This is a genomic window from Chromobacterium alticapitis (assembly GCF_002924365.1).
Classification (GTDB): domain Bacteria; phylum Pseudomonadota; class Gammaproteobacteria; order Burkholderiales; family Chromobacteriaceae; genus Chromobacterium; species Chromobacterium alticapitis.
Map to the genome: position 1 here is coordinate 1 of NZ_PQWB01000004.1, position 41,007 is coordinate 41,007.

Consider the following 41,007-nt stretch of genomic DNA (forward strand, 5'->3'; position numbering starts at 1 on the left):
CCGCGCTGGCCATGCCGACCAGCCCGCCCGCGCCTATGCTGAGCAGCAAGGGCCCGGCCGCGCGCTTCAGCCGCGGCAGATTACCGTACAGCGGCACCGCCAGCGCCACCGTGGCCGGCCCCAGCAGCAACTGGATGAAGCGCGCGCCGTTCATGTACTGCTGATAACTGCCGCCGCTGAGCCACAGCCAGGCCAACACCAGCAGCACGCCCAGCAGCACCGGGTTGGCCAGCGGATGGCCGCCGCTGCGCTTATGGGCCGCCAGCGCCAGACGATACGCCAGCAAGGTGACAAACAAACCGCTCAGCGGCGAATCGAGCATGGTTTGGGGCACGGCTCCGCTCATTGGAGCCTCCGACGCAGCAACAGTTTCAACAAGCCGCCGGTCGCCAACAGCGTGAGCAGCGTGGAAACCAGCAGGATCAGGGCCAATTGCCAGCCATGCGAACGCAGCAAGGGCGAGTAAGCCATCAGCGCGCCGCCCGCCGGGATGAACAGCAGAGACATGTGGCCGAGAAAACGCGGCGTCTCGCGCTGCAGCGTGGCCGGCACGCCGCGCCGCAGCCACAGCGCGGCGAACAGCAAGAGCAAACCCAGCACCGGCCCCGGCAAAGGCCAATCCAGCGCGCGCGCCAGCGCCTCGCCCAGCAATTGAAAACCCAGCAAACACAGCATCAAATCCAGCATGGCCCCGCTCCGTCCAAGGTTCCGCCTCATGATAACGGCAAGGCCTGGCCGCGAACACCGCCGCAGGCGACAAGCCGCGCCCGCTTTTGGCATAATGCGCGCCATGGTTAATGATTCCCCCTGGCGCGCCGCGCCGCCCGCCCTGCCCGCCTCCCTGCTGGACTGTCTGACCGAGCCTGCCTCGCTGAGCCTGAGGCTGCAAGCCGGCGGCCGCCGCTTCGCGGTATCCGTGCTGAGCCAGGGCGGCGACATCGTCCAGACCGACGAAGCCGCGCCGCTGAGCCTGCCCGAGGGCGCGCCGCTGTACGCGCGCCATGTGCTGCTGACGCTGGACGAGGTGCCGGTGGTATACGCGCGCAGCGTGGTCGCGCCATCCTGCCCGGCCTGGCTGCCAGTGCTGGAGCGCGGCAGCCGCTCCCTGGGCCTGACGCTGTTCGGCGAACTGCCGGAACTGGCGCGCGAGCCGCTGCGCTACGCGCTGCTGGCGCCCGACCACCCTCAGGCCGCCGCCGCCGCCGCAACCGAGCAAGCCGCAGCCTACCCGGCCCGCCGCTGCCGCTTCCTGCTGCATGGCGCGCCCTTGCTGCTGACCGAACTCTTCCTGCCCGCCCTGAAGGATTTGCTGTGATTGCTACCGCCCGGCTCCGCGACCGCTACGAGAACTACCGCCAACTGATGCGCTGGGATAAGCCCATCGGCACCCTGCTCCTGCTGTGGCCCACGCTGTGGGGGCTATGGATGGCCACCGGCGGCAAGCCGCACCTGCCCGTGGTCGCCATCTTCTGCCTGGGCACTTTCCTGATGCGCTCCGCCGGCTGCGTGATCAACGATTACGCCGACCGCGACTTCGACGCCCATGTCGCCCGCACCAGCCAACGCCCGTTCGCGCGCGGCGCGGTCAGCAAGAAAGAAGCGCTGCTGCTAGCCGCCTTCCTCGCCCTGCTGTCCTTCCTGCTGGTGCTGCCGCTGAACAATCTGACCAAGCTGCTCAGCGTGCCGGCGGTGCTGGTGGCGGCCAGCTATCCGTTCACCAAGCGCTTCTTCCCCATGCCGCAGGCCTATCTGGGCATTGCCTTTTCGTTTGGCATCCCGATGGGCTTCGCCGCCGAAACCGGGCAAGTGCCGGCGCTGGCCTGGCTGCTGCTGCTGGCCAATCTGTTCTGGGTGGTGGCCTACGACACCGCCTACGCCATAGCGGACAAGCCGGATGACCTGAAAATCGGCATCAAGACCTCGGCCATCACCATGGGCGACTACGACGTAGCCGGCGTGATGCTGTGCCATGCCGTGTTTCTGGCGCTGATGGCCGGAATCGGCCTGCATCTGGCGCTGGCCTGGCCCTACTATCTGGGCCTGGCTGCGGCCGCCGCGCTGATAGGCCTGCAATACCGCGACATCAAGAACCGCGACCGCGCCAAGTGCTTCAAGGCCTTCCTCGACAACAACCGCGTCGGCGCGGCGCTGTTCGCCGGCCTGGTCCTCAGTTATCTGGTGTAAACGACCCGCATATGCCATTTACAAAAAATGCCCCGCGCGGATGGCAACTTCCTGACTTGTCCCCTATCTGAACAAGGTCGGGCCCGACCCGATGGCGCCATTCGCCAATACCAATCAGTCACAACAGGAAGGTAAACATCATGAAGAAACTGATGGCTGCTCTGATCGCTGCTGCTTTCGCAGGCTCCGCTTTCGCCGCTCCGGCCGCCTCCGCTCCGGCCGCCGAGAAGAAGATGGAACACAAGGCAGAACACAAGAAGTCGCACCACAAGAAGGAACACAAGAAGCACGCGTCCGGCGCGGCTCATGAGAAGCACCACAAGGCTGCTTCCGCCGCCAAGTAAGCCTGGCCGTGATGAAAAAAAGCTCCCGCAAGGGAGCTTTTTGCATGATGGCCGACGCCTCAGCGCGCCACGCTGAATGGCAGCGCATACGCCGCCTTGCCTAGTTTGAGCTCCACCAGCCAGGCCCGGCTGCCGCTGACGCACATGGGCAAGGTCACCCTGGCCTGCCAGCCCGCCCCGTCTCGCACGAAGGTGTAGCGGTTGAAGCCCATATCCATGTCCGCCATGGTGAAGTCCGCTGTCGGCGCCTCATCCGCCGCCACGCCAGCCAAGCGGATCACAAACGGTTTGCCATGCTCCGGCAAGCTGTCGAAGCTCAAGCCACCGCCGCCCGGCAAGGCGCAGCTGCCGCGCGCGATGTCGCAAACCAGCTTGTGCGCCGGCTGCGCCACCGGCTTGTGGCTCAGATACCAGACGATCAGGCCGGCCTTGATCGCGCCGAACACGATCAGCGCCACGCCCAGAAACAATAATTTGCGCTGCTTGGCCGTCATCGCCAGGCTCCGCGCATCCAGGCCACGCCATGCGCGCCATGCGCACGCGCCGCGGCTAAATCAGCCAGCGACAGGCCGCCCAGCGCGTACACCGGCACGGGCACCTCGCCCGCCAGCACGGCGGCGAAACCATCCCAGCCCAAAGGCGGCAGGCCCGGATGGCTGGCGGTGGCGGCCACATGGCCCAGCAGCGCGTAATCCAGGCCCAACTCTCCAGCCCTGGCCAAATCGGCCGCGCCATGAATGGACGCGCCCACCCAGGCAAAGTCGGGCCGCGTTTCCTGCGCGTGCAGCCGCGCGCCGTTAAGATGCACGCCGTCCACCGGCCAGTCCGCGCACCAGGCCGGATCGGCATTGACCAGCAGCTTGCCGCCGTAGCCATGGACGACCTCGGCCGCCTGCGCGACGAAATCGCCCAGTTGCTCGCGGCTCATCTCCGGCTCGCGCACTTGCACCATGGGCCACTGCTTCACGCGCATGCCCTCCAGCTGCGCCGCCACGCCGATTTCATGCGCGCAGCTGATGGCGTAGCCGTCCGGCAATTCCAATGATTTCAGAATGTGGCCATTGGCCGGCAGCATGGGCTCCACCGTCAGGCAGCCCGGCGTCTGCCAGGCGAAGGCCTGACCCTCGCGCGGCTGCGGCTCGCCGCCCCAGCTCCAGATGCGGAAGAAGCGCAGATAGACCGAGGCGTGCTCGTAATGATGGATCTTGGTCAGCCATGGCGTGGCTGAGGTCACGGCTATGCCCATTTCCTCGGCGAATTCCCGCTTGAGCGCGGCCAGATGCGTCTCGCCCGGCTCCACCTTGCCGCCGGGAAACTCCCAGTAGCCCGCATAAGGTTTGCCCTCGGGACGGCTGCCCAGCATGAAAGTCCCGTCCGGCCGCATCAGCGCGCCGGCCACCACGTCTATGATCTTGTTGCTCATGCGATTTTGTCTTGATTGCGCAGGCCGCCACCTTAACAGCTTGGGAGACGGGCAGCCAGCCGCTTGCTCAATCCTTGCGCTTGCTCTTGCCAGCTCCATGCGCCAACCCCTCGCTGCCCGCCCACTGGCAGGCGAACTGCCAGGCCACGCGGCCGGAGCGGCTGCCGCGCGCCAGGCTCCACTGCAGCGCCGCGCGCTCGGCCTTGGCCCCGTATTTGATGCCGAAATGAGCGAGCCAACCCTTGACCGCGGCGAGATAAGCCTCTTGATCGAAGGGGTAGAAGGACAGCCACAGGCCGAAACGGTCGGACAGCGATACTTTCTCTTCTATCGCCTCCCCCGGATGGATTTCGCCGTCGCGCAGCCAGCCCTCGCGGTTTTCGCTCATCTGCTCAGGCAACAGGTGGCGGCGATTCGATGTCGCGTACACCAAAAGATTGTCGCAGCGGCGCGAGAGGCCGCCGTCCAGCGCGCTCTTCAGCGCCTTGTAGCCGGCATCGCCCTGCTCGAAGGACAGATCGTCGCAATACAGGATGAAGCGCTCCGCGCGGCCGGCCAGCAGTTCCACCAGTTGCGGCAGGTCCGCCAGATGCTCGCGGTCTATCTCGATCAAGCGCAGCCGGTCTCGACCAAACACGGGCAGCAACGCCTTCACCAGGGACGACTTGCCGGTGCCGCGCGCGCCGGTCAGCAAGACATTATTGGCCGGCAGGCCGGCGACGAACTGGCGGGTATTGGCCAGCAGCTGATCGCGCTGCGCGTCCACGCAGGCCAGCTTATCCATCTCCACCGCGTGCGGCTCATGCACCGCCTCCAACCAACCCGCCAATCCCTGGCGGTGCCAGCGGAAGGCCTGAGCGCTCCAGTCCGGCTCGCGCTTGGGCGGCGGCAGCATCGGTTCTATCCGGGCCAGCGCCGCTTCGGCGCGGCGCAAGAAATCCTGCAAAGCATCCATTCGACATCCCCGTAGGGCGGGCAGTCCCTTGGGCCTTGCCCGCGTCGACCATGATGGCGGCGGCGCGACGCCATAGCCACTCGCCAGGCCATCTAAAGCAAAAGCGCGGGCAAGGCCTGTGGCCTGCCCGCCCTACGCATCGCGTGGGCAAATCACGACTTGCCCATCCTGCGCCTCACCAACCCCCGTAGGGCGGGCAGGCCTTTGGGCCTTGCCCGCGTCGACCATGATGGCGGCGGCGCGACGCCATAGCCACTCGCCTGGCCATCAAAGCAAAAGCGCGGGCAAGGCCTCCGGCCTGCCCGCCCTGCGCGTCATACCGCTGCCGGAAAAACTCAATCGCGCAGCGAGATCACCGGCCAGCCATGTTCTTCGGCATAAGCCCGCAGCTTATCGTCGGCGTCCACCGCCACCGGGTGGTCCACCAGCTTCATCAGCGGCAGATCGTTGTGCGAGTCGCTGTAAAAGAAGCTTTCGGCATAGCTGTCCCAGCCTTCGCCGCGCTCGGCCAGCCATTGCTCGATGCGAGTGATCTTGCCTTCCTTGAAGCTCAAGACGCCGGAGGGACGGCCGGTGAAGTTGCCGTCGCCGTCTTCTTCCAGCTCGATGGCGATCAAGTGCTCCACGCCCAGTTCGCGCGCGATCGGCCCGGTGATGAAGCGGTTGGTCGCGGTGATGATGACGATCTCGTCGCCCTCGGCCCGATGGGCGGCCAGGCGCTCGCGCGCCTTGTTCGGAATCAGCGGCTTGATGTGGTTTTCCAGATAGTCCGCGTGCAGCTCGTCCAGCTCATGGCGGGAGAAACGCGTCAGCGGCGCCAGGATGAAGGCCAGGTACTCGCCCATGTCCAGCGTGCCGTTCTGGTACTGGCTGTAGAAATAGGTATTGCGCTCGTCGTACTGGGCGGCGTCCAGAATGCCGCGCTTGATCAGAAAGCGCGGCCATTCGAAGTCGGAGTCGCCGGCGATCAGGGTGTGGTCGAGGTCGAACAGGGCAAGCCTGCGTTTAGCGGTGGATGTGCTCATGATTCCGTGGGGGCGGTTTGCAAAATGTTTTTCACCAGCGGCACCGTGATCGGGCGCCGCAGCGCCAGCGAATAGCGGTCCAGCATGTCTATCATCGAAATCAGGCTGGTCAGGTCGCGCCGCCAGTGGGTGAGCAGATAGCGGTAGACGTCGTCCGGGATGGACAGCTGGCGATTGGCGGCGTGGCTGCGCAAGGCGGCCAGCTTGTCGTCGTCGGACAGCGCCTTCACTTCCAGCACCAGACCCCAGCCCAGGCGGGTGCGCAGATCGTCGCGCACGGACAGCGCCACCGGCGGCTTGCGTCCCGCCATCAACAGGCGGCCCTCGCCGCCCTCCTTCAGCGAGTTGTAGAAGGAGAACAGCATGATCTGGTCGTCCGGCGCCAGGTCGTCCACGTGATCGACGGCGATGAAGCTGGCCTCGCGCGCGAAGTCCGGCAGATGGTCGCCTTTGCCGTCCAGGTAAATGGCGGCGCGGCCCAACCGCTCGGCGTGGGCGATCCAGGCTTGCAATAAATGCGTTTTGCCGCAACCGGGCTCGCCCCATAGATAGATGAAGCGTTCGCCTTCGGTGGCGGTCAGGGCGGTGATCACCTCGCGGTTGCGCTCGGCCAGGAAATTGTCGAAGGCCGGCAGCGGCGTAGGCGTGAGATCGAGTACGAGCTGGTCCAAGTTTACGGTGCGGCGTTGCGTGCTGACATCAATAAGAGCGATTTTACGACGATACGGCCCATCGTTGGAACCGCCATTTTCCCAAGCAAGAATCATGACAAATTCAAATCGGCGCAGCGCAGCAAATTCGCCGCCGTTTACCCAGCCTTTTTGCCATTTTTCAGTTAAAATACAGTGCTTTCGCACCGGCGAAAGCTTGATGTAAAAATATTTCAAGTTTGCAGAAAGCGAGATTATCTTGAACACCACGTCCCTCAGTTACCGTGATGCAGGCGTAGACATCGACGCCGGCGACGCGCTGGTCGAAAACATCAAGCCTTTTGCCAAGCGCACCATGCGCCCGGAAGTGCTCGGCGGCATAGGCGGTTTCGGCGCACTGGTGGAGATCTCCAAGAAGTATCAGGAGCCGGTGCTGGTTTCCGGCACCGACGGCGTGGGCACCAAGCTCAAGCTGGCTTTCGACTGGAACCTCCATGACACCGTGGGCATCGATCTGGTGGCGATGAGCGTGAACGACATCCTGGTGCAGGGCGCCGAGCCGCTGTTCTTCCTCGACTACTTCGCCTGCGGCAAGCTGGACGTCGCCCAGGCCACCGAGGTGATCAAGGGCATCGCCGCCGGCTGCGAACAGGCAGGCTGCGCGCTGACCGGCGGCGAAACCGCCGAGATGCCGGGCATGTACGTGCCGGGCGAATACGACCTGGCGGGCTTCGCCGTCGGCGTGGTGGAAAAGAGCAAAGTGATCTCCGGCCGCGACATCGTCGCCGGCGACGTGGTGCTGGGTCTGGCCTCCAACGGCGCGCACTCCAACGGCTACAGCTTGGTGCGCAAGATCATAGACCGCGCCCAGCCGGAGCTGGACGCGCCGTTCGACGGCGACAAGACGCTGCGCGAGGCGGTAATCGCCCCCACCCGCATCTACGTCAAGCCGCTGCTCAAGCTGATGGAGACGCTGCCGGTCAAGGGCATGGCCCACATCACCGGCGGCGGCATCACCGAGAACACGCCGCGCGTGCTGCCGGAAAACACCGTAGCCCAGATCGACGCCAAGAGCTGGGAGCTGCCCAAGCTGTTCCAGTGGCTGCAGCGCGAAGGCAATGTGGACATCCAGGAAATGTACCGCACCTTCAACTGCGGCATAGGCATGGTGGTAGTGGTCGCGCCGGAACATGCGGAACAGGCCATGGCCGCGCTGCGCGAAGCCGGCGAAACCGTGTACCGCATCGGCCAGGTGCGCGCCCGAGTAGGCGACGAGCACCAGACCCAGATCGCCTGAGGCTGAGCCGCAGCTAGCCCAACGCGCCGCTGGCCCTGCCGGCGGCGCTTGTTTTTTGGCCCATGCCAAAGTGAATATCGACAATCATCGGCATATGAAAAACATCGTCATCCTGATTTCCGGCCGCGGCTCCAATATGCAGGCCATCGTCAACGCCGCCATTCCTGGCGCCCGCATCGCCGCGGTGATTGCCAACCGCCCGGACGCGGCCGGCCTGGCCTGGGCCGCTGAGCGCGGCATCGCCGCCGTGGCGCTTGACCACAAAGCCTACGCCAGCCGCGAGGCCTTCGACGCCGCGCTGGCCGAGGCGATAGACGCCCACGAGGCGGACCTGGTGGTGCTGGCCGGCTTCATGCGCATCCTGAGCGAAGGCTTCACCGCCCGCTACGAAGGCCGCATGCTGAACATCCATCCTTCGCTATTGCCATCCTTCCCCGGCCTGCACACGCACGAGCGCGCGCTGGAAATGGGCTGCAAACTGGCCGGATGCACGGTACACTTCGTCACCGCCGCGCTGGACCACGGCCCCATCGTCTCGCAAGGGGCGATCAACGTGCTGGACGACGACACCCCGGACAGCCTGGCCGCGCGCGTATTGAAACTGGAGCACCAGCTGTACCCGGAAGCGGTTCGCCGCTTCGTCGCCGGCGACATCGCCATCGTAGACGGCAAAGTGGCCAGCGGCCCTGCCGCAGCGGCCAGCCTGCTGTCGCCCGCCCCCGTCGCCAAGGATTAAATGACTCGTTTCCGCCTGCTGCTGATCGCCCTATTCCTATCCCTGCTGCTGCATCTCGCTCTGCTTGGATCGGACCTGCTGCCCGCGATCAGCCAGCCGCCGGAAAGCACGCCTAAGCTTGAGAAGATAGACGTCAAGATGCAGGCCTTGCAGCTGGAAACGCAGGACAAGCCGGCGCCAGGCAGCGCCGGCGTCAGTCTGCGCCCCAGCGCCGCGGCCAAGACGAAACCGGCCAAGACGAAAAAAGACTCCTCCGGCAAGCCGCGCCGCAAGCCGCAGGCCTCGCAGCCGACAGAGCAAGCGGCAAAGCCGGAATCTTCGGCGCCGACAGCCGAAACCGCCGCCGCGCGCGCCAGCTCGGAACCCGCGGCGGAAAACCTCCATCCGCGCCAAGCGGCCGAAGCCAGCGCCCCTGCGGCGCAACCGGCCAGCGCGCCGCGCGCGGAAGCGGCGCATGAGGCCAACGCAGGCTTCATTCACCCGGACAACGCGCTGCGCAAATTCCCGGCGGCGGCCAAAATCCGCTACCAGGGCTACTGGAATGGCGCAATGGTGGGCTTCGGCGACCTGGACTGGCAGCAGGGCAACGGCGGCTACCGGCTGGACATCGCAGTCAATCCTTTCATCGGCCCCAAGCTGCGCTATCTTGCACAAGGGGCGATAGACAAATCCGGCCTGCGTCCGGACAGCCTGCAGGCCTTCCGCGGCAGCGATCTGAAGGAATCCGCCCGCTTCGATTACGGCGCCGGCCTGCTGCGGTACGGCAGCCATGCGGAACAGCAGCAGCCGCTGAAATCCGGCGCGCAAGACGTCTTCAGCCTGGCCTTCCAGCTGGCGCTGAAAGGCGGCGCGCTGGGCCATGCGCCGATCCAGATCACCACGGCCAAGAAGATTTACGAATACCCGATGGCGCCGGCTGGCGCCTTCGATTACGACACCGGCGCGGGCAAGATGCGCGTCGTCGTGTTCAGGGCGGAGGGAGACGGCGACGTCTCCGAATTCTGGCTGGCGCCGGACTTCGCCAATCTGCCGGTGCGCATCCTGCGCGCCGACAAGGACAAGCGGATCGAGCTGAAAGCGATCCGCATTGAAGTAAACGGCAAGCGGCAGTGGGAATTGCCGCCGCAACCGACGATACGGAACAAAAATGCACATTAGCCATAGCCAACTGAAACACCTGGAAACCGTCATCGGCCAGATGACCCGCTTCGACCGCCCCGCCGACGCGGTGCTGTCCGCCTATTTCCGCGAGCACAACAAACTGGGCAGCGCCGACCGCCACCTGATCGCGGAAACCGCTTTCGGCGCGCTGCGCCGCCTGATCCAATTGCGCGCGCTGATCGCGCCGGAAAAAGCCACGCCGCGCCGCCTGGCCCTGGTCGCCTTGATGAAGTTCAACAAGCTGAACGTCAAAGAGCTGTCCGAGGCCACCAGCGCCGGCGAGCGCGAATGGCTGGGCACGGTCAAGGGCAAGGCGCTGGAAGACAGCCTGGAAATCCGCGCCGAGCTGCCGCAATGGGTGATCGAGCGCCTGGGCGAGCAAGAACCGGACGCGGTGGAGGCGCTGGGCCAGGGCCTGATGTCCATGGCGCCGCTGGACCTGCGCGTCAACACCATGAAAATGAAGCGCGAAGAACTGCTGGACCGGCTGAACGCGGAAGGCATCCACTGCGAAGCCACGCCGTACTCGCCGCTGGGCATCCGCCTGAAAGACAAGCCGGCATTGTCCAAGCACGAGCTGTTCAAGGCCGGCGCGTTTGAAGTGCAGGACGAAGGCAGCCAGCTCCTGGGCCTGATCACCGGCGCGCGCCGCGGCGAGATGGTGGTGGACTTCTGCGCCGGCGCCGGCGGCAAAACCTTGCTTTTGGGCGCGCAGATGTCATCCAGCGGCCGACTATATGCGTTTGATGTATCTGAGAAGCGCCTCGCCAACTTCAAGCCGCGCCAGGCCCGCTCCGGCCTGTCCAATGTGCATCCGCAGCTATTGGCGCACGAGAACGACGCCAAGGTGAAACGCCTGGCCGGCAAGGCCGACCGCGTGCTGGTAGATGCCCCCTGCTCCGGCCTGGGCACCCTGCGCCGCAACCCGGACCTGAAATTCCGCCAGAGCCCGGACAGCGTGGCCGAACTGAACGTCAAGCAAGCCTCCATCCTCGCCTCCGCCTCGCGGCTGGTGAAGAGCGGCGGCCGCCTGGTCTACGCCACTTGCAGCCTGCTGCCGCAGGAAAACCAGGCCATCGTCGAGGCCTTTCTGGCCGAGCACGCGGACTTCCGCCTGGTGAAGATGGACGAGGTGCTGGCCGAACAGAAGATTCCGCTGCAATGCGGCGACTACCTGGAACTGAAGCCGCATTTGCATAACACCGACGGCTTCTTCGCCGCGGTGCTGGAACGCAGCCCTGCCTAAGCGCGACCAGGCATGAAGGCGCGGCCCGTTTGCTCCAAGCAGGCGGGCCGCTCTCGTATTCCAGGCGGATAAATTGTATATTAGATAAAAATGATTTATTTAGCGGATACCATCCGCCAAGGAGCCTCCAAGCCATGCAGGATTCGTCCTCCCGTCGTTCCAGACAGCTGCGCATGAATCGGCGCCTACGCTTCCTCTACCTGTCCGCCGCGCAAATGCGGCGCCAGGTGCCCGTCTGGATCGCCGCCATCCTGATCGGCCTGGTGGCCTATGTGTTCGCGCTGGGCAGCCACTGGTCGCACGACTTGTTCTTCAAAGCCTACGACGCCTCGCCCTACTGGAGCCTGCTGATCACGCCGGCGGGCCTGGCGCTGGCGATCTGGATCATGCACCGCTTCTTCCCCGGCTCCGCCGGCGGCGGCATTCCGCAATCCATCGCCGCGCTGGAGCCCGGCATGGAGAAACTGCGCGAATATTGCTTCACGCTGCGTGCCGCCGTCGGCAAGATCGTGCTGACGCTGATCGGCATCGGCTCCGGCGCCACCTTCGGCTATGAAGGCCCCATCGTCCAGGTGGGCGCGGCGATCAAGTACTCGCTCAACCGCAAGGCGGCGCAACGGCACGAGGGCGCGGCGCGCAGCTTCATCCTGGCCGGCGCCGCGGCCGGCGTGGCCGCCGCCTTCAACGCGCCGCTGGCCGGCATCATGTTCGCCATCGAGGAGATGGGCCGCATTTTCGACATGCGCGCCGGTTCCACCATTTTGCTGTCGGTCATCGTCGCCGGTCTCACCACCTTCGCCATCAATGGCAACTACAGTTATTTCGGCGTGGTGCCTGTGGCGATGGAGAGCAAGCAGGCCTGGCTGGCGGTGCCGCTGTGCGGCGTCATCGGCGGCATCATCGGCGGCCTAGCCTGCCGCTTGATGCTCAGCTTATCCAAGCGTTTGCCCGGTCCGCTGCATGGCTGGCGCGGCCGTTACCCCATACGCTTCGCCGCCGGCTGCGGCCTGGTCCTGGCAGTCATCGGCATCCTCAGCGACGGCAGCACTTTCGGCACCGGCTATTTCCGCGCCCGCGACATCATCGAGGGCCATGGCGCGGCGCTGCAGGATTACGGCGTGCTCAAGCTGATCACCATGTTCGTCAGCCACATCAGCGCCGTGCCGGGCGGCATGTTCGCGCCCTCGCTGGCCGTGGGCGCCGGTTTCGGCCTCAATATGTCTCAGCTTTTGCCATTTTTGCCACAGGCCATGGTGGTGCTGCTGGGCATGGTGGGATTCTTCGCCGGCATGACGCGGGCGCCGATGACCGGCTTCGTCATCGTGATGGAAATGACCAACTCTTCGGCCATGCTGATTCCGCTGATGGCCACCGCCCTGCTCGCGGCCTCGGTGTCGCGGCTGGTCACTCGCCGGGCGCTTTACGAAGGACAGGTCAGACTGTTCCTGCCGCAATGGCGCGCCAGGATGGAGCAAATTGACCCGCCCTCGGGCCGCACGTAAAATAACCTATTGAAAACATCGGGTATTCGCGGCGGGCCGACCGCCGGCCCAACCATAGGATTGCAAGACATGTCGATTCAGCAAGATATCCAGCAGACCGTCGCCGACAACGCCGTGGTGCTGTTCATGAAGGGCTCCGCCCAATTCCCGCAATGCGGCTTCTCCTCGCGCGCGGTGCAAATCCTCAAAGCCTGCGGCGTGGACGACTTCCTGACCGTGGACGTGCTGCGCGACCCGGACATCCGCCAGGGCATCAAGGACTACTCCAACTGGCCGACCATTCCGCAACTGTACGTCAAGGGCGAATTCGTCGGCGGCTCCGACATCATGTACGAAATGTTCCAGAACGGCGAACTGCAGGAAATGCTGAAGGATCTGTGATTCCCTCGCTGCCCGCGCAAGCCCGGCCTTGGCCGGGTTTTTCATTTTGAGGCAAGCAGACTGACCTGGCACAAGGACCATTTCCGGCCAGCCCTCCCTGCCTTAAAATGCTTGGCTCTTTACAAGCACATGAAAGCGCGGCCCACCGCGCGCCCCTCCATGCATTGCACGCCCGACCTGGATAGGCGGCCCGTAGACACGATGTCGATGGCAGACATCTGGCGCGCGCTGGCCGACGATCAACTGCAGCCCTGGTTTCAACCCATAGTCGAACCGCGCAGCCGCCGCGTCATCGCGGTGGAGGCGCTGGCGCGCTGGCAACATCCAGAGCTGGGCATCCTGCCCCCCGCCAGCTTCGTCCCCATACTGGAGCAGCGCGGCATGCTGCGCCAGTTGACCGAGCTGATGCTGGAAAAATCGCTGTACGCCTGCCAGGACTGGCGACGCGCCGGCATCGCGCTGCCGGTTTCGGTCAACCTGGGCGTCGAATCGCTGCTCGACCCTGAATTGCCATCCCGGCTGCTGCAGCAAATGCGCATACAGAATCTGCCGCCCTCCTGCCTGATCCTGGAATTCAATAGCCGCATGCTGCGCGAACAGCAGGCCGCGGCCGAGCGCGCCTTGCCCGCGCTGAGCGCCGCCGGCTTCGCCGTGGCCGCCGACGATTTCACCGCGGGGAATGGCTGGCTGCCGCCGGCTATCCGCCTGTTGAAACTGCGGCGCGGCTGCGCGCAAGACCTGTCAGCCGCCGTGGAGCAGCGCGCCGCGCTGGCCGCCATCCTGAATCTGGCGCGCGGCCGCGGCGTCGCCGTCGTCGCCATAGGCGTGGAAAACGAAATGGATTGCGCCGCGCTGGCCCAGTTGGGCTGCGATGCCGCCCAGGGCTATCTGTTCGGCGCGCCGATGTCCGCCTCCGGATTTTCCAGGTGGATTTCAACAGCCGAGAAGCGTTAGAATACCCACCCATACCACCACGGCAGCCCTGCGGCTGCCGCTGTCATATGTATTCGAAAGCTGTTTGCCACCGCCGGCAAGCAGCTTTTTGCCAAGGTAGGGAGCCGAAATGAACATCACCATCGTTGATCACCCACTGGTACAGCACAAGTTGGGCCTCTTGCGCGAAGCCGACACCAGCACCATGAAGTTCCGCCAGTTGACCCAGGAGCTGGCGCGGCTGCTCGCCTACGAAGCCACCCGCGACTTCGAGCTGGAAAGCGTCACCATAGACGGCTGGTGCGGCAAGATCGACGTCAAGCAGATCAAGGGCAAGAAGGTCACCGTGGTGCCCATCCTGCGCGCCGGCGTCGGCATGCTGGACGGCGTGCTCGATCTGGTGCCCTCGGCCAAGATCAGCGTGGTGGGCTTGGCCCGCAACGAAGAGACGCTGGAGCCGGTATCCTATTTCGAGAAGTTTGTCGGCAATCTGGATGAGCGCATCGCCATCATCATCGATCCCATGCTGGCCACCGGCGGTTCCCTGGTCGCCACCATCGAACTGCTCAAGCGCAACGGCTGCAAAACGATCAAGGCCGTGGTGATGGTGGCCGCGCCGGAGGGCGTGAAGACCGTCAACGACGCCCACCCGGATGTGCAGATCTACGCAGCCTCCCTGGACAGCCACTTGAACGAACACGGCTACATCATCCCCGGCCTGGGCGACGCCGGCGACAAGATCTTCGGCACCAAGCAGGCCTAAGCGCCATGCATCCCGCTCAGCCGCCCGTTGCCTTCGCAGCCGGCGGCTTTTTTGCAAGCCCAGGGACTATCTCATGTTGATACGCAAGGCTGACGCGCAAGACCTGGACGCGGTATGCCGCCTGACGGCGCAGATCAACCGCCAGCATCACCTGGCCATGCCGGAACTGTTCCGCGGCGATGTGGACATGGCGAGCGAGCGCGCCTTCTGGGCCGAGCGCATGGAGGGCGAAGACCGCGCCATTCTGCTGGCGGTGCTCGACGGCGAGACGCTCGCCTTCGCCTCCCTGATGACGCAAACATCGCCGCCGCTTCCCTTCCTGCAGCCGCGGCGCATCTGCCGCATCGGCACCATCGTGGTGGATGAGGCGCACCAGGGGCAAGGCATAGGCTCCCTGCTGCTCGCCGCGGCCGAAGACTGGGGGCGCGGGCAGGACGCCGACGAGCTGCGGCTGGAGGTAATGGACTTCAACCACGGGGCGCAAGCGTTTTATGCCCGCCATGGCCTGGCCGCGCAATCCCAGATCATGAGCAAACCGCTATTCGGAGATCAAGCATGATGGATCGTTACGCCACGATGGACGCCGACTTTCTCGCCCGCTTCCCCGGCGGTTTCCAGGACCCGGACTGGCAGGCGCTGGCGCGCAAGCACAAAAGCTACGCCAAGGCTGAGGCGCTGTGCCAGAGCGAGCTGACCCGCGACAAGCTGGACGCGGCGCTGGCCAGCGGCAAGCTGGCCGACGTCACCCACGCCTGCCGCCAGATCATCTCGCTGGCCAGCACGGTCAGCACCTTTGAGAAGATCGCCTTCCGCAACTATATGGACAACCGCGACCTGAACCTGCCCTTCGTGCAGGCGCTGCGCGATGTGCTGCATGACTTCGGCCCGGACAGCTTCGCCGCGTATGTGGATACCTTGGCGATGGCGCGAATGGACCCCAAGGCCAACGCCGCCAAATGGCCCATCGTCAGCTGCTTCCTGGCCTGCTTCGATCCGCAGGTCCATGTCTGCATCAAACCGACAACGGTAAAGAAAGTTGCGGAGCGGCTGGGCGTGGAGCTGCATTACCAATCACGGCCCAACTACGAATGCTACCGCGCGGTGCAGGACATGGTGCTGGACTTCCGCCGCCATAGCACGGTGGCGGCCGAGGTGGACAACACGCTGGCGCAGGCGGTGATGTATTGCACGGTGTAAGCCCCCCTCTCCCCAACCCCTCTCCCGCAAGGGGAGAGGGGCTTTGAGGCGGCATCGCGCTCAAGCCGGATATCGGGCGATGAGTCTCGTGGCGCGGATTGGCCATAGGACACACCCGCCAATGGCGAAACCCGCGCGACATGGATGACGGGCTTGATGGTTTCGCGGGTATGGCGCATGGCGCCAACCCGCGCGACGAGCGCGCCAACAGAAGCTTTGTGGCTCGGGTTGGCCGACGGCCATTCCCGCGAACGGCGCGACGCGACATCGGCGGAAGCGGAAGCGGAAGCGGAAGCGGAAGCGGAAGCGGAAGCGGAAGCGGAAGCGGAAGCGGAAGCGGAAGCGGAAGCGGAAGCGGAAAGAATAAGGGCGCCTCAATGCGCCAAGCAACCGCCAGCCATACGATTTGCCTCCCCTCTCCCCTCTCCCCTCGCGGGAGAGGGACCGGGGGAGAGGGGGCGCGCACGCTCCCCACCGCGCTGGCGCAAGCAAAATCAACGAAACGGTTTGCAATAGATTCACCACAAGGAAACTACAACAATGATGCAACAACTGAAGCTGGCGGTGTCCGGCGCCCAGATCCTGTTCGTCGCCTTCGGCGCGCTGGTGCTGGTGCCGCTGCTCACCGGCCTAAACCCGGCGATGGCCTTGCTCGGCGCCGGCCTCGGCACCCTGCTGTTCCAGGCCTGCACCGGACGCCAGGTGCCGATCTTCCTCGGTTCCTCCTTCGCCTTCATCGGCCCCATCATTTACTCGATGCACACCTGGGGTCCGGGCGCCACCATGTTCGGCCTGTTCGCCGCCGGCTTCATGTATTTCGTATTCGCCGCCATCGTGCGCTGGCGCGGCATGGCGCTGGTGAACAAGCTGCTGCCGCCGGTGGTGATCGGCCCAGTGATCATGATCATCGGCCTGTCCGTCGCCACCGCGGCCTCCGGCATGGCCATGGGCCAGGCCGGCGGCAAGCAGGTGCTGCCGTATGAGACCTCGCTGCTGCTGGCGGCCATCTCGCTGGCCACCACCATCGTGGTGTCCATCTACGCCCGCGGCATGTTCAAGCTGGTGCCCATCCTGGCAGGCGTCGTCGTCGGCTACATCGCCGCGGCTTTCCTGGGCGTGGTGGATTTCGCCAAGCTGGCCGCCGCGCCATGGTTCGCCATGCCCGCCTTCCACAGCCCGGAAGTCAACTGGGCGGCGGCAGCCTTCATGCTGCCGGTGGCTATCGCTCCGGCCATCGAGCATATCGGCGGCGTGATGGCCATAGGCGGCGTCACCGGCAAGGACTACACCAAGACGCCGGGCCTGCACCGCACCCTGGCCGGCGATGGCCTGGGCGTGTGCATGGCCGGCCTGATCGGCGGCCCGCCGGTGACCACCTACGCCGAAGTGACCGGCGCGGTGATGATCACCCGCAACTTCAACCCAGTGACCATGACCTGGGCGGCGGTGTTCGCCATCTGCATGGCCTTCTTCGGCAAGTTCAACGCGCTGCTGCAATCCATCCCGATGCCGGTGATGGGCGGCATCATGGTGCTGCTGTTCGGCACCATCGCGTCCATCGGCCTGAAGACGCTGATCGAGGCCAAGGTGGACCTGATGCAGCCGCGCAACCTGGTGATCATCTCTGTGGTGCTGACCGCCGGCATCGGCGGCCTGACGCTGAAACTGGGCGATTTCGCGCTGTCCGGCGTCGGCTTATGCTCCCTGCTGGCCATCATCCTGAACCTGATTCTGCCGCGCCATGCCGGCGGCCATGACGGCATCGTCGAAGGCCAGGACATCTAACATAAACTATTGAATTTAAAATTTATTCACACTAACGGCCGCGTCAATCCTCCTGACGCGGCCTACACTGTCAATCAGCGGTGCGGCGCTATGCCGCCGCGTCGCCGCTGACCGAAGCCAAACTGCTGCCCAACTTCGCATCACCTGCCCACAGCGGCTTGACACGGCCTGATTCCAGATATTCGACAAGGAATAGCCATGTTGAAACCCCTCCTCCTCGGCGCGCTCGCCATGCTCATGCTTTCCGGCCCCGCCATGGCCAGCAGCGAAGGACTCGCCAATATGTGGGCGATGCGCGGCAGGATGAACGCGCAATTGCATCATATGCCGGCGCCCATGGTCCCGCAGTTCAACTCCATCCCCTCCGACCACTAAGCGCGGCAACCACGCCTGCCCTTGGCGACAGGCGTTCCCGCTAGACTCGCAGCTCTCCCTCCGCCACCGCCCGCTCCAGACGCCGGACGAACCATTGCAGCGCCCGCCCCGGCTGCTCCTGCTTCCAGGCAAAGCACATGGGCGGCAGATTGCCGCTTTCCTCCACCGTTTTTTCCACCAGTTCGCCGCTCGACAGATATGCCCGCACATGCGAGCGCGGCAAGTGCCCGCTGCCCAGCCCGGCCAGGATGGCCTGCAGCTTTTCCCGGCTGCCATGCACTGTCAGGACCTGCTGGCCTTCCAGCAGGCCGCCGCTCCGAGCCGGCAGCCGGCGCGAAGTATCGCCCACCGCCACCGCTCGATGACGGCGCAAAACATGCGGCGGCAGCGGTTCCGCCGCGGTCGCCAGCGGATGGCCCCGCGCCACCACCAACACGAAATCGTATTCCCCGATATCGCGGGTGAAATAATCCCCCGGCGGCGGCTGATTGGGCGCGCCTATCACCAGATCGGCCCGGTCGTCGTACAACGCGTCCCAGATGCCGCCGAAGCTCTCCCGGATGAAGTACAGCCGGGTGGCGGACTCGAGCCGGTCGAAATCGGCGATGGAGGGCAAGAGTTGCTCGAACTCGATCAAATCGCCCACCACGATGCGCAGCGTGTCCTCCCAGCCCTGCGCCTGCTTGCCGACGCGCAGCTCCAGCTGGCGCGCCGCGTCCAGCAGATGGCGGCCATCCTTCAGCAGCCGCTCGCCGACCGGCGTCAGCTTCGCCCGGTGCCCGCTGCGGTCGTAAATCGCCACGCCCAAGCCCTGTTCCAGCTTCTGCACGGTATAGGTCAGCGCCGACGGAACCTTGAACAGCGCCTCAGCCGCCGCGGCGAAGCTGCCGTGCTGTTCGATGGCATCCAGCACCTGCAAGGCCTCCAATGTCAGTTTCACAATCTTGCCTCATTCAATTTTTTTGAAAAATTGCTTCGATTCTTTCCGATTTTATCGCAGAGACGCTGACCGTAAAATGGCTCCCATCAAGACGAACCAGCAATCAGCCTTGAAGCAACATCAGTAATTTTGATGCATAACCGTTTGCTGGATACATACTGAAAAGGAAACCGCCATGCTGAAGCAAACCGCAATCGCCACCCTGTCCCTGATTCTCTTGTCCGGCGCCGCCATGGCCGGCAGCGAAGGCAATGCCAATATGAAAGCCATGCGCGATCGCATGAATGCCCAAATCGAGCAAACCAACCAGGCCCAAACTCAGGCTCCGGCGCAAAACGCGCAAGCCACCCAGGAACCGGCCCAGGTACAAGCCCAAAAGTAAGCGCGCAGTCTCAATAAAAACCGCGCCAGGGACGGGATCGTCCAGGCGCGGTTTTTTCATGCCCGCTCACGCTGACAGCTCAGCCCGATACAGCAGGTGGCAGCATCTCTGCGCGTCCAGCGCATAAACCGATACCTGCCGGAGCATGCTCCGCTCCGTCGGCACCGACAGCGCCAGCAAGCCTGCGGCGGACTCATCCTCCACCGCTTCGCCGTTGCGCACCGTGCAATGCGGCCGATACGGAAAGCGCGCCGCGCCGAAAGGAAGCCCGGATTCTCGCAAGAAGGCATGCAAGGCATTGAAGGGTTGGCGCTGGCGTGGCGGGAAGAAGAATACTCCGCTATCGGCGAACTGCTGCATCGCGCCCAGCTCCAGTTCGAAGGCGGGAAACATCCGACACATGTCATCGACCACGCGCCGGATATCGGCCATGGCGGTGCCGGGCGGCAAAGGCGCGACGCCGGAGGAGCCAGCCAGAGTAATCTCCACCGGCAGGGCCGCGCTGCGCGGGCAATGCGCCCGCCGCAAACGCATCACAGCCCCGGCGATCGGCTCCGGCAAATCCAACACCACAAAGGCTGGCCATGCAGTCCGCTCACCCACGGACGTCATGACGCAGCCTTCCCATCAACAAGGTGTCATGGTAGGCGCCGGCGCGGAAAGAATGCGCGCGCAGCCGCGCCTCCTCCACGAAGCCAAAGCGCCGATACAGAGCCTGGGCGCGCAGGTTGTCGGCATACACCATCAGCTCGATGCGCTCCAGGCCCAGACAGTTGTCCGCCAGATCCAATAGCGCCGCCGTCAGCAGCTTGCCGACGCCGCGCCCTTGCCAATCGCGGTGCACATTGATGCCGAAGCCGGCGATATGGTCCAGCCTGGATTCGCTCAAGCGCCATAAGCCGGCGCTGCCCACTACCCTGCCCTCGGCGGTTTCGCAGACCAGCTGGTAGCGCCCATCGCACAGCAGCTTGTCCATGCGCGCGGCCATGGTGGCCGCGGACGGGAAAGGCAGCTGCAGAGTGTTGCCGTACACCGATGGGTCCGAGGCCAAGTCTTGCAAATCGGCCGCGTCGCGCGGCTCCAAATGACGAATGCGGAATGCGCTCATGGCCAGCCCCCTTCCCGCAGCCGCGCCATCGCCAGCACGTCGTGATAGACGCCGTCTCGCAGGGCGTAAGCGCGCAAGCGCGCCTCCTCGACGAAACCGAATTTACGATACAAGGCCTGGGCGCGCGGATTGTCGGCGAACACCGTCAGCTCGATGCGGCGCAGCCCCTGCCAGTTGTCGGCCAGATCCAGCGCCGCCGCCATCAATAAGGAACCGACGCCCTGGCCATGCAGCGCGGAGGCGATGCCGATGCCGATTTCAGCCGTGCGCAGCAGGCGCTCGCGGCGCGCCGGAACCAAGGCGGCCCAGCCCACGGCCTGATCGGCCGCATCCACCGCCACCAGCACGGTGCGGCCGGACTCGTGCTTTTGCAGCCGCTCGCGGCGTTTGTTCAGCGCAGGATAAGGCAAGCCCAACATGGTGCTGAAGGTGGCCGGATCGCTGAAGACAGCGTTCAAGGCCTCCGCGTCGCGCGGCTCGGCATGACGGATGCGGTATGCGCTCATGCTTCCGCCCTCCGCGGCCAGTTCAGCCGGCCCATCACCAGCACGTCCTCCAGCTCGCCCGCGCGCAGCTGCTCCTGCCGCATGCGGCCTTCATGCTCGAAGCCGAACTTCTCGTACAGGCCGATGGCGCGAGCATTGTCGTGCACCACTTTGAGTTCAACGCGGATCAGGCCCAGCCAGTTGTCGGCCATGTCCAATACCGCGCGCATCAGCGCGCCGCCCACGCCCTTGCCCTGCCAGTCGTCGCGCACCACCAGAAACAGGCTGGCGCTGTGGCGCACCCGCATGCCCTCGTTGACGATGAGTCCGGCCGAACCCACCACCTCGCCCTCGGCATGACAGGCTACCAGATGATGAATGTTGGCCGGGCGCTCATTCAACTGCTTCTCGGTGACGGACAGCGGCTGATACGGCAGCTGCAGCGTATCGGGATACACGCCGGGCGAGGTCTTGATACGATGGATAGCGGCAGCGTCGGACGGTTCGACGGAACGGATCAGATAGGATTGGGACATGCGGGTCTCCTGAGTTGATGGGCGCAGGTGGGATCGCCGCCAGGCCCGGCAGATTATCATGCCAAATAATTATTGTGCATTGCAATATAATTTTTATGCGGAGCAATAGCGCCCCGGCGTTTCGCCGAAGCAACGGCGAAACGCCACAATAAAGGCGCTGCTGCCGGCATAACCCAGCTCCAGCGCGCAGTAGCTGACCGAGCGCCCTTCCGCCAGCAAGGCGCGCGCCCGCAGCATGCGCAGCCGCTCGCGCCATTGCGCCACCCCCATCCCGGTTTCGGCGCGGAAATGGCGGATCAGGCTGCGCCGCGACATGCCGATATGGCCAGCCCAGCGCGCCAAATCCCAATCCCGCGCCGGCTCCTCGAACAAAGCTTGAGCCAGCTTGCGCAATGCAGGATGGCGCGGCCAGGCCAGGCTGGCCGGATAGGCTTCGGCCCAAGCCAGTTCGTCCGCCAGCACAGCGGCCAGCCGCCTGTCGGCGCCTGCCTCCGCCAGTTCCGGCCAGGCACCCAGCCGCAGGAAAAGGCCTCGCAACAACGGCGAGGCGCGCCACACCCGCAGCGACGGCGGCATATCCGGAAGCCATCCGGCCTCCAAGCGCAAGCTCCAGCCGCGCAGCCCGCCGTGGTAATGCGCGCCGTGCCGCATGCCCGGCGGAATCCAGCCCACGCAGTCAGCGGCCAACAGAATGCGCTGATCGTCCGCCTCCAGTTCCAGCGCGCCTTCGCTGAGCCAAACCAGCTGCCCAGCCGCATGGGCATGCCGTTCGGTGCGGTCGCCCGCGCCGCGCCGCAATTCGGCGATCGCCCAAGCCGGGGGGATGGCAGATTCCATATTGGCCTCTTAAGAATATCTATTGGCACTATATGGAAAGCAGGCCAATCCTGCCAGCGCGATACTGTGAGCTCACCCAAACCAAGGAGAATGATATGAGCCATGTGGAACATACCGAAGCCCTATCCGCCGTCAACCGCAAAGTCATCGCCGACGGCGAAACGCTGCCGGCGGTGAAGCTGCGCGACGGCAGCATGGTGCAAACCGGCACCGTGGCCGCCATGCTGGTCAATATCGCCGCCTACAACCAGGGCGAGCGCGGCGAGGTGGTGCGGCAACTGGAACTGGCTGTGCCCACGCTGTTCAAGGTGGGCCTGTTCGATCTATTCCCGATCGAAGAATGGCGGAAGGGAGACAATCCGGGCCGCCGCTTGGTCGGCGAGCTGGCCCAAGACTGGCAGACCCGGCAAACGGAAAATACATAGGCATATTTAATCGCTGCGCCGCCCCGCTTGCCTGTCTTTGGCGTTAAGCTGTGGTTTCGAATCGACAGGAGCGGAATATGCTGATGCAAAAACAGGACGCCGGACTCTTGGTGGTGGATATCCAGGACAAGCTGTTGCCGGCGGTGCATGACGCGGAAGGTTTGTTGGCGCGCAGCCGCTGGCTGGTGGGCGTGGCGCGCGACAACGGCCTGCCCATCGTGTTTTCCGAACAATACCCGCGCGGCCTGGGCGGCACCGTGGCCGCCCTGCGCGAGGCTGCGCCGCAAGCGCCAGTGGTGGACAAGCTGCATTTCTCCTGCGTGGCGGCGGATTGCCTGCCGTCGGAGTTGACGCAGAAGCGGCAGATCATCGTCTGCGGCATGGAGGCGCACGTTTGCGTGCTGCAGACGGCGCTGGAGTTGCTAGCTGCCGGCAAGCAAGTGTTCGTCGTCGCCGACGCCGTCTCCAGCCGCCAGCCGCGGGACATCGAACTGGCCTTGTCGCGCTTGCGCGCGGCAGGGGCCGCCATCGTCAGCCGCGAGATGGTCTTGTTCGAGCTGTTGGGGAAATCCGGCGGCGAGCACTTCAAGCTGATGAGCCAGCGCTACCTGATAGGCGATCAGCCCTGAGCGGCTGCTGGAAATGAATCGGGGTTGTCGAAGCTTACCTCTTCGACAACCCCGTCCAAAGGCGGCTTGGCCGCTCTCATCCTCCCCTTTGCAGACTGGCGCGCGGGAGCCTTGTCGGCTCCGCTCACTAGCTTGGCTTTCATAAAGCAAACAGTGTGCCAGCCCAAAAAAGAACGAAAACGCTTGTTTTGCTGATTACATTCCGCCGCATCTCGCCCAAAAGCACTAACTTGGTGCAAAATTATATGTCATGGCACCAAAATGAAACAGAAATTAATTCTTTCTGTCAGATAACTGACATGTTTGCACTAGAACTGTCATCTTCGTTCTTTATCCTAGAGCGGCACCCCACGCGCACATAACAAGGAGAATCGCATGACTTCGTTCCAGGATCTGCTGTCCACCCTGCCCGCCACCGACGGCATAGACGCCATCGTGCTGCTCAGCCCGGAAGGCGAGGCTCTGCACCGGCTGGAAAACCGCCCCGGCACCGCCGGCTCGCTGCGCGTCTACCACGCGCTGGTCAAACGCCATGGCCGCATAGACCGCAAGGCTGCGCGCGAAGGGCTGGAATTATTCGCCGAACATACCGCCTCCGCCCGCGCGCATCCAGGCAGCCACCCCAATATCGACCGCCTGCTGGCCATCGCCGAACACGGCGCGCCCGGCCTGCGCGCGCGCGTGGTGCTGAAAACGGAAGACTAAGCTCAGCGCAGCGCCATCAGCGCGAAGCCCGCCGCGATCGATACCGCGGTGCTGACCAAGCCCGGCACGATGAAGCTGTGATTGAACACCCAGCGGCCGATGCGCGTGGTGCCGGTGTAGTCCATTTCCACCGCGGCGATCAGGCTGGGGTAGCTCGGCAAGACATACACGCCCACCACTGCCGGGTAGATGGCGATCAGCACCGGCGCGGCGATGCCCAGCGAGGCCCCCAGCGGCATCATCACCTTGGTGGTGGCTCCTTGGCTGAACAAGATCACCGCCATCGTGAACACAGCGAAGGCGAACAGCCACGGCGCCGTCGAGATGATGTCGACGATATTGTGCTTGAACAGCGGCAGATTGCCCTGGATGAAGGTATCGCTCATCCAGGCCGCCCCGAGTATAGTGACCGCCGCCACCGCGCCGGAGCGGAACATGCTGCCGGACACCATGGCGTGCAGGTCCGCCTTGCACAGCAGCACCGTCAGCGCCGCATACGTCAGCATGCACATCTGGATCACGTCCACCATGGCGACAGGCTCCATGCCCTTGGCTCCGGGCCAGGCCGGCCGCAGTTGCGGCATGGCGGCCAACAGCACGATCAGCGCCATGGTGAACAGAAAGCCGTAGACCGACCAGGCCGCGCCGCGCGGCAAGGCGATGGCGCCGCCCGCCTCGGGGCGGCGGATTTCGCCGGCGGCCAGCCGCTGCCGATAGACCGGATCATCCGCCAGCTCACAGCCGTAACGCAGCATGACCAGGCCGCCGGCCAGCGCGCCCAGCAAAGTGGCGGGAATGCTGATCATGATGATGTCGGTCAAGGCCACGCCGTGCGGCGCCAGCACCGCGGCCAGCGCGACGGTGGCGGCCGATACCGGGCAGGCGACGATGGCGTTCTGCGAAGCCACGGTCAGGCCGGCCAGCGGCCGCTCCGGCCGGATGCCGGTTTTCTCGGCCACTTCCACCACAATGGGCATCAGGGCCAGCGCGATGAAGCCGGTGCCGGCCAGAAAAGTGGATAGCCAACCTACCAGCGGCGCCAGCAGCACGATGTGGCGCGGATTGCGTCTGAGGAAGCGCGCCGCCACGTCCACCATGTAATCCAGCCCCTTGGCCGATTGCAGCGCCGCCGAGGCGGTGATGACCGAGATGATGATCAGGATGACGTCGATAGGCGCGTGGCCGGGTTTGAGGCCAAAGACGAAAGTCAGGATAAACAGGCCGGCGCCGCCGGTCACGCCCAGGCCTATGCCGCCCATCCGCACGCCCAGGAAAATGGCGCCCAGCACCACCAGAAGTTGCAGATAAACCATGATGCGGCTCCCAAGATGTCCGAGCCTGATTGTCTCAGCATCGGCCAGCCGCTTAATTGTCCAAGATCAGTGCTGTCTTATATTCAAGCCTACAGCCCACGGCAACGCCCCTGCGCGCTTGCGGACAGCCGCGCCGTCACAGCTCAAGCGCCATGCGGATTTCGCAGCCGTCATGCCCGGTAGCGCCCCAGCGCTCGCCTAGTTCGACAAAGCCTTCCGCGCGATATAGCCCCGTCGCCTCGCTCAGCGCCGCGGTGGTTTCCAGATAGCACTGCCGATAGCCCAGGGCGCGCGCTTTGCCCAGCAGCTGTCGCAGCAGCCTGCGGCCCAGGCCGCGGCCACGCAGCGCGCGGTCGAAATACATCTTTTGCAGCTCGCACACGCCCTTTTCTCCGCCCGCCAGCGGCGCGATGCCGCCGCCGCCCAGCAAGCGGCCATCCGCCCCCCCGACGACCAGATAGCGCGAACCCAGCCGGTTATACACCGGGAACAAGGCATCCAACTGCGGGTCCTGAAAGCTGCAGCCCTCGCCCAGGCCGTATTCGGCGGACACGCGGCGGATCAGCGCCGCCAGCGGACCGTTGTCTGCCGCCGCCAGCGGCCGGATGGAGAAGCCCTGCTGGCGCTCGGCCTGGCGCAACGCGCGCCGGTACAGGTTCAGGCCATCCGCCAGCCTGCTCCGCTCCGCCTCATCCAATTGCGCCAGCACCCGCCCCATGTCGGCGTCCATCGCCGCGTGCAGCCGCGCCAGCCACTCGCGCCCGGCATCCGTCAACTCCGCGAGCTTGCTGCGGCCGTCGGCCGGGTCCGCGCGCCAAACGATCAAGGCGCGCTCAAGCAGGCGCTGCAAAGGCCGGCTGCTGTTGGATTTGTCCACCCGCAGCCTGTCCGCCAGCTGCTGATTGCTGGCCGGCCCATCCTCCAGTTCGATCAGCAGATGCGCCTCCACCGGCGTCAGCGCCACCTCGCCGCAATGGCTGGACAGCATGCCCAAGCCTCTCACCACATCGCGCGACAAGGCGCGCAGCTCTCGCTCATTCATGGCGTGCTTCCTTAAGTTGCGATACGCAACAATAGTTTAATTCGTTGCATAGCGCAACCAAGCAAGCCATGAACGCAAAAAAGCCCGCCGAAGCGGGCTTTTCGAAGATTCCTGAAACAGGAATTAAGCTTCGCCGACCACAACGATCTTGATCGGGGTAACCACGTCGTGGTGCAGGGCGATCTCGATGTCGTACTCGCCGATGGCCTTGAACGGGCCGTTCGGCAGGCGAACTTCGAAACGCTTCACTTCCACGCCGAACGCGGTCACGGCTTCAGCCACGTCCACGTTGGTCACGGAGCCGAACAGACGACCGTCCACACCAGCCTTCTGGGCGATGGTGACCACGGCTTCGTTCAGCTTCTCAGCGCGAACCTTGGCGTCGGCCAGGATTTCGGCTTGCTTTGCTTCCAGTTCGGCGCGGCGAGCGTCGAACTCTTTCAGGTTGGCTTCGGTAGCGCGCTTGGCTTTGCCTTGCGGGATCAGGAAGTTGCGGGCGAAGCCGTTCTTCACGTTGACCACGTCACCCAGTTGACCCAGGTTGGCAACTTTTTCGAGCAGAATGATTTGCATCTTTTAAGTTCCTTTCCCGGTCTTAGTGCTGGTCGGTGTACGGCAGGAAAGCCAGGAAGCGAGCACGCTTGATAGCGGTGGTCAGCTGACGCTGGTAGCGAGCCTTGGTACCGGTGATGCGAGCCGGGATGATTTTGCCGTTTTCGGCGATGAAATCTTTCAGGAGATCAACGGATTTGTAGTCGATTTCCTTGATGCCTTCTGCCGTGAAGCGGCAGAACTTCTTGCGCTTGAAGAGTTGACGAGCCATTTTGACTAACCTTTTACAAATTCAACATATTCGATATTGAGTACCAACCGCGGATTGCGCAGACTGCGCTGGCCGAGAAATCCGGTGACGTTGATCACCTGTCCCGCCAGTTTCCCGGAATGTTTCCGGGCGTCGTCGCCTATCCACACGGCCTGTATATCGCAGGCCACATCGCGTTCGAATCCGCCAGCTGTCTGTCTAGACTGATGCTTGAGCCACATTTCTACTACCGGCAAGCCGGCGGGCGTGTATCTCAGCGCATCCTCGCGTTCAACCGTGACGGTCAATACCAGACGGTTCTGCAAGTCCGTTACCTCTGCCTATTAGGCAGAAGCTTCAGCCTCGGCTGCCGGCTGTGGGCGTCCAGCAGGTTTTTAGCCTTTTCGTCCTTCATCATCGGGGACGCGTCGGTGATGGCGCGGTCCAGCTTGATGCTGAGGTGACGCAGAACAGCGTCGTTGAACTTGAAGGCGTGCTCGATCTCGGCCAGGGTTTCCGACTGGCACTCAACGTTCATCAGAACGTAGTGAGCTTTGTGCAGCTTCTGGATCGGGTAAGCCAGTTGGCGGCGGCCCCAGTCTTCCAGACGATGGATCTTGCCTTCAGCGGCCAGAACCATACCCTTGTAGCGTTCGATCATGGCCGGGACCTGTTCGGACTGGTCCGGGTGCACGATGAACACGATTTCGTAATGGCGCATGTGAACTCCTTTTGGCTATTCGTAGCCTTCCGCCATGCGATTGCGAAAGGCAAGGTAGTAAACCGCCGCATTCTACGCACTTTGCAGAGGACAGGCAATGTTAAAGCCGGGATTTTTGCGGAAAGCGCGCGCATCGGCGCGCCGACCGCGGCGGAATTACAACTTCTTGCTGCGGGTAATATCCACCACCACGCCATCGCGCAGCGTGACGATGGTGGTGTAGGGCACGCTGTCGTTGGCCAGCCAGCTCAGCTGGCGCAAGGTCGAGATCGCCGCCACGCCGCTGGCGAAGCGGCCTTGCCGGCTGTCGCTGTTGTAGTCGGGCGCGCCGGCCTTGGAGATCACCTCCGCCTCCAGCATGCCCTTGTGCAGCCGGATGTAGGTCTCAAACGGGATGGGCGCCGCCTGGGCGGCGCCTGCCAGCAAACAGGCCAGCCACAACAGTCGTTTCATGTCTTGCCTCTTCAGCGTATTTTTTTCACCACGTCTATCAGCTCGGTCACCATGCCGGTGGCGTCGCCCTGTTGCATGGCGCGCGACACGCAGCCCTTCATGTGGTTTTCCAGCAGCTGCAGCGCCACCGCGTCCAGCGCGGACTTCACCGCCGCCACCTGGGTCAGCACATCCACGCAATAGCGGTCGGATTCGACCATGCCGCTGATGCCGCGCACCTGGCCCTCTATGCGCGCCAGGCGCTTGAGCAGCGCGGCCTTGCCCGGATGCACCACCGTGCGCTCGGCAGGCTGAGGTTCATGGCAGCAATCGTCTCGCGTGCGGGTGGAGTCAGTCATCGTCGGCCTCAATCGGTCAATCCGGCATTATCGCCCATTCGGGCATCGCTAGGCACGCGCATCCAGCACGCCCATCATGCCGGCGTCCTCGTGCTCCAGGATGTGGCAGTGGAACATGCGCGGCCCCGGCAGCTCCTGGCGGAAGCGCAGCCTCACCTTCTGCAGCGGCGGCACGTTGACCACGTCGCGCCAGGCCAGGTAGGGCTCCTTGCGCCAGCCCTTGCCGTCATGCCGCTCCGTCACCTGGAACTGGGTGCCGTGCAGATGGAAGGGATGATCCATATCGGCCTGGTTGTCGATTTCCCATTCCTCAACCTGGCCGACCTTACCGACGAAATCCACGCGGTCCATGTCGAAAGTTTTGCCGTTGATCAGGAACATCGCCTCCGGATTGGCCATGTCCTCACTGAACACCACGCGGCGGCGAACCACCGGCTTGGGCAAAGGCTTGATCGCGCGCAACCGCTTGGGCAAGGCCGCGGTGGCGACGGCCGGACCGGCTTCGATATCCAGCAAGGGCAGCGTAGCGGTCTGGTCCGGCCCCATCATCTTGCCGCGCGCGTACGGCAAGGCGAGCAGCCCCGCGGGCTGGCCAGGCGCGAAACGGCCGGTCACCGCCAGCTCCGCGCGCGCGCCGGGCGGCAACACCAAGTATTCGATGCGGCGAGGCCGCTCTATCAAGCCGCCGTCGGTGCCTACCAGCCACACCTCATGCGCCGGCAGCGCCAGTTTCAGCACGCGGGCGCTGGTGGCGTTCCAGATCCGCCAGCGTTGGCGCTCGCCCACGCCCAGCGCCAGCCTGGGCTGCCAGGCGCCGTTGACCAGCGCGAACTGGCCCTCGCGGCCATCCATCAAGTCCGCCTCGCTATTGGCGGCGATCTGCCCCGCCTCGTCCAGCTTCAGATCGGACAACACCAGCCAGCGCTCCGGCAGATGGGCCAGGGGGTCATGGCGGCTCCTCACCACGAATACGCCGGCCAGGCCGCGATAGACCTGCTCGGCGGTGCGGCCATGCGGATGGGGGTGGTACCAGTAAGTTCCGGCGCTGTCCGGCGGCAAGGCGAAACGGTAGTCGCGGCTTTGGCCGGGCGCCACGGCGTCATGCGGATTGCCGTCCTGGTCGGCCGGAATCGGCAAACCGTGCCAGTGCACGGTGGTGGACTGCGGCAGGCGGTTATCGAAGCGCACAGCCAAGGCCTCGCCCTCGTACAGCTCGATGGCGGGTCCCGGCACGCTGTCGTTGTAGGCCCAGAAAGCAGTAGGCTTGCCGCCCGGCAGCAAGGGCTGGTTCAGCGGCGCGGCGGTCAGGCATCCTCGCAACGCGCCGTCGCGGCTTTCCAGCGGCAGCCGCGCCAGCTCCGGCAAGACGCCTCCGCGCGGCATGCCCAGGGCCGAGGGCCCCGGCAGCTCGGGCTGCGCGGCGGACAGTCCATGCGCCGAGTGGGACGCGTCGGCCCGCGCGGCTCGGACCAGCCAAGGCGACAGGGCCAGGGCGGCCCCCCATTGCATCAATCGACGACGTTGCATTGCGCGCTCCATTCAAATACCCCCAGAAGGTATATTGAGCATAGAGCGCCGCGCGCGCCAGCAGTTCCGCCCCGGCCGCGCAAAAAAAAACGGCAAGCCCGCAGGCTTGCCGTTTTTGAGGCGAATTCGCTTATTTCACGTGCGGGGTCAACAAGGCCAGCAACTGGGCCAGCACCTTGGGGCTGCCAGCCACGATGTCGCCGGACTCTAGCCAGCCCTGCTCGCCGGTGAAGTCGGTGACGATGCCGCCCGCTTCCTGCACGATCAGGCTGCCGGCCGCGATGTCCCACGGCTTCAGGTTCAGCTCGAAGAAGCCTTCCACGCGGCCGCAGGCCACATTGCACAGGTCCAGCGCGGCGGAGCCTTCGCGGCGCACGCCGGCGGTCTTGCCGATCACATCCTTCAGCATGCCCAGATATTGATCGAGGTAGCTCTGATCGGCTACCGGGAAGCCGGTGGAGATCACGCACTCGTTCATCATGAAGCGCTTGGACACGCGGATGCGGCGGTCATTCAGGAAGGCGCCCACGCCGCGCGAAGCGGTGAACAGATCGTTGCGGCTCGGGTCGTAGACCACAGCCTGCTGGATCTGGCCCTTGTGCGCCAGCGCGATCGAGATGCTGTACTGCTGATGGCCGTGCAGGAAGTTGGTGGTGCCGTCGATGGGATCGATGATCCATTCGTACTCAGAGGAACCCACGCCTTTGGCGCCGGACTCTTCTGCTAGAATCGCGTGCTTCGGATAGGCTTCGAGAATGGTGTTGATGATCGCTTCTTCGGCAGCGCGATCCACCTCGGTCACAAAGTCATTGTGCTTTTTCTTCTCTACGCGGATGGCGTCGAGGTTAAGCGACGCGCGCTGGATAACACTGCCTGCGCGGCGAGCGGCTTTAACCGCGACATTGAGCATCGGATGCATTGACGGCCTCTACACTTGAACGATGGGCGGATGTCCGTCCATGACGCGACATCCGCTGGTAACAATCTGGGTTAAGGAACAAAAAAACCCGACGCGTGGGCGCGGGCTTTTGGTATATGCCCGCTATTTTAATGTGAAAACGCCAATGAATAAACCCCAAGTACCTGATTTTCTGAAAAACATCCGCGTGGTGCTGGCGCGGCCCAACCATCCGGGCAACATCGGCTCCGCCGCCCGCGCGATGAAAACCATGGGTTTGAGCCGCTTGTACCTGGTAGAACCCAAGGTGTTTCCCAGCGACGAGGCCAATACGCTGGCTTCCGGCGCGGTAGACCTGCTGGAATGCGCCACCGTGGTGAACTCCTTGCAGGAAGCGCTGGCCGACGTCACCGTAGCCTGCGCGCTGACCAGCCGCCGCCGCGAGCTGACCACCCCGTTGTCCACGCCGCGCCAGACCACGCCAGAGCTGATCGCGCGCGCGCGCGAAGGCGAACAGGTCGCCCTGGTATTCGGCAACGAAACCTTCGGCCTGTCCATTGAGGAAGTGGAGCAGTGCAACCGGCTGGTAACCATCCCCGGCAACCCGGATTACTTCTCGCTGAACCTGGCGATGGCGGTGCAAGTGATGACCTACGAGCTGTTCAGCCATACCGACGTGGACGTGGAATACCTGCGCGCCGAGGGCGCAGCGGCGACGCAGAGCGAGGTGGACGGCATGTGCGGCCACCTGGAGCAGGCGATGGACGAGATAGGCTACTTCCAGCGCCGCAACAGCGAGCGGCTGATGCGCCGCATGCGCACCATGTTCCACCGCGCCGGCATGCTGCGCGAAGAAATCGACATCCTGCGCGGCTTCTACAAGCAGGTGCAGCGCGCGGCCGGCAAAGCTTCCGGCAATGCGGACTGAGCCTGGATACGAGCTGCCCTATGCGCACCCGGCGGTGCGCGATCTCGCCTTTCTGCTAACTTCGCCCTCGCCCTGGTTGTGCGGCGCCGACTTTCCGCCCGAGCGCCTGCTGGGGCTGGACGGCGCGGCGCGCCTGGCCGAACTGGACCGCTCGCCCGCGGCGCTGGAGGCCTGGCTCGCCGCCGCGCCGGCCACTCGGCTGGGCAAATACGCAGAGCGGCTGTACGCCTTCTGGTTTCGCCATGCGCCGCACATCGAGCTTGTCGCCGAAAACCTGCAAGTCCTCAACCGGGAACGCCGCGTCATAGGGGAGTTCGACTTCCTGCTGCGGCTGGACGGCGAGCCTTGGCATCTGGAAACCGCCAGCAAATTCTATCTGCAAACAGGCGACACGCTAGAAGATTTGATCGGCCCCGGACTCAATGACGCCTGGCGGCTAAAAGAGACCAAAAACGCAACGCAATTGCGGCTGTCCCGCCACCCGGACGCGCTTCCCTACCTGCCAGCGGGTTTCGAACGCTGCCGCGCCGCCTCCCGCTTGAGCGGTTGGTTCTTCTACCCGGCAGACCAGACCTTGCCCACTCTTCTCTCCCCCGGCCAACTCCACGGCTGGCACGCGCCCCTGCAAGAAAATTGGCCCCGACGCTGCGGCGATTCGCGCTGGGCCTGGCTGCCCAGGCTGTCGTGGCTGGCGCCGGCCAGGCTGGACGAGAGCCGCGTCCAGAACGAGCCTGCGTTGCGGGAACAACTACTCGCGGTGCCGTCGCCGCAATTGGTGGCTGAGCTGCGGCCCGGCGCGGATGGCGCGTGGCATGAGGCGGCGCGCGTCTTTGCCACACCGCCCGGCTGGCCGGACCCTTCCCGTCTGGCCGCGCTGCGGCAGCGCGTCGCCGCCGCTCGGACATGAAAAAAGGCAGACCCATAGTCTGCCTTTTTCATTGCCGATAACCGCTCTTAGTGGTTGTTGGCGTGGGCGCAGCCGGAAATCAGGCTCTTCAGCTCGTCCAACAGCACCAGCTGGATATGCTTGTGGTCCACGGTAATCCAGCCTTGCTGCTGGAACTTGGACAGCGTGCGGCTGACCGTTTCCAGCTTCAGGCCCAGGAAGCTGCCGATTTCCTCGCGGCTCATCCGCAGGATGAAATCGTTGGCGGCGAAGCCGCGGGTGGACAGACGGCTGGACAGGTTCAGCAGGAAAGCGGCGATGCGCTCCTCCGCCTTCATATTGCCCAAGAGCAGCATCACGTTCTGGTCGCGCACGATCTCGCGGCTCATCAGCCGGTAGAAATGGTGCTGCAGGCTGGGAATGTCGCGGCTCAGCGTTTCCATGCGGTTGAACGGCAGCTCGCACACTTCGCTGTCTTCCAGCGCGATGGCGTCGCAGCTGTGGTTGCCGGTGGAAATGCCGTCCAGGCCCATCAGCTCGCCGGACATCTGGAAGCCGGTCACCTGCTCGCGGCCGTCCTGGCTGGCGACGCAGGTCTTGAAGAAGCCGGTGCGCACGGCGAACAGGGACTTGAAAGACTCGCCGCTGTGGAACAGGTACTCGCCGCGTTTCAAGCGGCGGCTCTGCCGGATCACGGTGTCGAGTTGGCTCATCTCCTCGCGGTTCAGCCCAACGGGCAAACACAGCTCGCGCAGACTGCAGCTGGAGCAGGAGACTTTCAAAGTATGCAGGGGGGTGTGGTTGTGTTCAGACATGCTATTTGGCTGCAAGCTCGTAAAGGTTGACCATAGTCAATGCCGACAATGGGGGTTTTCCGCAAATTTACCAGTACACCAGAAGTTTTACCATCCGAAAGCGATATGAAAACCACCCAACCCTTTTCTCCGGCCCATTTCGAGTTCGATCGCGAGCTGATCGAACGACTGGATGGCGCCGGACCGCGGTACACATCGTACCCGACCGCAGATCGCTTCACATCAAATTTTTCCGAAAGCGACTATCTGCTACGCCTGCAACAGCGCCGCATCGGCGCTAATCGTAGGCCATTATCGCTGTATGTGCATATTCCTTTTTGCAACACCGTCTGTTTCTACTGCGCCTGCAACAAGATCATCACCAAGGACAAGAGCAAGGCGGACATCTATCTGGACCATCTGGAGAAGGAAATCCAGCTGGTAGCGGCGCAACTGGGTTGCCGCGAGAAGGTCATTCAGCTGCACTTCGGCGGCGGCACGCCCACCTTCCTGTCCGACGCGCAGCTCGAACGGCTGATGGCGATGCTGAGCGAGCACTTCGAATTCATGCCCGAGGGCGAGTATTCGATCGAGATCGACCCGCGCAAGGTATCGCGCGAAACCATGCTCAAGCTGGCCAAATTCGGCTTCAACCGCATCAGCGTGGGCGTGCAGGACTTCGAACCGGCAGTGCAGAAGGCCGTGAACCGAATCCAGAGCGAAGAGGAAACCCGCGCGGTGATCGAGGCCGGACGCGAGGCTGGCATCCAGTCGGTCAGCCTGGACCTGATCTACGGTCTGCCGCTGCAAACGCGCGAATCCATGCTGCGCACGCTGCAAAAGGCGCTGGAGCTGAATCCGGACCGGCTGGCGCTGTACAACTACGCCCACCTGCCCACCGTGTTCATGCCGCAGCGGCGCATCCACGAAGCCGACCTGCCCTCGACCTCGACCAAGCTGGACATCCTGCAGGACGCGGTGAAGATGCTGACCGACGCTGGCTATGTGTTCATCGGCATGGACCATTTCGCCAAGCCTGACGACGAACTAGCCGTGGCGCTGCGCCAGGGACGGCTGCAACGCAACTTCCAGGGCTACTCCACCCATGCGGACTGCGACATGCTGGCCTTCGGCGTGTCCGCCATCAGCAAGGTGGGCTCCAGCTACTGCCAGAACGACAAGACGCTGGACGGCTATTACGCGTCGCTGGACGCGGGCAAGCTGCCCATCGTGCGCGGCATCACGCTGGACAACGACGACCTGCTGCGCCGGACCATCATCCAGGGCCTGATGTGCCGCTTCGCGCTGTCGGTGGAGGCCATAGAGGAAATCTTCAGCATCAACTTCGCCCAATATTTCAATGAGGAAATGCCGCAGATCCGCGCCTTCCAGCACCAGGGCCTGCTGTCCTTCGACGGCGATTTCCTGATGGTGGAGCCCAAGGGGCGCTTCCTGATCCGCAATATCGCCATGCTGTTCGACCGCCACCTGCGCGAGCGGCAAACCCACGCCCGCTACTCCAAAACCATCTAGGCTTCCCCGCCTCGCGCCCCGCGCGAGGCGGTCTTTCCGCGTCTATCTCATCCGCGATACCCGCCGTTCGTGTAAATGGCTATGATTCCGTCTTGTAATAAGCAAATTCACTTATACAGTTGAAGGACGGAAGCTATGTTCCGTCCGACCTTGCCCGGCTACCCAGGCCGTGGCGATACGGTAGGAGTAATGCCATGACCACCCCCATCGTCAGGCTGATGCAGCGCCTCAGCTACCCGCAGCGTTTCGCCGTCATCGGCGTATTGTTCGCCTTCGCGCTGCTCTATCTGGTTTATGGCTTGTACCGCACCAACCAGGACAATATCGACTTCACCGCCAAGGAAAAAATAGGCGTCGTCTACATGCAGCCGCTGACGGCCTGCCTGGCCGCCGTCCAGCAGCAGCAGGAACTGGCCGTGCGCGCGGCGCTAGGCGACGCCCAAGCCCGCAGCGCGCTGGGCGATGCCGCGCAGCAGTTGCAGGCGAAGTGGCAGGCCTTGAAAACCGCCAACGGCCAGCTAGGCGGCGCGCTGGGCAGCGACAGCGCCTGGAAGGACGCCGAATCAGGCTGGGCCGCGCTGCAATCGGCGGGCAATGCCGCCCCCGCCCAGCAGATCGCCGCCTACAGCGCCTTCAACGACAAGCTGAACAATCTGATAGGCGCCATCAGCGACAACTCCAATCTGACGCTGGACCCGGACATCGACTCCTATTACCTGATGGATGCCGCCACCGCCAAGCTGCCCACGCTGCTGATCCATCTGGGCGAAGCCAACGCCATCGCGGCGCTGGCCGAGGCCAATCATGCGCTGGAGCCGGCCCAGCGCGACCGCCTGGTCGAACTGCGTCCGCTGATCGCCGAAGCCAGCGATGGTTTGACTAGCGACGCCGGCAAGGCCTTCGCCAACAACGCCGGCCTCAAGGCCGATCTATCCGGCTACGGAGACAAGCTGGCCGCCATCCTGAAAAGCCAGGCCGGCGGCATTGACGACGCGGTGGCCGGCAAAATCGGCGCCAGCGGGCTGAAGATATCCGGCCACACCGCCGAAAACGCCCAGGCCATCGCCGCCTACATGGCCACAGGCCTGTCCCGGTTGGACGGCCTGCTGCAAGCGCGGATCGACCATACCGCCCTGCAACGCAACAGCTATATCGGCATAGGCGTGGCCGCCATGCTGCTGGCCATCTTCCTGTTCCACCAGCTGTATTTGTCCATCACGCTGCAGCTGGGCGGCGAGCCGCTGCATGTGCAAGAGGTAGTAGAGCAAATCGCCTCCGGCCGGCTGGACACCCGCATCCAGCTGCGCGATGGCGACGAAACCAGCCTGCTGGCCGCTATCCGCCGCATGCGCAACCAGTTGCGCGACACCGTGGCCCAGTTGATGGATACCGCCAACGAGGTGAACAGCGCCGCCGCGGAAATGGCGCAGAGCGCGCACAGCATCACCAGCAGCAGTTGCCAGCAAAACGAGGCGGCCGCCAGCATGGCGGCGGCGATAGAGCAACTAAGCACCAGCCTGTCGGTCTGCGCCGAACAATCCGAGCAGGCGGACCGGCTGTCCACCGACGCCGTGCGCGAATCCGACCAGGGCGACAAGGTCATCGCCGCCACCAGCCACAGCATGGACGGCATCGTGCGCGATGTGTCCACGGTGTCGGACACCATAGGCGATCTGGGCAGGCAGTCGCAGTCTATCGCCGGCATCGTCGACGTGATCCGCGACGTGGCTGAACAGACCAATCTATTGGCGTTGAACGCGGCGATAGAGGCCGCGCGCGCCGGTGAGATGGGCCGCGGCTTCGCCGTGGTGGCGGACGAGGTGCGCAAGCTGGCCGAACGCACCGCGTTGTCCACCACCGAAATCAGCAATATCGTCGGCCAGATCCAGAGCACGGCGCAACGCGGCACGCAGAGCATGCAAGTGGGCATGCAGACCATCATGGACGGCCAGACGCGCGCGCGCGAGGCCGGCAGCAGCATGCACGACATCCGCCACCGCATCACCGACGTGCTGTCCAGCATCCACCAGATCACCGACTCGCTGCGCGAGCAGAGCCATGCCAGCCAGACGCTGGCGCAGAACGTGGAGCAGGTGTCTCGGATGTCCGAGCAGAACACGCTGGCGGTCAAGGCCAGCGCCGAAACGGCCGCCGAGCTGCAAACCATCTCGCAGCGCCTGCTCAACGTGGCCGGGCGCTTCACCGTTTAACCCCCGCCCTCGCAAAAAAGCCCGCTGCATGCAGCGGGCTTTTTCATGCGCGACTGCGCGGCTACTGGGCCGCCAGCGGCCGCTGCGGCGCCAGCAGGTCCACGCGGTCGGTGCAGACGCTGTCCACGCCCCAGCCGCGCAGGGTTTGCGCTCTTTCCAGCGTATTCACGGTGTAGCACAGCAGCTGGTAGCCAGCCTGCTTGATGTCGCGCGCCAGCGCCTCGGTCAGCGTGACGTGATCGCAATGCAGCGCCACGCAATCCAGCTCCGCCAGGATGTCGCGCCAGTTAGCCGGAATCGCCTCGCACAGGAAGGCGCGCGGCAGCGCCGGCGCGGCGGCCTGAGCCGCGCGCAGCGCGTCGATCTCGAACGAGGACAGCAAGGGCGGAACCGACGCGCCGGCCCACAACCGCGCCGCCTCTTGCGCCACCAGGCGGCCGGTTTCCTCGAAACGGCCCGGGCAGGGCTTGATCTCGATGTTCAGCAGCATGGCCTGCGCCTGGCAGTAGGCCGCCACATTGGCCAGCGTGGGCAGCGCCTCGCCGGCATGGGCGGCGCCCTTCCAGCCGCCGGCGTCGAGCATGGACAGCTCGGCCATGGTCTTGGCCTTGGCCTCGCCCTTGCCGTTGCTGGTGCGATCCACCGTGTCGTCGTGCAGCAGGAAACAGACATTGTCGGCCGATAGCTTGACGTCGCACTCCGCCGCGCGGTAGCCATAGCGGATACCCTCGCGGAAGCCGGCGATAGTGTTTTCCGGCGCCAGCGTGCCGCCGCCGCGGTGAGCGACGACCTCAGGATACGGCCAGGGCTGCTTGGGGTGCTGCGACATATTCGATTCTCCGTTGAGTTTCCGCGTCAAACAGGTGCAGCGCCTCCGGCCGCACCGTCACTTCCAGCCGGCTGCCCGGCGCCGGCCGCTGGCCGTGCGGCAGCCGCGCCACCGCTGGCTGGCCCGCCAGACGGCCGTAGGCGTAATTGTCCGCCCCCAGCATTTCCACATTGTCCACGCCCAGGCTCAGCCGCGCTCCGGCTTCGCCGCCCTGGCGCAGGTGCTCGGGCCGGATGCCGACGCGCAGCGCGCGCCCGGCCAGTTCCGGCTCGGCTTGCGGCAAAGCCAGCTCGACGCCGTCGCCCAACAGCAAGCGTTCGCCGCGCTCGTCCGCCCGCGCCTCGAACACATTCATGCCCGGCGAGCCCATGAAGCCAGCGACGAAGGTGGAAGCCGGCCTATCGTAGATTTCGTCAGGCGCCCCTACCTGCTCGATATGGCCCTTGTTCAGCACGATGACGCGGTCGGCCAGCGTCATCGCTTCCACCTGATCGTGAGTGACATAGAGGCTGGTGGTGGCCAGCCGTCGATGCAGTTGCTGGATTTCCAGCCGCATCTGGCCGCGCAGCTTGGCGTCCAGATTGGACAGCGGCTCGTCGAACAGGAACACCGCCGGCTCGCGCACGATGGCGCGGCCCATGGCCACGCGCTGGCGCTGGCCGCCGGACAGTTCGCGCGGCCGGCGCGAGAGCAGCGGCTCCAGCTCCAGCACCGCCGCCACTTTTTGCACGCGCGCCGCGATGTCGGCCTTGCCCAGGCCCTTGATCTTCAAGGCGTATCCCATGTTCTCCGCCACCGTCATGTGCGGATACAGCGCGTAATTCTGGAACACCATCGCGATGTCGCGGTCCTTGGGCTCCAGCGCATTGACCAGGCGCTCGCCGATGCGGACCTCGCCCTCTTCCGTGCTTTCCAGCCCGGCCACCATGCGCAGCAAGGTGGACTTGCCGCAGCCGGACGGGCCGACGATGACCACGAACTCGCCGTCCGCGATCTCGACCGAAATGCTCTCCAATACCTTGCGCTCGGCGCCGGGATAGCGCTTGGCGACTTGCTTCAGACTCAATTTTGCCATCTGCGCTCTTTCTTATTTCTCGTTGTCCACCAGGCCCTTGACGAACCAGCGCTGCATGCCTATCACCACTACCAGGGGCGGCAGCAGGGTCAGCAGCGCGGCCGCCATCACCAGGTGCCACTGCACCGCCCCTTCGCCCAGCATGCCCTTGATCGCAATCACCGCGGTGGACATGGCCGGATCATGGGTGACCAAGAGCGGCCACAGATACTGGTTCCAGCCATAGATGAAGGTGATGACGAACAGCGCGGCCAGATTGGTGCGCGACAAGGGCAGCACCACGTCGATCATGAAGCGGATGGGACCCGCGCCATCCACCCGCGCCGCCTCCATCAGTTCCTTGGGCAAGGTCATGAAGAACTGGCGCAGCAGGAAGGTGGCGGTGGCGGACGCGATCAGCGGCAAGGTCAGGCCGGCGTAGCTGTTGATCAGGCCCATCTGGGTCACCACCTCCACCGTCGGGAAAATCCGCACCTCCACCGGCAGCATCAGCGTGGCGAAGATCAGCGCGAAGCCGGTCTTGCGGAAGGGGAAGCGGAAGTAAACGATGGCATAGGCGGACAGGAAGGAAATGAAGATCTTGCCGACCGCGATCAGCAGCGCCATGACCAGGCTGTTCCACAGCGTGCGCGCCAGCGGCACCGCCAAGCCGCCGTTGCCGCTCCACAGCACGGTGGACAGGTTATGCCACAGCTCGCCGCCCGGCAGCAGCGACAAGGGCACGCGGGTCACCTGATCCGCGCTCTGGCTCGCCGCGGCGAACATCAAATACAAAGGAAAGACCACGACCAGCGCGCCCGCGATCAGCATCGCGTGGCAGAACAGGTCCAGCCCCTTGCGGTTCTCCACCATCAGTACTGCACCTTTCTTTCCACGTAACGGAACTGGGCCACGGTCAACAGGCCGACCACCGCCATCAACACCACGGACTGCGCAGCCGAGCTGCCCAGGTCCAGTCCCTTGAAGCCCTCCAGGTACACCTTGAGGATCATGGTCTCGGTGGACTTGCCCGGCCCGCCGCCGGTGGCCGCGTCTATCACGGCGAAGGTATCGAAGAAGGCATAGACCAGATTGACCACCAGCAGGAAGAAGCTGGTGGGCGACAACAGCGGAAACACCAGGTCGCGGAAGCGGCGCAGCGGCCCGGCCCCGTCTATCGCCGCGGCCTCGATCAAGGACGCCGGTATCGCCTGCAAACCGGCGTAGAAAAACAGGAAGTTATAGCTGATCTGCTTCCAGGCCGAGGCCAGCACCACCAGCAGCAAAGCCTGGCCGCCGTTCAGGGCGTGGTTCCATTCATAGCCCATGCCGCGCAGCAAATAGCTGACCCAGCCCAGGCTGGGGTTGAACAGGAACAGCCACAGCACGGCCACCACGGAGGGCGCGATGGCATACGGCGCGATCAGCACCGTCTGGTAAACGCGCTTGCCGCGCGTGATCTGGTTTGCCATCACAGCCAGAATCAGCGCGCTGCCGGTGCCCAGCAAGGTCACCAGCGCGCTGAACAGCAAGGTGGTGCGCACCGTGCCCAGGTAGTACGGGTCATGGAACAGCTGGCTGAAATTGGCCAGGCCGACGAACTGGCTGTCCAGGCCGAACGGGTCCTGCCGCTGCGCCGACTGCCACAAGGCCTCCACCGCCGGCCACAGGAAAA

The 41,007-nt window shown here is 64.4% G+C and carries 51 protein-coding genes; 23 read left to right on the forward strand and 28 right to left on the reverse strand.

What is annotated here, in order from left to right; genetic code table 11:
- Both C2I19_RS00245 and C2I19_RS00250 read right to left on the reverse strand, forming a co-directional pair.
- Positions 1 to 346, reverse strand: a 346-nt coding sequence (locus tag C2I19_RS00245) for an LrgB family protein (protein WP_233201048.1), incomplete at its 3' end; no start/stop codon positions are given.
- Positions 343 to 687: a CidA/LrgA family protein gene (locus C2I19_RS00250; protein ID WP_103900728.1), complete on the reverse strand. Its 345-nt coding sequence runs from the start codon at positions 685 to 687 to the stop codon at positions 343 to 345. The genes C2I19_RS00245 and C2I19_RS00250, both read right to left, overlap by 4 nt.
- Positions 688 to 790: 103 nt before the next feature.
- Between C2I19_RS00250 and C2I19_RS00255 the strand changes: the two genes are divergently transcribed.
- From C2I19_RS00255 to C2I19_RS00265, 3 genes are all read left to right on the forward strand, one after another.
- A complete protein-coding gene (locus tag C2I19_RS00255; protein WP_233201049.1) occupies positions 791 to 1,315 on the forward strand; it encodes a chorismate--pyruvate lyase family protein in 525 nt (174 codons plus the stop codon).
- Positions 1,312 to 2,184, forward strand: a complete 873-nt coding sequence (gene ubiA / locus C2I19_RS00260) for a 4-hydroxybenzoate octaprenyltransferase (protein WP_255410689.1) — start codon at positions 1,312 to 1,314, stop codon at positions 2,182 to 2,184. The genes C2I19_RS00255 and ubiA overlap by 4 nt, the downstream gene beginning before the upstream one ends.
- Before the next feature lie 140 nt (positions 2,185 to 2,324).
- Positions 2,325 to 2,528, forward strand: coding sequence for a hypothetical protein (locus C2I19_RS00265; protein WP_103900730.1), 204 nt, complete (start codon positions 2,325 to 2,327; stop codon positions 2,526 to 2,528).
- Between the two features lie 59 nt (positions 2,529 to 2,587).
- Here the strand turns inward: C2I19_RS00265 and C2I19_RS00270 are convergent, their stop codons facing one another.
- From C2I19_RS00270 to hda, 5 genes are all read right to left on the reverse strand, one after another.
- Entirely contained in the window at positions 2,588 to 3,022 is a 435-nt protein-coding gene (locus C2I19_RS00270) for a hypothetical protein (protein ID WP_103900731.1), read from the reverse strand.
- Complete coding sequence (locus tag C2I19_RS00275) at positions 3,019 to 3,951, reverse strand: Nudix family hydrolase (RefSeq protein WP_103900732.1); 933 nt, start codon at positions 3,949 to 3,951, stop codon at positions 3,019 to 3,021. The genes C2I19_RS00270 and C2I19_RS00275 overlap by 4 nt, the downstream gene beginning before the upstream one ends.
- Positions 3,952 to 4,018: 67 nt before the next feature.
- Positions 4,019 to 4,906, reverse strand: coding sequence for an ATP-binding protein (locus C2I19_RS00280; protein WP_103900733.1), 888 nt, complete (start codon positions 4,904 to 4,906; stop codon positions 4,019 to 4,021).
- A gap of 335 nt (positions 4,907 to 5,241) precedes the next feature.
- On the reverse strand, positions 5,242 to 5,931 hold the full coding sequence (locus C2I19_RS00285; RefSeq protein ID WP_103900734.1) for a histidinol-phosphatase: 690 nt from the start codon (positions 5,929 to 5,931) through the stop codon (positions 5,242 to 5,244).
- Positions 5,928 to 6,602: a DnaA regulatory inactivator Hda gene (hda, locus tag C2I19_RS00290; RefSeq protein ID WP_103900735.1), complete on the reverse strand. Its 675-nt coding sequence runs from the start codon at positions 6,600 to 6,602 to the stop codon at positions 5,928 to 5,930. The genes C2I19_RS00285 and hda overlap by 4 nt, the downstream gene beginning before the upstream one ends.
- Positions 6,603 to 6,840: 238 nt before the next feature.
- Between hda and purM the strand changes: the two genes are divergently transcribed.
- The 12 genes from purM (at position 6,841) to C2I19_RS22210 (ending at position 17,957) form a co-directional block, all read left to right on the forward strand.
- Entirely contained in the window at positions 6,841 to 7,878 is a 1,038-nt protein-coding gene (gene purM, locus C2I19_RS00295) for a phosphoribosylformylglycinamidine cyclo-ligase (RefSeq protein WP_103900736.1), read from the forward strand.
- 94 nt (positions 7,879 to 7,972) lie between these two features.
- The gene (gene purN, locus C2I19_RS00300) at positions 7,973 to 8,614 is read left to right on the forward strand and encodes a phosphoribosylglycinamide formyltransferase (protein ID WP_103900737.1); all 642 of its coding nucleotides are present in this window, start codon (positions 7,973 to 7,975) and stop codon (positions 8,612 to 8,614) included.
- Positions 8,615 to 9,772 (forward strand): DUF3108 domain-containing protein, encoded by a 1,158-nt coding sequence (locus C2I19_RS00305; RefSeq protein ID WP_103900738.1) that lies wholly within the window; start codon positions 8,615 to 8,617, stop codon positions 9,770 to 9,772.
- Positions 9,768 to 11,021 (forward strand): RsmB/NOP family class I SAM-dependent RNA methyltransferase, encoded by a 1,254-nt coding sequence (locus C2I19_RS00310; RefSeq protein ID WP_199181031.1) that lies wholly within the window; start codon positions 9,768 to 9,770, stop codon positions 11,019 to 11,021. The genes C2I19_RS00305 and C2I19_RS00310 overlap by 5 nt, the downstream gene beginning before the upstream one ends.
- A 173-nt stretch (positions 11,022 to 11,194) precedes the next feature.
- Positions 11,195 to 12,523 carry a chloride channel protein gene (locus C2I19_RS00315; protein ID WP_158253597.1) on the forward strand — a complete coding sequence of 443 codons (1,329 nt, stop codon included), beginning with the start codon at positions 11,195 to 11,197 and terminating at the stop codon, positions 12,521 to 12,523.
- A 69-nt stretch (positions 12,524 to 12,592) separates the two neighbouring features.
- Positions 12,593 to 12,904 carry a Grx4 family monothiol glutaredoxin gene (grxD, locus tag C2I19_RS00320; protein WP_103900741.1) on the forward strand — a complete coding sequence of 104 codons (312 nt, stop codon included), beginning with the start codon at positions 12,593 to 12,595 and terminating at the stop codon, positions 12,902 to 12,904.
- Positions 12,905 to 13,111: 207 nt separating this feature from the next.
- Positions 13,112 to 13,858 (forward strand): EAL domain-containing protein, encoded by a 747-nt coding sequence (locus C2I19_RS00325; protein WP_158253598.1) that lies wholly within the window; start codon positions 13,112 to 13,114, stop codon positions 13,856 to 13,858.
- A 109-nt stretch (positions 13,859 to 13,967) separates the two neighbouring features.
- Entirely contained in the window at positions 13,968 to 14,600 is a 633-nt protein-coding gene (upp, locus tag C2I19_RS00330; protein WP_103900743.1) for a uracil phosphoribosyltransferase, read from the forward strand.
- A gap of 73 nt (positions 14,601 to 14,673) precedes the next feature.
- On the forward strand, positions 14,674 to 15,159 hold the full coding sequence (locus C2I19_RS00335) for a GNAT family N-acetyltransferase (RefSeq protein ID WP_103900744.1): 486 nt from the start codon (positions 14,674 to 14,676) through the stop codon (positions 15,157 to 15,159).
- Positions 15,156 to 15,797 carry a hypothetical protein gene (locus C2I19_RS00340; RefSeq protein WP_103900745.1) on the forward strand — a complete coding sequence of 214 codons (642 nt, stop codon included), beginning with the start codon at positions 15,156 to 15,158 and terminating at the stop codon, positions 15,795 to 15,797. Before C2I19_RS00335 ends, C2I19_RS00340 begins: the two co-directional genes overlap by 4 nt.
- A 543-nt stretch (positions 15,798 to 16,340) precedes the next feature.
- Positions 16,341 to 17,582, forward strand: a complete 1,242-nt coding sequence (locus C2I19_RS00350) for a uracil-xanthine permease family protein (RefSeq protein WP_103900774.1) — start codon at positions 16,341 to 16,343, stop codon at positions 17,580 to 17,582.
- Between the two features lie 198 nt (positions 17,583 to 17,780).
- Positions 17,781 to 17,957: a hypothetical protein gene (locus C2I19_RS22210; RefSeq protein WP_199181029.1), complete on the forward strand. Its 177-nt coding sequence runs from the start codon at positions 17,781 to 17,783 to the stop codon at positions 17,955 to 17,957.
- Positions 17,958 to 17,997: 40 nt separating this feature from the next.
- On the opposite strand, the gene C2I19_RS00355 is transcribed toward C2I19_RS22210, so the two are convergent.
- A complete protein-coding gene (locus tag C2I19_RS00355) occupies positions 17,998 to 18,897 on the reverse strand; it encodes a LysR family transcriptional regulator (protein WP_103900746.1) in 900 nt (299 codons plus the stop codon).
- 175 nt (positions 18,898 to 19,072) lie between these two features.
- Here C2I19_RS00355 and C2I19_RS00360 point away from each other — a divergent pair, with 175 nt between their 5' ends.
- Positions 19,073 to 19,279, forward strand: a complete 207-nt coding sequence (locus C2I19_RS00360; protein WP_103900747.1) for a hypothetical protein — start codon at positions 19,073 to 19,075, stop codon at positions 19,277 to 19,279.
- A 66-nt stretch (positions 19,280 to 19,345) separates the two neighbouring features.
- Here C2I19_RS00360 and C2I19_RS00365 read toward each other — a convergent pair whose 3' ends face one another.
- The 5 genes from C2I19_RS00365 to C2I19_RS00385 form a co-directional block, all read right to left on the reverse strand.
- On the reverse strand, positions 19,346 to 19,891 hold the full coding sequence (locus C2I19_RS00365) for a 2'-5' RNA ligase family protein (protein WP_103900748.1): 546 nt from the start codon (positions 19,889 to 19,891) through the stop codon (positions 19,346 to 19,348).
- On the reverse strand, positions 19,875 to 20,387 hold the full coding sequence (locus C2I19_RS00370; RefSeq protein ID WP_103900749.1) for a GNAT family N-acetyltransferase: 513 nt from the start codon (positions 20,385 to 20,387) through the stop codon (positions 19,875 to 19,877). The genes C2I19_RS00365 and C2I19_RS00370 overlap by 17 nt, the downstream gene beginning before the upstream one ends.
- Positions 20,384 to 20,893 (reverse strand): GNAT family N-acetyltransferase, encoded by a 510-nt coding sequence (locus C2I19_RS00375; RefSeq protein ID WP_103900750.1) that lies wholly within the window; start codon positions 20,891 to 20,893, stop codon positions 20,384 to 20,386. Before C2I19_RS00375 ends, C2I19_RS00370 begins: the two co-directional genes overlap by 4 nt.
- Positions 20,890 to 21,408: a GNAT family N-acetyltransferase gene (locus C2I19_RS00380; protein WP_103900751.1), complete on the reverse strand. Its 519-nt coding sequence runs from the start codon at positions 21,406 to 21,408 to the stop codon at positions 20,890 to 20,892. The genes C2I19_RS00375 and C2I19_RS00380 overlap by 4 nt, the downstream gene beginning before the upstream one ends.
- Before the next feature lie 93 nt (positions 21,409 to 21,501).
- Complete coding sequence (locus C2I19_RS00385) at positions 21,502 to 22,245, reverse strand: helix-turn-helix transcriptional regulator (protein ID WP_103900752.1); 744 nt, start codon at positions 22,243 to 22,245, stop codon at positions 21,502 to 21,504.
- A 95-nt stretch (positions 22,246 to 22,340) separates the two neighbouring features.
- Between C2I19_RS00385 and C2I19_RS00390 the strand changes: the two genes are divergently transcribed.
- The 3 genes from C2I19_RS00390 to C2I19_RS00400 all read left to right on the forward strand — a co-directional run bounded on the left by C2I19_RS00390 (position 22,341) and on the right by C2I19_RS00400 (position 24,004).
- Positions 22,341 to 22,670, forward strand: coding sequence for a DUF7709 family protein (locus C2I19_RS00390; RefSeq protein ID WP_103900753.1), 330 nt, complete (start codon positions 22,341 to 22,343; stop codon positions 22,668 to 22,670).
- A 77-nt stretch (positions 22,671 to 22,747) separates the two neighbouring features.
- Positions 22,748 to 23,299 (forward strand): hydrolase, encoded by a 552-nt coding sequence (locus C2I19_RS00395; RefSeq protein WP_103900754.1) that lies wholly within the window; start codon positions 22,748 to 22,750, stop codon positions 23,297 to 23,299.
- Between the two features lie 375 nt (positions 23,300 to 23,674).
- Positions 23,675 to 24,004 carry a DUF2322 family protein gene (locus C2I19_RS00400; RefSeq protein ID WP_103900755.1) on the forward strand — a complete coding sequence of 110 codons (330 nt, stop codon included), beginning with the start codon at positions 23,675 to 23,677 and terminating at the stop codon, positions 24,002 to 24,004.
- A 2-nt stretch (positions 24,005 to 24,006) separates the two neighbouring features.
- Here C2I19_RS00400 and C2I19_RS00405 read toward each other — a convergent pair whose 3' ends face one another.
- From C2I19_RS00405 to C2I19_RS00450, 10 genes are all read right to left on the reverse strand, one after another.
- Positions 24,007 to 25,317 carry an anaerobic C4-dicarboxylate transporter family protein gene (locus C2I19_RS00405; protein WP_103900756.1) on the reverse strand — a complete coding sequence of 437 codons (1,311 nt, stop codon included), beginning with the start codon at positions 25,315 to 25,317 and terminating at the stop codon, positions 24,007 to 24,009.
- Positions 25,318 to 25,453: 136 nt separating this feature from the next.
- Positions 25,454 to 26,359 carry a MarR family transcriptional regulator gene (locus C2I19_RS22770; RefSeq protein WP_103900757.1) on the reverse strand — a complete coding sequence of 302 codons (906 nt, stop codon included), beginning with the start codon at positions 26,357 to 26,359 and terminating at the stop codon, positions 25,454 to 25,456.
- Between the two features lie 123 nt (positions 26,360 to 26,482).
- Positions 26,483 to 26,932 (reverse strand): 50S ribosomal protein L9, encoded by a 450-nt coding sequence (gene rplI / locus C2I19_RS00415; RefSeq protein WP_103900758.1) that lies wholly within the window; start codon positions 26,930 to 26,932, stop codon positions 26,483 to 26,485.
- 22 nt (positions 26,933 to 26,954) lie between these two features.
- Entirely contained in the window at positions 26,955 to 27,182 is a 228-nt protein-coding gene (rpsR, locus tag C2I19_RS00420) for a 30S ribosomal protein S18 (RefSeq protein ID WP_011137185.1), read from the reverse strand.
- A 5-nt stretch (positions 27,183 to 27,187) separates the two neighbouring features.
- On the reverse strand, positions 27,188 to 27,487 hold the full coding sequence (gene priB, locus C2I19_RS00425; protein ID WP_021476674.1) for a primosomal replication protein N: 300 nt from the start codon (positions 27,485 to 27,487) through the stop codon (positions 27,188 to 27,190).
- A 5-nt stretch (positions 27,488 to 27,492) separates the two neighbouring features.
- Positions 27,493 to 27,882, reverse strand: a complete 390-nt coding sequence (rpsF, locus tag C2I19_RS00430; RefSeq protein ID WP_103900759.1) for a 30S ribosomal protein S6 — start codon at positions 27,880 to 27,882, stop codon at positions 27,493 to 27,495.
- A gap of 156 nt (positions 27,883 to 28,038) precedes the next feature.
- On the reverse strand, positions 28,039 to 28,335 hold the full coding sequence (locus tag C2I19_RS00435; RefSeq protein ID WP_146056704.1) for a hypothetical protein: 297 nt from the start codon (positions 28,333 to 28,335) through the stop codon (positions 28,039 to 28,041).
- 11 nt (positions 28,336 to 28,346) lie between these two features.
- Positions 28,347 to 28,673 (reverse strand): metal-sensitive transcriptional regulator, encoded by a 327-nt coding sequence (locus C2I19_RS00440; RefSeq protein ID WP_103900761.1) that lies wholly within the window; start codon positions 28,671 to 28,673, stop codon positions 28,347 to 28,349.
- Positions 28,674 to 28,721: 48 nt separating this feature from the next.
- On the reverse strand, positions 28,722 to 30,200 hold the full coding sequence (locus C2I19_RS00445; protein ID WP_233201050.1) for a multicopper oxidase family protein: 1,479 nt from the start codon (positions 30,198 to 30,200) through the stop codon (positions 28,722 to 28,724).
- Between the two features lie 130 nt (positions 30,201 to 30,330).
- Positions 30,331 to 31,119, reverse strand: a complete 789-nt coding sequence (locus C2I19_RS00450) for an inositol monophosphatase family protein (RefSeq protein ID WP_103900763.1) — start codon at positions 31,117 to 31,119, stop codon at positions 30,331 to 30,333.
- Between the two features lie 145 nt (positions 31,120 to 31,264).
- Between C2I19_RS00450 and C2I19_RS00455 the strand changes: the two genes are divergently transcribed.
- A complete protein-coding gene (locus tag C2I19_RS00455; protein ID WP_103900764.1) occupies positions 31,265 to 32,026 on the forward strand; it encodes an RNA methyltransferase in 762 nt (253 codons plus the stop codon).
- Positions 32,016 to 32,933 (forward strand): DUF1853 family protein, encoded by a 918-nt coding sequence (locus C2I19_RS00460; protein ID WP_103900765.1) that lies wholly within the window; start codon positions 32,016 to 32,018, stop codon positions 32,931 to 32,933. The genes C2I19_RS00455 and C2I19_RS00460 overlap by 11 nt, the downstream gene beginning before the upstream one ends.
- Positions 32,934 to 32,980: 47 nt before the next feature.
- Here C2I19_RS00460 and fnr read toward each other — a convergent pair whose 3' ends face one another.
- Positions 32,981 to 33,727, reverse strand: coding sequence for a fumarate/nitrate reduction transcriptional regulator Fnr (fnr, locus tag C2I19_RS00465; protein ID WP_103900766.1), 747 nt, complete (start codon positions 33,725 to 33,727; stop codon positions 32,981 to 32,983).
- Between the two features lie 105 nt (positions 33,728 to 33,832).
- Here fnr and hemN point away from each other — a divergent pair, with 105 nt between their 5' ends.
- Complete coding sequence (gene hemN / locus C2I19_RS00470) at positions 33,833 to 35,239, forward strand: oxygen-independent coproporphyrinogen III oxidase (protein WP_103900767.1); 1,407 nt, start codon at positions 33,833 to 33,835, stop codon at positions 35,237 to 35,239.
- A 194-nt stretch (positions 35,240 to 35,433) separates the two neighbouring features.
- The gene (locus C2I19_RS00475; protein WP_103900768.1) at positions 35,434 to 37,449 is read left to right on the forward strand and encodes a methyl-accepting chemotaxis protein; all 2,016 of its coding nucleotides are present in this window, start codon (positions 35,434 to 35,436) and stop codon (positions 37,447 to 37,449) included.
- Between the two features lie 61 nt (positions 37,450 to 37,510).
- Here the strand turns inward: C2I19_RS00475 and ugpQ are convergent, their stop codons facing one another.
- From ugpQ to ugpA, 4 genes are all read right to left on the reverse strand, one after another.
- Positions 37,511 to 38,278, reverse strand: a complete 768-nt coding sequence (gene ugpQ, locus C2I19_RS00480) for a glycerophosphodiester phosphodiesterase (RefSeq protein WP_103900769.1) — start codon at positions 38,276 to 38,278, stop codon at positions 37,511 to 37,513.
- Positions 38,241 to 39,353, reverse strand: coding sequence for a sn-glycerol-3-phosphate import ATP-binding protein UgpC (locus tag C2I19_RS00485; RefSeq protein ID WP_103900770.1), 1,113 nt, complete (start codon positions 39,351 to 39,353; stop codon positions 38,241 to 38,243). The genes ugpQ and C2I19_RS00485 overlap by 38 nt, the downstream gene beginning before the upstream one ends.
- A 12-nt stretch (positions 39,354 to 39,365) precedes the next feature.
- Positions 39,366 to 40,205 (reverse strand): sn-glycerol-3-phosphate ABC transporter permease UgpE, encoded by an 840-nt coding sequence (gene ugpE, locus C2I19_RS00490; protein ID WP_103900771.1) that lies wholly within the window; start codon positions 40,203 to 40,205, stop codon positions 39,366 to 39,368.
- Positions 40,205 to 41,007 (reverse strand): sn-glycerol-3-phosphate ABC transporter permease UgpA (ugpA, locus tag C2I19_RS00495; protein WP_103900772.1); only part of this gene is annotated, 803 nt, incomplete at its 5' end. The genes ugpE and ugpA, both read right to left, overlap by 1 nt.

Coding starts and splice junctions, on each gene's coding strand:
- C2I19_RS00250 (WP_103900728.1), bottom strand. CDS start 687: ATGCTGGATTTGATGCTGTGTTTGCTGGGTTTTCAATTGCTGGGCGAG.
- C2I19_RS00255 (WP_233201049.1), top strand. CDS start 791: ATGGTTAATGATTCCCCCTGGCGCGCCGCGCCGCCCGCCCTGCCCGCC.
- C2I19_RS00265 (WP_103900730.1), top strand. CDS start 2,325: ATGAAGAAACTGATGGCTGCTCTGATCGCTGCTGCTTTCGCAGGCTCC.
- C2I19_RS00270 (WP_103900731.1), bottom strand. CDS start 3,022: ATGACGGCCAAGCAGCGCAAATTATTGTTTCTGGGCGTGGCGCTGATC.
- C2I19_RS00275 (WP_103900732.1), bottom strand. CDS start 3,951: ATGAGCAACAAGATCATAGACGTGGTGGCCGGCGCGCTGATGCGGCCG.
- C2I19_RS00280 (WP_103900733.1), bottom strand. CDS start 4,906: ATGGATGCTTTGCAGGATTTCTTGCGCCGCGCCGAAGCGGCGCTGGCC.
- C2I19_RS00285 (WP_103900734.1), bottom strand. CDS start 5,931: ATGAGCACATCCACCGCTAAACGCAGGCTTGCCCTGTTCGACCTCGAC.
- purN (WP_103900737.1), top strand. CDS start 7,973: ATGAAAAACATCGTCATCCTGATTTCCGGCCGCGGCTCCAATATGCAG.
- C2I19_RS00305 (WP_103900738.1), top strand. CDS start 8,615: ATGACTCGTTTCCGCCTGCTGCTGATCGCCCTATTCCTATCCCTGCTG.
- C2I19_RS00315 (WP_158253597.1), top strand. CDS start 11,195: ATGAATCGGCGCCTACGCTTCCTCTACCTGTCCGCCGCGCAAATGCGG.
- grxD (WP_103900741.1), top strand. CDS start 12,593: ATGTCGATTCAGCAAGATATCCAGCAGACCGTCGCCGACAACGCCGTG.
- C2I19_RS00325 (WP_158253598.1), top strand. CDS start 13,112: ATGGCAGACATCTGGCGCGCGCTGGCCGACGATCAACTGCAGCCCTGG.
- upp (WP_103900743.1), top strand. CDS start 13,968: ATGAACATCACCATCGTTGATCACCCACTGGTACAGCACAAGTTGGGC.
- C2I19_RS00335 (WP_103900744.1), top strand. CDS start 14,674: ATGTTGATACGCAAGGCTGACGCGCAAGACCTGGACGCGGTATGCCGC.
- C2I19_RS00340 (WP_103900745.1), top strand. CDS start 15,156: ATGATGGATCGTTACGCCACGATGGACGCCGACTTTCTCGCCCGCTTC.
- C2I19_RS00350 (WP_103900774.1), top strand. CDS start 16,341: ATGCAACAACTGAAGCTGGCGGTGTCCGGCGCCCAGATCCTGTTCGTC.
- C2I19_RS22210 (WP_199181029.1), top strand. CDS start 17,781: ATGTTGAAACCCCTCCTCCTCGGCGCGCTCGCCATGCTCATGCTTTCC.
- C2I19_RS00360 (WP_103900747.1), top strand. CDS start 19,073: ATGCTGAAGCAAACCGCAATCGCCACCCTGTCCCTGATTCTCTTGTCC.
- C2I19_RS00365 (WP_103900748.1), bottom strand. CDS start 19,891: ATGACGTCCGTGGGTGAGCGGACTGCATGGCCAGCCTTTGTGGTGTTG.
- C2I19_RS00370 (WP_103900749.1), bottom strand. CDS start 20,387: ATGAGCGCATTCCGCATTCGTCATTTGGAGCCGCGCGACGCGGCCGAT.
- C2I19_RS00375 (WP_103900750.1), bottom strand. CDS start 20,893: ATGAGCGCATACCGCATCCGTCATGCCGAGCCGCGCGACGCGGAGGCC.
- C2I19_RS00380 (WP_103900751.1), bottom strand. CDS start 21,408: ATGTCCCAATCCTATCTGATCCGTTCCGTCGAACCGTCCGACGCTGCC.
- C2I19_RS00385 (WP_103900752.1), bottom strand. CDS start 22,245: ATGGAATCTGCCATCCCCCCGGCTTGGGCGATCGCCGAATTGCGGCGC.
- C2I19_RS00390 (WP_103900753.1), top strand. CDS start 22,341: ATGAGCCATGTGGAACATACCGAAGCCCTATCCGCCGTCAACCGCAAA.
- C2I19_RS00395 (WP_103900754.1), top strand. CDS start 22,748: ATGCTGATGCAAAAACAGGACGCCGGACTCTTGGTGGTGGATATCCAG.
- C2I19_RS00400 (WP_103900755.1), top strand. CDS start 23,675: ATGACTTCGTTCCAGGATCTGCTGTCCACCCTGCCCGCCACCGACGGC.
- C2I19_RS00405 (WP_103900756.1), bottom strand. CDS start 25,317: ATGGTTTATCTGCAACTTCTGGTGGTGCTGGGCGCCATTTTCCTGGGC.
- C2I19_RS22770 (WP_103900757.1), bottom strand. CDS start 26,359: ATGAATGAGCGAGAGCTGCGCGCCTTGTCGCGCGATGTGGTGAGAGGC.
- rplI (WP_103900758.1), bottom strand. CDS start 26,932: ATGCAAATCATTCTGCTCGAAAAAGTTGCCAACCTGGGTCAACTGGGT.
- rpsR (WP_011137185.1), bottom strand. CDS start 27,182: ATGGCTCGTCAACTCTTCAAGCGCAAGAAGTTCTGCCGCTTCACGGCA.
- rpsF (WP_103900759.1), bottom strand. CDS start 27,882: ATGCGCCATTACGAAATCGTGTTCATCGTGCACCCGGACCAGTCCGAA.
- C2I19_RS00435 (WP_146056704.1), bottom strand. CDS start 28,335: ATGAAACGACTGTTGTGGCTGGCCTGTTTGCTGGCAGGCGCCGCCCAG.
- C2I19_RS00440 (WP_103900761.1), bottom strand. CDS start 28,673: ATGACTGACTCCACCCGCACGCGAGACGATTGCTGCCATGAACCTCAG.
- C2I19_RS00445 (WP_233201050.1), bottom strand. CDS start 30,200: ATGCAACGTCGTCGATTGATGCAATGGGGGGCCGCCCTGGCCCTGTCG.
- C2I19_RS00450 (WP_103900763.1), bottom strand. CDS start 31,119: ATGCATCCGATGCTCAATGTCGCGGTTAAAGCCGCTCGCCGCGCAGGC.
- C2I19_RS00455 (WP_103900764.1), top strand. CDS start 31,265: ATGAATAAACCCCAAGTACCTGATTTTCTGAAAAACATCCGCGTGGTG.
- C2I19_RS00460 (WP_103900765.1), top strand. CDS start 32,016: ATGCGGACTGAGCCTGGATACGAGCTGCCCTATGCGCACCCGGCGGTG.
- fnr (WP_103900766.1), bottom strand. CDS start 33,727: ATGTCTGAACACAACCACACCCCCCTGCATACTTTGAAAGTCTCCTGC.
- hemN (WP_103900767.1), top strand. CDS start 33,833: ATGAAAACCACCCAACCCTTTTCTCCGGCCCATTTCGAGTTCGATCGC.
- C2I19_RS00475 (WP_103900768.1), top strand. CDS start 35,434: ATGACCACCCCCATCGTCAGGCTGATGCAGCGCCTCAGCTACCCGCAG.
- ugpQ (WP_103900769.1), bottom strand. CDS start 38,278: ATGTCGCAGCACCCCAAGCAGCCCTGGCCGTATCCTGAGGTCGTCGCT.
- C2I19_RS00485 (WP_103900770.1), bottom strand. CDS start 39,353: ATGGCAAAATTGAGTCTGAAGCAAGTCGCCAAGCGCTATCCCGGCGCC.
- ugpE (WP_103900771.1), bottom strand. CDS start 40,205: ATGGTGGAGAACCGCAAGGGGCTGGACCTGTTCTGCCACGCGATGCTG.